52 protein-coding genes and 3 pseudogenes are annotated in these 53,675 nt (G+C 71.2%); 32 read left to right on the top strand and 23 right to left on the bottom strand.

Features of this window, described 5'->3' with window-relative positions; all coding sequences use genetic code 11:
* Window positions 1-468 (top strand): pirin family protein (locus ABH926_RS26640; RefSeq protein WP_370368501.1); only part of this gene is annotated, 468 nt, incomplete at its 5' end.
* 303 nt (window positions 469-771) lie between these two features.
* A complete protein-coding gene (locus ABH926_RS26635) occupies window positions 772-2,982 on the top strand; it encodes a hypothetical protein (protein ID WP_370368500.1) in 2,211 nt (736 codons plus the stop codon).
* Between the two features lie 81 nt (window positions 2,983-3,063).
* On the opposite strand, the gene ABH926_RS26630 is transcribed toward ABH926_RS26635, so the two are convergent.
* Window positions 3,064-4,377 carry a class I SAM-dependent methyltransferase gene (locus tag ABH926_RS26630; protein WP_370368499.1) on the bottom strand — a complete coding sequence of 438 codons (1,314 nt, stop codon included), beginning with the start codon at window positions 4,375-4,377 and terminating at the stop codon, window positions 3,064-3,066.
* 100 nt (window positions 4,378-4,477) lie between these two features.
* Here ABH926_RS26630 and ABH926_RS26625 point away from each other — a divergent pair, with 100 nt between their 5' ends.
* The 4 genes from ABH926_RS26625 (at window position 4,478) to ABH926_RS26610 (ending at window position 8,421) form a co-directional block, all read left to right on the top strand.
* Window positions 4,478-5,110, top strand: a complete 633-nt coding sequence (locus ABH926_RS26625) for a TIGR03085 family metal-binding protein (RefSeq protein WP_370368498.1) — start codon at window positions 4,478-4,480, stop codon at window positions 5,108-5,110.
* 31 nt (window positions 5,111-5,141) lie between these two features.
* Complete coding sequence (locus tag ABH926_RS26620) at window positions 5,142-5,921, top strand: exodeoxyribonuclease III (RefSeq protein WP_370368517.1); 780 nt, start codon at window positions 5,142-5,144, stop codon at window positions 5,919-5,921.
* A 260-nt stretch (window positions 5,922-6,181) separates the two neighbouring features.
* Window positions 6,182-7,375 carry a PP2C family protein-serine/threonine phosphatase gene (locus ABH926_RS26615; RefSeq protein ID WP_370368516.1) on the top strand — a complete coding sequence of 398 codons (1,194 nt, stop codon included), beginning with the start codon at window positions 6,182-6,184 and terminating at the stop codon, window positions 7,373-7,375.
* 497 nt (window positions 7,376-7,872) lie between these two features.
* Window positions 7,873-8,421, top strand: a complete 549-nt coding sequence (locus tag ABH926_RS26610; RefSeq protein WP_370368515.1) for a hypothetical protein — start codon at window positions 7,873-7,875, stop codon at window positions 8,419-8,421.
* Here ABH926_RS26610 and ABH926_RS26605 read toward each other — a convergent pair.
* The 6 genes from ABH926_RS26605 to ABH926_RS26580 form a co-directional block, all read right to left on the bottom strand.
* Window positions 8,381-8,920, bottom strand: a complete 540-nt coding sequence (locus ABH926_RS26605; RefSeq protein WP_370368497.1) for a GNAT family N-acetyltransferase — start codon at window positions 8,918-8,920, stop codon at window positions 8,381-8,383. The two genes, ABH926_RS26610 and ABH926_RS26605, sit on opposite strands and share 41 nt — an antisense overlap.
* Before the next feature lie 118 nt (window positions 8,921-9,038).
* Window positions 9,039-10,205 (bottom strand): family 2 encapsulin nanocompartment cargo protein terpene cyclase, encoded by a 1,167-nt coding sequence (locus tag ABH926_RS26600; RefSeq protein WP_370368496.1) that lies wholly within the window; start codon window positions 10,203-10,205, stop codon window positions 9,039-9,041.
* Between the two features lie 89 nt (window positions 10,206-10,294).
* Window positions 10,295-11,143 carry a geranyl diphosphate 2-C-methyltransferase gene (locus tag ABH926_RS26595; RefSeq protein WP_370368495.1) on the bottom strand — a complete coding sequence of 283 codons (849 nt, stop codon included), beginning with the start codon at window positions 11,141-11,143 and terminating at the stop codon, window positions 10,295-10,297.
* A 138-nt stretch (window positions 11,144-11,281) separates the two neighbouring features.
* A complete protein-coding gene (locus tag ABH926_RS26590; protein ID WP_370368494.1) occupies window positions 11,282-12,478 on the bottom strand; it encodes a hypothetical protein in 1,197 nt (398 codons plus the stop codon).
* Window positions 12,479-12,498: 20 nt separating this feature from the next.
* Complete coding sequence (locus ABH926_RS26585) at window positions 12,499-13,932, bottom strand: family 2B encapsulin nanocompartment shell protein (RefSeq protein WP_370368493.1); 1,434 nt, start codon at window positions 13,930-13,932, stop codon at window positions 12,499-12,501.
* A gap of 264 nt (window positions 13,933-14,196) precedes the next feature.
* Window positions 14,197-14,766, bottom strand: coding sequence for a MarR family winged helix-turn-helix transcriptional regulator (locus ABH926_RS26580; RefSeq protein WP_370368492.1), 570 nt, complete (start codon window positions 14,764-14,766; stop codon window positions 14,197-14,199).
* 106 nt (window positions 14,767-14,872) lie between these two features.
* Between ABH926_RS26580 and ABH926_RS26575 the strand changes: the two genes are divergently transcribed.
* Entirely contained in the window at window positions 14,873-16,117 is a 1,245-nt protein-coding gene (locus tag ABH926_RS26575; protein WP_370368491.1) for an MFS transporter, read from the top strand.
* A 56-nt stretch (window positions 16,118-16,173) separates the two neighbouring features.
* On the opposite strand, the gene ABH926_RS26570 is transcribed toward ABH926_RS26575, so the two are convergent.
* On the bottom strand, window positions 16,174-16,599 hold the full coding sequence (locus tag ABH926_RS26570) for an HIT family protein (protein WP_370368490.1): 426 nt from the start codon (window positions 16,597-16,599) through the stop codon (window positions 16,174-16,176).
* An 88-nt stretch (window positions 16,600-16,687) separates the two neighbouring features.
* Here ABH926_RS26570 and ABH926_RS26565 point away from each other — a divergent pair, with 88 nt between their 5' ends.
* From ABH926_RS26565 to ABH926_RS26535, 7 genes are all read left to right on the top strand, one after another.
* Entirely contained in the window at window positions 16,688-17,344 is a 657-nt protein-coding gene (locus tag ABH926_RS26565; protein WP_370368489.1) for an O-methyltransferase, read from the top strand.
* A 610-nt stretch (window positions 17,345-17,954) separates the two neighbouring features.
* Complete coding sequence (locus ABH926_RS26560; RefSeq protein WP_370368488.1) at window positions 17,955-18,233, top strand: hypothetical protein; 279 nt, start codon at window positions 17,955-17,957, stop codon at window positions 18,231-18,233.
* A complete protein-coding gene (locus ABH926_RS26555; protein WP_370368487.1) occupies window positions 18,233-19,720 on the top strand; it encodes a putative T7SS-secreted protein in 1,488 nt (495 codons plus the stop codon). Before ABH926_RS26560 ends, ABH926_RS26555 begins: the two co-directional genes overlap by 1 nt.
* A gap of 31 nt (window positions 19,721-19,751) precedes the next feature.
* On the top strand, window positions 19,752-20,150 hold the full coding sequence (locus ABH926_RS26550; RefSeq protein WP_370368486.1) for a hypothetical protein: 399 nt from the start codon (window positions 19,752-19,754) through the stop codon (window positions 20,148-20,150).
* A 42-nt stretch (window positions 20,151-20,192) separates the two neighbouring features.
* Window positions 20,193-20,813: a hypothetical protein gene (locus tag ABH926_RS26545; RefSeq protein WP_370368485.1), complete on the top strand. Its 621-nt coding sequence runs from the start codon at window positions 20,193-20,195 to the stop codon at window positions 20,811-20,813.
* Window positions 20,810-21,415, top strand: a complete 606-nt coding sequence (locus ABH926_RS26540; RefSeq protein WP_370368484.1) for a hypothetical protein — start codon at window positions 20,810-20,812, stop codon at window positions 21,413-21,415. The genes ABH926_RS26545 and ABH926_RS26540 overlap by 4 nt, the downstream gene beginning before the upstream one ends.
* Window positions 21,416-21,626: 211 nt before the next feature.
* On the top strand, window positions 21,627-22,688 hold the full coding sequence (locus tag ABH926_RS26535; RefSeq protein WP_370368483.1) for a tyrosine-type recombinase/integrase: 1,062 nt from the start codon (window positions 21,627-21,629) through the stop codon (window positions 22,686-22,688).
* Between the two features lie 241 nt (window positions 22,689-22,929).
* Here ABH926_RS26535 and ABH926_RS26530 read toward each other — a convergent pair.
* Window positions 22,930-23,286: pseudogene (locus ABH926_RS26530) on the bottom strand (class I SAM-dependent methyltransferase); the annotation flags it as partial.
* A 112-nt stretch (window positions 23,287-23,398) separates the two neighbouring features.
* Window positions 23,399-24,613 carry an acyl-CoA dehydrogenase family protein gene (locus ABH926_RS26525; RefSeq protein WP_370368514.1) on the bottom strand — a complete coding sequence of 405 codons (1,215 nt, stop codon included), beginning with the start codon at window positions 24,611-24,613 and terminating at the stop codon, window positions 23,399-23,401.
* Window positions 24,614-24,761: 148 nt separating this feature from the next.
* Between ABH926_RS26525 and ABH926_RS26520 the strand changes: the two genes are divergently transcribed.
* Complete coding sequence (locus tag ABH926_RS26520; protein WP_370368482.1) at window positions 24,762-25,397, top strand: TetR family transcriptional regulator; 636 nt, start codon at window positions 24,762-24,764, stop codon at window positions 25,395-25,397.
* A 203-nt stretch (window positions 25,398-25,600) separates the two neighbouring features.
* Window positions 25,601-26,533, top strand: a complete 933-nt coding sequence (locus tag ABH926_RS26515) for a polysaccharide deacetylase family protein (RefSeq protein ID WP_370368481.1) — start codon at window positions 25,601-25,603, stop codon at window positions 26,531-26,533.
* 31 nt (window positions 26,534-26,564) lie between these two features.
* Here the strand turns inward: ABH926_RS26515 and ABH926_RS26510 are convergent, their stop codons facing one another.
* Window positions 26,565-27,347, bottom strand: a complete 783-nt coding sequence (locus tag ABH926_RS26510; protein ID WP_370368480.1) for an ABC transporter permease — start codon at window positions 27,345-27,347, stop codon at window positions 26,565-26,567.
* Window positions 27,344-28,288 carry an ATP-binding cassette domain-containing protein gene (locus tag ABH926_RS26505; RefSeq protein WP_370368478.1) on the bottom strand — a complete coding sequence of 315 codons (945 nt, stop codon included), beginning with the start codon at window positions 28,286-28,288 and terminating at the stop codon, window positions 27,344-27,346. Before ABH926_RS26505 ends, ABH926_RS26510 begins: the two co-directional genes overlap by 4 nt.
* Before the next feature lie 142 nt (window positions 28,289-28,430).
* Here ABH926_RS26505 and ABH926_RS26500 point away from each other — a divergent pair, with 142 nt between their 5' ends.
* The 3 genes from ABH926_RS26500 (at window position 28,431) to ABH926_RS26490 (ending at window position 31,964) form a co-directional block, all read left to right on the top strand.
* Window positions 28,431-29,729, top strand: coding sequence for a sensor histidine kinase (locus tag ABH926_RS26500; RefSeq protein ID WP_370368477.1), 1,299 nt, complete (start codon window positions 28,431-28,433; stop codon window positions 29,727-29,729).
* Complete coding sequence (locus ABH926_RS26495; RefSeq protein WP_370368476.1) at window positions 29,726-30,421, top strand: response regulator; 696 nt, start codon at window positions 29,726-29,728, stop codon at window positions 30,419-30,421. The genes ABH926_RS26500 and ABH926_RS26495 overlap by 4 nt, the downstream gene beginning before the upstream one ends.
* Window positions 30,422-30,497: 76 nt before the next feature.
* Window positions 30,498-31,964 (top strand): M1 family metallopeptidase, encoded by a 1,467-nt coding sequence (locus ABH926_RS26490; protein ID WP_370368513.1) that lies wholly within the window; start codon window positions 30,498-30,500, stop codon window positions 31,962-31,964.
* Here ABH926_RS26490 and ABH926_RS26485 read toward each other — a convergent pair.
* The 3 genes and pseudogenes from ABH926_RS26485 to ABH926_RS26475 form a co-directional block, all read right to left on the bottom strand.
* Window positions 31,961-32,355, bottom strand: a pseudogene (locus ABH926_RS26485) (VOC family protein). The gene ABH926_RS26490 and the pseudogene ABH926_RS26485 overlap by 4 nt on opposite strands.
* A gap of 56 nt (window positions 32,356-32,411) precedes the next feature.
* Window positions 32,412-32,615, bottom strand: coding sequence for a DUF6186 family protein (locus ABH926_RS26480; RefSeq protein ID WP_370368475.1), 204 nt, complete (start codon window positions 32,613-32,615; stop codon window positions 32,412-32,414).
* Window positions 32,612-33,085, bottom strand: coding sequence for a hypothetical protein (locus ABH926_RS26475; protein WP_370368474.1), 474 nt, complete (start codon window positions 33,083-33,085; stop codon window positions 32,612-32,614). The genes ABH926_RS26480 and ABH926_RS26475 overlap by 4 nt, the downstream gene beginning before the upstream one ends.
* Before the next feature lie 220 nt (window positions 33,086-33,305).
* Here ABH926_RS26475 and ABH926_RS26470 point away from each other — a divergent pair, with 220 nt between their 5' ends.
* From ABH926_RS26470 to ABH926_RS26455, 4 genes are all read left to right on the top strand, one after another.
* The gene (locus ABH926_RS26470; RefSeq protein ID WP_370368473.1) at window positions 33,306-34,055 is read left to right on the top strand and encodes an NRDE family protein; all 750 of its coding nucleotides are present in this window, start codon (window positions 33,306-33,308) and stop codon (window positions 34,053-34,055) included.
* 93 nt (window positions 34,056-34,148) lie between these two features.
* Window positions 34,149-34,604: a DUF3592 domain-containing protein gene (locus tag ABH926_RS26465; protein ID WP_370368472.1), complete on the top strand. Its 456-nt coding sequence runs from the start codon at window positions 34,149-34,151 to the stop codon at window positions 34,602-34,604.
* A 135-nt stretch (window positions 34,605-34,739) separates the two neighbouring features.
* On the top strand, window positions 34,740-35,948 hold the full coding sequence (locus tag ABH926_RS26460; RefSeq protein ID WP_370368471.1) for a CaiB/BaiF CoA transferase family protein: 1,209 nt from the start codon (window positions 34,740-34,742) through the stop codon (window positions 35,946-35,948).
* 61 nt (window positions 35,949-36,009) lie between these two features.
* Window positions 36,010-36,459 (top strand): phosphotransferase, encoded by a 450-nt coding sequence (locus tag ABH926_RS26455; protein WP_370368470.1) that lies wholly within the window; start codon window positions 36,010-36,012, stop codon window positions 36,457-36,459.
* Window positions 36,460-36,548: 89 nt separating this feature from the next.
* Here the strand turns inward: ABH926_RS26455 and ABH926_RS26450 are convergent, their stop codons facing one another.
* Both ABH926_RS26450 and ABH926_RS26445 read right to left on the bottom strand, forming a co-directional pair.
* Window positions 36,549-37,286 carry an MOSC domain-containing protein gene (locus ABH926_RS26450; protein WP_370368468.1) on the bottom strand — a complete coding sequence of 246 codons (738 nt, stop codon included), beginning with the start codon at window positions 37,284-37,286 and terminating at the stop codon, window positions 36,549-36,551.
* A gap of 286 nt (window positions 37,287-37,572) precedes the next feature.
* Window positions 37,573-39,183: a putative bifunctional diguanylate cyclase/phosphodiesterase gene (locus ABH926_RS26445; protein ID WP_370368467.1), complete on the bottom strand. Its 1,611-nt coding sequence runs from the start codon at window positions 39,181-39,183 to the stop codon at window positions 37,573-37,575.
* Between the two features lie 258 nt (window positions 39,184-39,441).
* Between ABH926_RS26445 and ABH926_RS26440 the strand changes: the two genes are divergently transcribed.
* From ABH926_RS26440 to ABH926_RS26430, 3 genes are all read left to right on the top strand, one after another.
* Window positions 39,442-39,936, top strand: coding sequence for a GNAT family N-acetyltransferase (locus tag ABH926_RS26440; protein WP_370368466.1), 495 nt, complete (start codon window positions 39,442-39,444; stop codon window positions 39,934-39,936).
* 219 nt (window positions 39,937-40,155) lie between these two features.
* A complete protein-coding gene (trpS, locus tag ABH926_RS26435; protein ID WP_370368465.1) occupies window positions 40,156-41,316 on the top strand; it encodes a tryptophan--tRNA ligase in 1,161 nt (386 codons plus the stop codon).
* Window positions 41,317-41,442: 126 nt separating this feature from the next.
* On the top strand, window positions 41,443-42,015 hold the full coding sequence (locus ABH926_RS26430; RefSeq protein WP_370368464.1) for a permease: 573 nt from the start codon (window positions 41,443-41,445) through the stop codon (window positions 42,013-42,015).
* A gap of 19 nt (window positions 42,016-42,034) precedes the next feature.
* On the opposite strand, the gene ABH926_RS26425 is transcribed toward ABH926_RS26430, so the two are convergent.
* The 3 genes from ABH926_RS26425 to ABH926_RS26415 form a co-directional block, all read right to left on the bottom strand.
* Window positions 42,035-42,445 (bottom strand): VOC family protein, encoded by a 411-nt coding sequence (locus ABH926_RS26425; protein WP_370368463.1) that lies wholly within the window; start codon window positions 42,443-42,445, stop codon window positions 42,035-42,037.
* Between the two features lie 139 nt (window positions 42,446-42,584).
* On the bottom strand, window positions 42,585-43,037 hold the full coding sequence (locus tag ABH926_RS26420) for a carboxymuconolactone decarboxylase family protein (RefSeq protein WP_370368462.1): 453 nt from the start codon (window positions 43,035-43,037) through the stop codon (window positions 42,585-42,587).
* 151 nt (window positions 43,038-43,188) lie between these two features.
* A complete protein-coding gene (locus ABH926_RS26415; protein WP_370368461.1) occupies window positions 43,189-44,514 on the bottom strand; it encodes a hypothetical protein in 1,326 nt (441 codons plus the stop codon).
* Between the two features lie 203 nt (window positions 44,515-44,717).
* On the opposite strand from ABH926_RS26415, the gene ABH926_RS26410 reads away from it, so the two are divergent.
* Complete coding sequence (locus ABH926_RS26410) at window positions 44,718-46,463, top strand: ricin-type beta-trefoil lectin domain protein (RefSeq protein WP_370368460.1); 1,746 nt, start codon at window positions 44,718-44,720, stop codon at window positions 46,461-46,463.
* Between the two features lie 265 nt (window positions 46,464-46,728).
* On the opposite strand, the gene ABH926_RS26405 is transcribed toward ABH926_RS26410, so the two are convergent.
* Window positions 46,729-47,751 (bottom strand): hypothetical protein, encoded by a 1,023-nt coding sequence (locus tag ABH926_RS26405; RefSeq protein WP_370368459.1) that lies wholly within the window; start codon window positions 47,749-47,751, stop codon window positions 46,729-46,731.
* Window positions 47,752-48,227: 476 nt separating this feature from the next.
* Here ABH926_RS26405 and ABH926_RS26400 point away from each other — a divergent pair, with 476 nt between their 5' ends.
* The gene (locus ABH926_RS26400; RefSeq protein WP_370368458.1) at window positions 48,228-48,740 is read left to right on the top strand and encodes a class I SAM-dependent methyltransferase; all 513 of its coding nucleotides are present in this window, start codon (window positions 48,228-48,230) and stop codon (window positions 48,738-48,740) included.
* Complete coding sequence (locus ABH926_RS26395; RefSeq protein WP_370368456.1) at window positions 48,701-49,654, top strand: hypothetical protein; 954 nt, start codon at window positions 48,701-48,703, stop codon at window positions 49,652-49,654. Before ABH926_RS26400 ends, ABH926_RS26395 begins: the two co-directional genes overlap by 40 nt.
* Before the next feature lie 72 nt (window positions 49,655-49,726).
* On the opposite strand, the gene ABH926_RS26390 is transcribed toward ABH926_RS26395, so the two are convergent.
* Both ABH926_RS26390 and ABH926_RS26385 read right to left on the bottom strand, forming a co-directional pair.
* The gene (locus ABH926_RS26390; RefSeq protein WP_370368455.1) at window positions 49,727-50,338 is read right to left on the bottom strand and encodes an AAA family ATPase; all 612 of its coding nucleotides are present in this window, start codon (window positions 50,336-50,338) and stop codon (window positions 49,727-49,729) included.
* Window positions 50,339-50,435: 97 nt separating this feature from the next.
* A complete protein-coding gene (locus tag ABH926_RS26385) occupies window positions 50,436-50,795 on the bottom strand; it encodes a hypothetical protein (RefSeq protein WP_370368454.1) in 360 nt (119 codons plus the stop codon).
* Between the two features lie 76 nt (window positions 50,796-50,871).
* On the opposite strand from ABH926_RS26385, the pseudogene ABH926_RS26380 reads away from it, so the two are divergent.
* The 3 genes and pseudogenes from ABH926_RS26380 to ABH926_RS26370 form a co-directional block, all read left to right on the top strand.
* A pseudogene (locus ABH926_RS26380) lies at window positions 50,872-51,018 on the top strand (transcriptional regulator); the annotation flags it as partial.
* 100 nt (window positions 51,019-51,118) lie between these two features.
* Window positions 51,119-51,487: a hypothetical protein gene (locus tag ABH926_RS26375; RefSeq protein WP_370368453.1), complete on the top strand. Its 369-nt coding sequence runs from the start codon at window positions 51,119-51,121 to the stop codon at window positions 51,485-51,487.
* Between the two features lie 10 nt (window positions 51,488-51,497).
* Window positions 51,498-53,453 (top strand): M3 family metallopeptidase, encoded by a 1,956-nt coding sequence (locus ABH926_RS26370; RefSeq protein WP_370368452.1) that lies wholly within the window; start codon window positions 51,498-51,500, stop codon window positions 53,451-53,453.
* Window positions 53,454-53,675 lie beyond the last annotated feature (222 nt).

The raw sequence follows: 53,675 nt of genomic DNA, 5'->3' as shown, positions 1-53,675 counted from the left end.
GTCCGGGTCATCGCCGGCGGCATCGACGGCATCGAAGGCCCCGGCGTCACCCACACCCCGATCACCCTGGCACACCTGTCCATCACACCAGGCGCGCGGGTGGAACTGCCGTGGCGCAAAGACTTCAACGCCCTGGTGTACGTGCTCAACGGCCACGGCACCGTCGGCGCCGCCGACCGCCCCATCAAAACCGCACAGGCCGCGGTCTTGGGCACCGGCGACACCATCGTCATCACCGCCGACCAGCAGCAGGAGGGACGCCACCCCACCATGGACGTCATCGTCCTAGGCGGTGAGCCCATCCGCGAACCAGTAGTGCACTACGGCCCGTTCGTCATGAACACCGAAGACGAAATCCGCCAGGCCCTCGCCGACTTCCGCGCCGGAAAAATGGGCGTGGAACCGACCGACCCCATCCCGCACATCCAGCCCGGCGACACACCGCCCCCGGCGGGACAGCCGGACTGAGCAGCACCGAGCAGCGCTGAGCGGCGCCTAGCAACACTGAGCAACACTGAGCAGCTTTGAGGGAGCCACGCGGGCGCGGGCTCCCTCAAAGCGTTTGCCCGCCGATGAAGTATGCTCGGCTGCGCAAATATATGTTCGCGTCAATTGGTAGCCTTTGCGGGGCAAGACCAGGTCCGGGTGCGACTGGCGGCGCCACTGCAATCACAAGTAATGCAGGCCGTAGGCTGTTCCTTCTTCACATTGCGCTTAGCTCAATGCTCATAGAATTGCCCGCGTTTTGTTCCCACACCCGGATGAGGATCTTTGAGTCTGGTCACCGACGCCGCCGCGTACGTCCGTGCACGACGCGACCTCGCACCCGCCCTCACGCCCAGCACGGTGCTCATATCCCTGGCGACCGTGCCCGCGCTGCTGGTCACCGCATGGCTGGTCGCCACGTTCCCGCTGGTGTGGGTCGGCCAGTTCCGCATATACACGGCACTGCCGCTGTTCGCGGTGCTGGCGGCGGTGCTGCTGCGGTTCGGGCTGCCGCCGGTGCTGCGGGCCGCGGCCACACTGCGCACCCCCTGGTGGCCGGTGGCCGCCACCGTGCTCATCGCGGCCGCTTTCCTGCTGTTCGCCGCTGCCACCCACAGCGAGCAGGTGGTTCTGCATCGGGACAACGGCTCATATGCACAAATCGGCTATTTGCTGGCCCATAACGGCGGTTTGGACCGGCCCGTGCCGACGGGGGCTTTCGGAGATTCCTCCTCGCTGGTGACCTATGACAGCCCGGCGTTCTACCGGGTCGGGTCACACCTGGTGCCGCAGTTCATGACGGGCTGGCCGACGATGGTCGCCGCCGGCTGGTGGATCGGCGGCTGGTCGGGGGAGCTGGTGATGCCGGCGCTGGTCGGGGCCGCGGCGATCCTGGCACTGGCCGGGCTCGCGGCACGGCTGGCCGGCCCGCGGTGGGCACCGCTGGCGGCGCTGGTGACGGCCGTGGCGTTCCCGGTGCTGAAGAACTCGCAGACCACCTTCTCCGAGATGCCGGCGCTGCTGCTGCTCGGGGCGGCGGTACTGCTGCTCGGTGAGATCATCACCGCCGGGACCGCCGCGGACGCTGGTACCACCACCGGGGGAGCAGACATCAGCGGAGCCGCAGCCGGCACCCCGACCAATGCTCCGGTCGGCACCCCTGTCGGCACCCCGGCCGGCGCCGCACTCCCGTGGCCGTTCGCGTTCATCGCCGGGCTCGTGCTGGGCGTCGGCGAACTGGTCCGGCTGGACCTGCTGCTGGACATGGCGCTGCTGATGCCGGTGGCGGCCTGGCTGTGGGCGACCCGCCGCAACGGCATCGGCCCCTGGCTGGCCGGGGCGTTCGCCGGACTGGCCCTGGGCCTGCTCGACGCCCGCTTCCTGAGCTGGCCGTACGTGAAGACCAACGCCTCGTCGGTGAAACTGGCCACCGCCGCCCTGGCCCTGTCATGCCTGGTGTGTCTGGCCGCCGCGGCATGGATCCGCCGCCGCGGAATACCGCAGGCGCTGTGGCGTCTGGTGCCGGCCGCCGGCGCCTCGGCCGCCGCGCTGATCGGCGTGGCGCTGCTGGTGCGGCCCTACGTCAGTACCGCGCGCGGCGACGCCAACTCCCCGTCCGGCCAGTACCTGATCTCCCTGCAAACCTGGGCCGGTCTGGCCCCGGACGGCTCCCGCACCTACGCCGAGCAGTCACTGCGCTGGGTGTCCTGGTACGTCGGCTGGCCGCTGCTGGCCGCCGCCCTGGCCGGCGCGGTCGTGCTCACCTGGCGGGTGCTGCACGGCCGCGAGCTGCGCTGGGCCGCGGCGCTGCCGGTGTACGTGCTGTCGGCAGCGCTTCAACTGTGGCGTCCCTCCATCACCCCCGACCACCCCTACGCAGACCGGCGCCTGGTCACCGTCGTGCTGCCCGGGGTGATCCTGATGGCGGTGTGGACGGCCTCGGCCGCCACCCGCGCCGTCGCCGAGAAGGTCCGCAGCCGCCAACGCACCGCCACCGGCAGCCGCCGCCTGCTCACCCCCGTCGCGGTCACAGCCGTCGGGGCAGCGGTGATGTCGGTGCTGTTCGTCGTTCCGGCCGCCGCCGCCACCGCCCCGGTCGCGGCCAAACGCACCGAACTCGGCGAGGTCGCGGCCACCCGGACCGTGTGCCGGGCCCTGTCGCCGAGCAAAGACTCCGTGGTGCTGGTCGACCCGATGAGCGGACAGTGGATGGCCACCATCCGCAACCAGTGCCAGGTCCCCGTCGCACTGCTGTCCGACGCCGACGCCACGAAACTGGCCCACGTCACCGCCGGCATCACCGCCGCCGGACGGACCCCGGTCATCGCCGCCTCCAGCGCCGACCCGCTGCGCGCCCTGGGCTTCGTGGACACCGCCGTGAAGAAAGCCGTCGCGCTGAGCACCATGCAGGACCAGCAGCAGATCGTGAAACGGCCCACCGGCACCAAAACCCTGTACGACATCGCGTTCTGGTACACCCGGCCCCAAGGACACTGAGCCACTGAGCCACGACTGGGCCACGACTGAGCCACGTTGGTGGTGCCGGCAGCCGGCACCACCAACGCATGTCACCGCATGTCACATCCAGGCGCGCCGCGACGCCGGCATCCCGGCCTCGCCCGATGCCTCCGGCACCACGCCCAGCACCTGATGGATACCGATACCGCCGTCCTCGAACCCGAGGGCGGAGCCCGCCATGTACAGCAGCCACACCCGGGCCCGGCCCACACCGACCAGGTCCACGGCCCGGCTCCAGTCGTCCTGAAGGTTCTTCACCCACGCACGCAGCGTCAGCGCGTAATGCTCCCGCAGCGCCTCCACGTCCCGCAGCTCGAACCCGGCACGCTGCATCAACTGCGCCGTCACCCCGGCATCGAGCAGCTCCCCGTCGGGGAACACGTACCGGCCGATGAAGCTGCGGCCGCTGATCCGGGACCCGCCAGGACTGGAGATCGCGTGGTTCAGCAGCCGCCCGCCCGGACCCAGCAGCGCGAACAACGTGTCGAAGTACTGCCCGGCACGCTCGGCACCGACATGTTCGAACATGCCGATGGAGGAGACCGCGTCGAACCGCTCCCCGGCCATATCCCGGTAGTCCTGCAACCGGATCTCCACCTGATCGCCCACCCCGGCCGCCGCCACCCTCTTACGCGCCAGATCCGCCTGCGCGGCACTGATGGTGATACCGACGACCCGCGCACCGTAGTGCGTCGCGGCATGGATCGCCATCGACCCCCAGCCGCAGCCCACATCCAGCAGCCGCATCCCCGGACCCCGGTCCAGCCCCAGCTTGCGACAGATCAGATCATGCTTGGCCGCCTGCGCGTCAGCCAGCGGCATCGACGCGTCCGGCCCGGAACGCCCGTCATCGCCGGGGGAGACGAACCGCGCGCACGAATACGTCAACGACTCCCCGAGCACCAGCTCGTAGAACTCGTTGCCGACGTCATAGTGATGGCTGATCGCCTCGGAATCCCGGCGCTTGCTGTGCAGCCGGCCCCGCTGATGCGCCTCCTGCTCCGGAGGCCCCGGCCGCCGCCGCAGCGCCCCCACCCGCGCCGCCGCCCCCAACGCCTTCACCGCCGCATCCGCCCCCAGCCGGGCATCGCGCGGCGCACCGGACTGCAACGAGCGCAGCACGGTGAAGATGTCCCCGCTGAAATCCAACTCCCCGGACACATACGCCCGGACCAGCCCCAACTCCCCAGGCGCCCACACCATGTGCGCCAACGCGTCCGGCGACCGCACGACCACGGCACCGACCGTGTCCCCCGCGCGCGGCGTCAGCGAACTCCCGTCCCAGAACTCGAACCGGACCGGCGGGGGGATCGTGCCCAGCGCGGCCGTGAGCAGGGGCCTGAATACGGATGCGACGGTGGTATTAGTACCCATACAACTATCTTGCATCGTGATGCTCGCCAAGGCGCGTTACGGCCACGCCGTCTCACGCATCACCGGCCCCCGCACCCCGGCCCACCCCTACGCTGGCCCCATGGGAACCCACGCACGCGCCGAACGCGCCCACCTCGCCCAAGCCCTCACCGAAGCCGGCCCCGACGCCCCGACCCTGTGCGAAGGCTGGACCACGCGGGACCTGGCGGCGCACGTCGTGGTCCGGGAACGGCGCGTCGACGCCGCCGGCGGCATCATGATGAAAGCCCTCGCCCCGCGGCTGGCCCGGGTCCAGGCCGAATACGCCGCCCGGCCCTGGACCGAACTCCTGCAGATGGTCACCGAAGGACCCTCCCGCCGCTCCCTGTTCGGCCTCGCCCCCGTCGACGAAGCCGCCAACGTCGTGGAGTTCTTCGTGCACTGCGAAGACGTACGCCGCGCCAAGCCCGGCTGGGAACCACGCCTGCTCGACACCGACCTCACCGAAGCCCTGTGGAAGCGGGCCGCCGGCCTGGCCCGGCTGGCCGGCCGGCGCGCGCCGGCCGGGCTGGTGCTGCGCCGCCCCGACGGGCAGACCGCGGTGGCGCACAAGGGCACGCCGGTGGTGACGGTCACCGGGGAGCCGGGCGAACTGGTGATGTTCATGTCCGGGCGCCAAGGCCACTCGGTCGTCGCCATCGACGGCCAGGAGCAGGCCGTGGCCGCCGTCCGCGGCGCGAAGTTCGGCCTGTGACCCGCTGACCCATAAGCTGTCCGGCATGGTGCTGCGGGTGGCGACATGGAACGTGAACTCGGTGACGGCGCGGGTCGACCGTCTGACCGGCTGGCTCGGCACAGCCAGACCCGACGTGCTGTGCCTGCAGGAGCTGAAAACCACCGACGAGGCCTTCCCGGCCGAGCAGCTCGCCGAACTCGGCTACCAGGCCGCGACCTGGGGCACCGGCCGCTGGAACGGCGTGGCGATCCTGTCCCGGCACCCCATCGCCGACGTGCAGCGCGGATGGCCGGGCCTGCCGGACTTCGACGGCGTCACCGAACCGCGGGCGCTGACCGCCACCTGCGGCGGCGTGCGCGTCACCAGCGTCTACGTGCCCAACGGCCGGGAGCTCGGGCATCCGCACTTCGACTACAAACTCGCCTGGCTGGACTCGCTGACCGCGTTCGCCGCCGACGCGGCGCGCGCCGACGTCCCGTACGCGGTGCTGGGGGACTTCAACATCGCCCCGACCGATGCCGACGTGTGGGACATGTCGCTGTTCACCGAGTCCACGCACGTGACGCCGGCCGAGCGGGAGAAGCTGGCGGATCTGGCCGGACACGGCCTGGTCGAGGTGCTGCCGCGGGCGTTGAAGTACGACAAGCCGTACACGTACTGGGACTACCGGCAGTTGGCGTTCCCGAAGAACAACGGCATGCGCATCGACCTGGTGTTCGGGAACAAGGCGTTCGCCGGTGCGGTGAGCGACGCGTTCGTGGACCGGGAGGAGCGCAAGGGCAAGGGGGCTTCCGATCATGCGCCGGTGGTGGTGGACCTCGAGCTGTAGCGGCCAGCGGGACGCCGCTGGTGCCCGGCATCTGACGTCGGCCGCTGTCGGCGCTCGGTGCGGGTCCCGCGTTCGGCGCAGCGTGGCGCGCCGCGCCGAGGCGGGCCGTGATCCGCTGATCGCACCGGACAGCAGCGAGAATCGCTGAGTAGCCCCGACCCGACCGCGGCAGCCGCGTCATCGCAGCGTGCCACCGACACTCCTTCGACTTCGACTCTCCCACGACCCTCTCTCCTGCGACCCTCCTTGGAAACGTGACGATGGTTTGGCTCCGCCGCCCGGACTCCCGGCGTGACATCGCCGTGTCCACGGCCGCGCTGCCCGGCGACCCGGCCGGCGCCGGCGTCGGCACCCCGGTGACGGTCACGCCGTCGCACGCCACGTGGCCGCAGCGGCTGGTGCCGTACCTGTTCATCGCCATCATCGCCGCCGCCGACCTGGCCACCCCCAAAGACGTCACGTTCTCCTCGACACTGTCGGTGGCCCCGGCACTGTCGGCGCTGCTGACCCGGTCGCTGTGGCAGACCATCGCCAACGCCCTGACCGCCATCGGCGTGTCGGTGCTGCTGTACGAGTACTCGTTGCATGTCGGCAGCGACGTCGAGGTCGCCGCGATCGGCGCCATCGTCGTGGTGACCGTCGTCAGCTGCGTCAGCCTGGGACTGGTGGGACGCCAGTCGCGGATGCTGGCGAACGTGCGCAGCGTTGCCGAGACCGCGCAGCACGTGGTCCTGCGGGAAGTACCGCCGGAGCTGGCGCAGGTCCGCACCGCCGTGGCTTACCGCGCCGCCGCCGCCGAGGCCCGCATCGGCGGCGACCTGTACGAGGCACTGTCCACCCGCTTCGGCGACCGGCTGCTCATCGGCGACGTCCGCGGCAAAGGCCTGCCCGCCGTCGAGGCCGCCGCCGACGTCCTCGGCGTGTTCCGCGAGGCCGCCTACACCGAACCGGACCTGTCCCGCGTCGCCGACCGCATGCACGCGATGCTGGCCCGCCGCCCCGCCGGCACCGAGGAGTTCGTCACCGCGGTCCTGCTGTCGGTGGACCCCGACCGCCCCACCGTCGAAGTGGTCAACTGCGGCCACCCCCCGCCGCTGCTGATGCGCGACGGCCGCGTCGCCGCCCTGGCCCCGGCCGAACCCGGCCCGCCCCTGGGCCTGTTCGACCTGGCCTCCCCGCCCGGCAGCGCCTCAGCCCCGGCCTGGGCCCGCTTCGCCCCCGGCGACACCCTGCTGCTGTACACCGACGGCACCACCGAAGCCCGCGACAAAGCCGGCCGCTTCTTCGACCTGACCGGCTTCCTCACCGGCCGCCCCGCCACCAGCCCGGCAGAACTCACCCGCCAGATCCTCGCCGGCCTGGCCACCCACGCCGGCGCGCGCCTGGACGACGACGTGGCGCTGCTGGTGGTGCGGCGCAAGCCGTATGTGCCGGGGCCGGCGGCGGAGCACTGACGGGCGGCAGGGCGGGAGGTACCGGTGGGGTGGGTTCGCGTGATAACCGCTGCCCTCGGCGTGGTCGAGATCGACGGCCTCGGCTTCTCCGGCTTCCGCACCCACTACGAAAGACAAGGTCATGTTTGACGACGTCACCGGGCTACGCCCCGAGGTCGCTGCACGCTGGACACTCTGGTCGAGCAGTCCCGACCCATCCTGGAACGACGGGATGGACGCCATTCAGACATTCCTGGCCGAACACGGTGTGAGCATCATCCAGGCGATTGTGATCACCCGGCAGAATCGCCACTCGGTGCCGGTGCCCCTGATCAGCTGCAAGCAGGCACCGACACGATGCTCGCGTTCCTTGAGACACTTGAACATCGCAAGATGGTCGTGGTCACCGCATGGGCCCTGCGGGCAGGCCTCGACGGATGGTGGTTCAACACCACTCGGCCCTCACCGCTGTCGGATGGCTCTGCGACCATTCGGCAATGAGCTACGACGCTGAGCACATGCCGATCCACATCGCCAGCCGCCGCCGCTCCGCAGCATCACTCGCGTCGGCGTTCCCCGGGGCGCGCATCATCGACGTCACGTCCAAAGCGCAGCAGCCGTGGGTGCGGATGAGCCCGTTCTACCCGCACGGCGACATCCCCGTGCCGTTCAGTGGCGGCGCGGTCTCGCAGTCCGTGGAGGGGATCTGGCAGGCGCTGAAAGTGTTCGAACACCACGATGTCGACCCTGGGAAGCTGCGCATCACCTCCATGCACGGGCTGAAGCGGACCGTGCGCACAAACGGGCCCGTGCTCGGCCACCGCGAAGGACTCACCGGCGCGCGCCTGCTGCCGTACGAGGAAGCGCGGAGGCAAATCTTCCTTCCGGCCTACCGGTGGGTGCTGGAGCACCGCGTCGCCGATCTCGTCGCGGAACTGCGCGCCGCCGACGGCGACGTCGTACTGCTGGACTACACCGTCAACGGCGACGTCACCGACACCACCAGCGCCCTGTCCCACGCCGCACTCATCGCCCTGTACGCCCAGGACCGCTGGCCCACCGCATGACCACCCGCGGCCCCAACGCGTCCAACCCGACCTCGGCCTCGTGCCGCCGCAGCCCCGCCAACCCGGCGGGCAACACCGCATCATCCACGACGGCGAACCCGAGCCGGGCATAGAACGGCCCGTTGAACGGCACCTGCGCGAACGTCGTCAACGTCACCGCCTCAAAGCCGTGCGCCACAGCCCAGTCGCAGCACGCCCGCACCAGCGCCGTCCCCAACCCGCGCCGCCCAAGCGCCGGATCCACCGCCAGCTGCTCCAGATGCGCGCCGCCGTCGACCACGTCGATTCGGGCGAACCCCACCGGCGGCGCCCCGGCCACCAGCACCGCCGCGGCGCGCGCCAACGCCGCCACCGCAACCCCGGTGTCCGGCGCCGGGGGCAGCGGCACACCCAGGTAGTCCGCGAGCAGTGCGTCGGCGGCCGTCTCCAGCGCCGGCAGACCCGCCAGGTCCTCGGCGCCGGCCAGCCGCACCGGCCAGCGGGTTTGCACATCAGTCATGCGCCGAGCCTATGCACAGCGGCCGCGAACCGCGCCGGGGTTATCAGGCCGGCGCATCGGCCGACCCGACAACCCCGGCGGAAAACCCCGGCACCCATGTGTGCAAGCAGCGGCCGGCCTACTTGTACCGCGACGAGCTGTCGTGCCACTCCAGACACCCGCCCATCCACGCCCGCGCGCCCAGCACGAACCGCTGCAGCTCCGGCGACGGCACCGCCGCCAGCGCCTCGCGGCTGGCCTCGAACCCGCGCACCACGTCGTTGTGCAGCGCCACCACCTCCTCGGTGGCCTCGGCCAGGGAGCAGCCGCGTTCGGCGGCCAGCAGCAGCACCAGGTTGCAGTCCGGGTCCTCGCCGGCTTCGCGGGCCGCCGAGGCCAGGTCGTTCACCAGCACCGCGGCGGTGCCGGCCTGGGTCAGGGCACGGTGGAACAGCGGGTCGGCGAACAACTCGGCGGGCAGTTCGTAGCCGCCGACGACGTCGATGAGGATCATCGAGGTGTAGAAGCTGTCGTGTTGGCGCGCCGCCAGATACCGCCACGCCTCCGGGGTGATGCCGGCGTGGCGCCAGGCGTTGTAGGCGTTCCAGGACACGTACATCTGGTGCGTGGTGTGCCGCACCCGCATCACCTGCGCCGCCGAGGCGTGCCGGGTGACGTGCGCCAGTGCCGAACGCAGCGACACCAGCACCGCGTCGGACACCACCGCCTCCTGCAGCGGCGGCGTGAACTGCCCGGCCGGCGGCGGCGGGTCCAGCGCCGAGGACACCAGCGCCAGACGCTCCGGCAGCGCCTCGGCGACCGCGCCCAGGTCGGTCTCGTCGGCGTAGTAGTCGTCCGAGGCCCACCAGGCGGCGTTCATCTGCGCCGAGACCAGCAGCAGGTCCGGGTCGTCGCACTCGGGATGGGCCAGGGTGATCAGCCGGCCGAACCCGGTCTTGGCGAACTCCTCCAGATGCCCGGCATGCAGCCCGATCCGCTCGGCCCAGGCCACCAGGCGCGCGTTGACGTCGGCGGCCAGGGCCTCGTCGAACCGGACGGTGGCCGGGCAGTACAGCAGGGAATGGGAGCCGTCGCCCCAGGGCCGCATCTGGATCGGCGTCGGCGCCAGCCGCTCGGGATGCTGCGGCGGACGCCGCCCCGGCTCCGGGCCCGGGTCGACGTCGGAGCGGTGCCAGTGCTCCGATCCGCTCTCCCACGGCGGCCGCGCCGGCGGCGGCCCGGTCAGGGCGGCCAGGCCCGGCAGCACCGCCGCGGCGGTCGGCGCAGTGTCGGCGATCAGGGTCATGGCATCTCTCCCCGCATGATGGGTGATTCAGAGCCCGGTCTGGCGGTGTCCGGGGCCCGCAGCAGGGCCCCGGACACCGCCGATCCGGCTCAGACCTTGTCGGCGGCGATCATCAGGTAGTGGAAGCTGCCCTCCTTGTACGCGGTCAGGAACGCCTCCTCGATCCCGGTCGTCACGTTCGACTGCTGCCGCAGCTCCCAGTACGGGATCGTCGCCGCCGTCAGATCCACCACACTGATCGGCACCAGCCCGTTGGCGACCATCGCCGAGAAGTACCCCGACCGCGGGTGGATGTCGCAGATGTAGTGCGCGTTGATCTGGCTGACCGACCGCGACGGCAGCGCGCCGTAGGCGTCGTTGAAGCAGCCGGTGATGGTGACGTACCGGCCGCCCGGCGCCAGCGAGCGCGCATGCTCGGCGAACAACGTGTCCAAGTCCACGTACATCGTGGACTCGTTGTTCCAGATCGCCTGGAACGTGCCGTCGGCGAAGCCGTTGTCCAGCATGTTCCGCAGGTGGTAGTTCACCTGCCCGGACAGGCCCATCTGCTCGGCCCGGCTGTTCGCGAACTCCACCTGCTTGCCGGAGATCGACAACCCGTCGACCCGGCAGCCGAACCGCAGCGCCGCCATCAGCGACGTGCCGCCGCGGCCGGAACCGGCGTCCAGCAGCCGCTGCTCGGCGGTGACCGGCCCCAGCTGGTCCAGCAGGAACTCGGCCTGCGCCGTCTCCAGCCGGTGCATCTCGGCGATCATGCGGGCCTCGCGGTCGTCGGCCGGGGCCTGCAGTACCGACCAGTCGACGTCGCCGATGCCGTAGTGGTGGTGGTAGATGCCGTCCACCTCGCCTAAGCGGATGTTCACCGGGTTCTTCTCCCGGTCCCAGTAATCGGCGACGGACTCCTGATAGCGGCTGGTGACAGCGGACTGCGAACCCATGGCGAAACCACCCTTCGTCGAGGAACTGCGAGGCAAGGCTGCGTCGTAGGAACAGGGACGGATACAGAGGGATAGTGGATAGGCGGATACAGCGGACAGGGAAGTTCTTGTACAGGCGGGGCGGGGGCAGGCAGCCGGTCAGGACACGGCGTGCCAGGTACGGTGCCCGCCCAGCCACGTCCACAGCCCCGACAGATACCGGCGCGTCGCCGGATCGGCCGAGCCGGCCAGCTGCGTGGCATGGTGCTGGAACGCCCGCATCGCCTCGTCATGGACCTGCGCGGCACGCCGGCCCGCCGCACCCGGCGCCAGACCGTCGGCGCGCGCGATCGCCGCCGTCAGACCCGAGGGCACCGGCGAGGCGATGTCGTGCAGCAGCGCCGCCGCCAACGCCGCCAGACGCTGCGCGCGCCGCAACTCCGGATCGGCGGCCGCCGACGGCGACAGCTCGAACCCGTCGACCGCGTCCAGGGCGGCCAGCGCCGGACTGTAGGCGTTCACGTGCCCCAGCGACAGGTACTCCCACGGCGCACGCGGCCCGGCACCGGCACCGGCACCGCCGCCGGACGCCGAGGACAACGCCTCACACTCGGCCCGCACCCGCTGCACCTGATACGGCGAGGCCGGCAGAGCACTCAGACCCGCCAGCGCCGACAACAGCGCCGGATCGGCGATACCGGCGCGCGACGGATCCGGGCGGGAGGCAAGAGCGTGGTCCGGGACGTCGCAGCCGTCGTGGATCTCGGCGGCCGCTGAGGCCAGAGCCTCGGTGAGCGTCCCGGCGGCGTCGGCAGCGTCGGCAGCGGTTTCGGCCGCGGGGAGGCCGGGGGAGTCCGGCACAGGCAGGCCGCCGCCACGGAGGTTCGCCGCCGCGCCGCCGAGCATGCCCGTCGCCGGCACCGCGATGCCAGCAACACCTGGCTCGGGCACCGCGCCCGCAGCGCCCGCAGCGCCCCCAGCGCCGGCACCGCCCGGCACCGGCGCCGCTGCGGGACGCAGCAGCAGATCCTCCTCCTCCGCCTCCAAAGCCCCCGCCGCCAGCACCCGCCCGACAGCCAGCAGCCTGGCCGCCACCGCCAGCCGGTCCACATCATCGGTGTCCGGATGCGCCAGCACCGCCAGCCGCCCGAGCCCCGCCGTCGGCCCCGGCGCCAGGCGCACCCCGGCGGCCCACTCGTCGACCCGTTGCTGCACCGCCACCGCCAGCGCCGGGTCGTCCCGGACCGCCGGCGGGCAGTACAGCGCCTCGGTGACCCGCGCCGCCCGCCCGGCCTGCGACAGCCTGGAGGCGGCCATGCCCAGTCCGGTGCGCGGCACCAGCCCGATCGTCGCCATCGTCCCCGTCTCCTCCTTGCTCAGCCGCGCGGTGCCGCGACGTCGACGTTCTCCAGGATCCCGATGGCGTCCGGCACCAGCACCGCCACCGAGTAGTACGCGGTGACCAGGTACTTGATGATCGCCATGTCGGTGATCCCCATGAACCGCACGTTCAGGCCCGGCTCGTACTCGTCGGGGATGCCGGTCTGCCGCAGCCCGACCACGCCCTGCTGGGACTCGCCCAGGCGCATCGCCACGATCGAGGAGGTGTGGCCGTCCTGGACGCCGATCTTGCCGCAGGGGAAGATCGGTACCCCGCGCCAGGCCGGGACCGCGTGCCCGTCGATGAGCACCGGGTCCGGGTACAGGCCGCGTTTGGTGCACTCCCGGCCGAACGCCGCGATCGCCTTGGGGTGCGCCAGGAACATGTGGGTGCTGCGGCGCATCGCCAACAGGTCGTCCATGTCGTCCGGGGTCGGCGGCCCGGACCAGGTGCTGATCCGCTGGTCGTACTCGGCGTTGTGCAGCAGCCCGAACTCCCGGTTGTTCAGCAGCTCCCACTCCTGCCGCTCCCGGATCTCCTCGATCGTCAGCCGCAGCTGCTCCTTCACCTGGTCCATCGGGTCGTTGTAGAGGTCGGCGACCCGGGAGTGGACCCGCAGGATCGTCTGCGTCAACGACAGCTGGTACTCCCGCGGGGACAGGTCGTAGTCCACGTAGGTACCGGCCAGCTCCACCTCGCCCTCGTGGCCGGCGCTGAGCTCCACCTCGGCCTCGCCTTTGGAGTTCACCGCACGGTCGGCGCGCGCCACGAAAGCGTCGATGTGCTCGCGCAGCGGCGGGCTGGCGTCCCGGAGCCGGGCGAAGTCCGCCAGCGGCATCGCCAGCAGCGTGCCGGCGGTCGTGGCCTTCACCGTGGCGCTCCACAGCGGGTCCTCCTGCAGCAGCACCTCATCTCCCAGGTGCGCGCCGTCGGTGAGGACACCCAGCAGCGTCGAGTCGCCGTAGGCGCCGATGGTGCTGCGCTCCACCCGGCCGTGCGCCAGGATGAACACCTCGTCCACCGGGTGCCCGGCCTCGGCGATGACCTCGCCGGCGGCGAAGTCCCGGGGCGTGAACAGTCCGGCGAGCTCGGCCAGCAGCGCGTCGTCGGCGAAGTCCCGCATCACCGGGATCTCCCGCAGTGTCTGCGGCACGATGCGGATGTCGTCGGCGCCGCTTTGCACGAACGCCACACGCCCGCGCCCCACCGACAGGCTCAGCCGCCGGTTCACCCGGTACGTGCCGCCGGAGACCTCCTCCCACGGCAGCCGCCGCAGCAGCCAGCGGGAGGTGATGCCGCGCATCTGCGGCTGCGTCTTGGTGGTGGTGGCCAGATTGCGGGCTGCGTCGGTACTCAGGGACAGCGGCGTGTCCGTGGCGGGAACGTCGTCGGCCGCTTCCTCGGCGGTGCGGTCCGGGGTGATCGTCATTGCCGGGTCCTCCTTGTCACAGCCCATGGCTGACCGAAAGAGCTCCCTTCTGAAGTAAGGCGAACCAAAGCAGGCCCACCAGGCCGCGTCACCGTGGCGGATGGCGCGCGCGGATGGCGCGCCGCCGCCCTAACGGATGGGTTTGGGCGAAAGTCCGGCCCAGGTGGCGGGCGGCGCGCGCCGGTTCTGCGGGTTCGTGGATGTTCAGCCAGAGAGGTTCAGCCAGTGCTGTTCAGGCGGTGGCGTCGGCTGGCGTGGCGTCGTTCAGATGGTGCTGTCGGTGCCGGCCGTGCTGTCGGTCCTCTCGGCGCCGGCGCCGGCGCTGGGGCTGGGGCTGGGGGTGCCGGCGGCGAGCTCCTCGGCGTGCAGCAACATCTTCTTCAGCAAAGCGTTGAGACGGTCGCGTTCGCGGGCGTCCAGGGCGCCGACGATCTGCCGCTCGACCTGGTCCTGGAACCGCATCCCGGCCAGCCACCTGGCGTGGCCCTCGTCGGTGAGCTCGACATCGACGCGGCGGCGGTCGGCGGTGCCGCGGATGCGCCGCACCAGCCCGGCCTGCTCCAGGGCGTCCAGGCGGCCGGTCATGCCGGCGCCGGAGAGCATCAGCTCGGCGGCCAGCTCGCCGGGGGTGGCGCGGTGGTCGTCGCGGGCCGCCAGGCGGTGCAGGGTCTGGAACTCGTAGTCGGCCAGGCCGACCTCGTCGTGCATGCGGCGTTTGCCGTTGGCGACGTGTTTGGTGAGGTTCTGGATGCGGGTGACGACCGCCTCGACCGTCTCGTCGTACGGGGCTTTGCCGCGCCAGCGGGCCAGGTGACGGTCGACGGAGTCCTCCATCGGGCCAGTATGGTGTGCCCCGGCGGTGTTTCGCCAACGGAAGGTTCGCCACCATGTATTTCGCTGACGAATGATTCGCTAGCGAAATACTGCTACGGTGACGCCCATGCGCGCACTCCTGCTCGGCCGCACCGCCGCCGCACTGGCCACCTCCCTGATCCCGACCACGCTGACCCTGGCCGTCATCCACGCCGGCAGCGCCGCCGGCGCCCTCGGCACGATCCTGGCCGCCGAAACCGTCCCGATGCTGCTGCTGTTGCCCGCAGCCGGAGTGTTCGCCGACCGCTTCCCGGCCCGCCGCGTCATCTTGGCCGCCGACCTCACCCGCGCCGCCGCCCAAGCCGGCATCGGCGCCACGCTGCTCACGCGGGGAGTGGACGTCCCGGTCCTGGCCGCACTCGCCGCCCTCACCGGCGGCGCCGTCGCCTTCGGCACCCCGGCCGTACGGACCCTGGTATCGGCCACCATCGCCGGACCCCAGCGGCAACGACTCAACGCACGACTGTCCGTATGGCAAGGCGTCGCCCAATTCGCCGGACCCGGCATCGCCGGCACCCTGATGCTCGGCGTCGGAGCCGGCTGGTCATCACTGCTCACCGCCGCACTGTTCATCGGATCCGCACTCACCCTCGGCGCCCTGCGCACACCAGCAGCCGCAGCCGCAAACGCCGCAAGCACTGACGCCGGAAGCACCGCGGCCCCGCGGCGCGCGCCGTTCTGGCACGACCTGCGCGCCGGCTGGACCGAGACCCGCCGCCACCGCTGGTTCATCGCCAACGTCATCGGCCACGGCATCTGGAACATGACCGCCGGCGTCCTGCTCACCCTCGGACCGGTCATCGCGATCAACCACCTCGGCGGCGGCACCGCCTGGGTCATCACCCTGCAATCCGGCACCGTCGGCATGCTGGCCGGGGTCTGGACCGCCGGCCGGCTGCGCCTGGCCCGCCCCCTGATCGCCGTCGCCCTCGGCGCCTCCGCCTACGCCCTGCCGCTGGCGGCGCTCGCCATCACCGCACCCCTGCCGCTGCTGCTGGCCGCCTACACCGCCGGCATGTTCGGCCTGGGCATCCTGGACCCCCTGTGGGAGACCACCATCCAGCAGCGCATCCCGCGCGAGGCCCTGGGCCGCGTCGGGTCCTTCGACACCCTCATCTCCTTCGCCGCCCGCCCCGCCGGCCTGGCCCTGGCCGCCCCCGCCGCCGCGGCCGTCGGCACCGCGCTGCCGCTGGCCGCCTCGGCGGTGCTGGTGGGCGGCGCGAACCTGGCGGTGCTGCTGATCCCGGCAGTGCGCGAACATCCGGCGCCGGTCGCGGTGAGTTCGGCGCCGCTGGTCACTTCGGGAGCCTGAGGTGATCGATCACGGGTGGCTCGGGGCGGAATCAGTGCCCTTCCCGCCGCAGACGGCTACGACCGGAACCCTGCGATCCGCCGCGCCGCCAGCTCCAACTCCTCAGCCGGAGCCAGCGGCGAACCCCAGGTCAGGCGCAGTCCGTCCGCCTGACGACGCGGGATCACGTGCGTGTGGAAGTGAAAGACATCCTGCCCGGCCGCCGCCCCGGAGTTAACCCGCACGTTCACCCCATCGGGTTCGAACACGTCCTTCAACAGCAGCGCCACCTGCCGAGCCATCGACGCGACATGCGTATGCGCATCGTCCGATATATCCCACATATCGCGCACGTGGGCCCGCGGAACCACCAGCGTGTGGCCCGGCGCGGCCGGCCTGATGTCCAGGAACGCCACCGTGTGGTCGTCCTCCATCACCCGATACGCCGGGGCGCGGCCGGCCACGATCTCGCAGAACACACATTCGCTCATGGCATGAAGCATCGCCGGGGGAGTACCCCACCACCAGCCCCATCCGCCGAACGCCCCCGCCACCCGGCCGCTCAGCGATCACCGGCGTATCGTCGGCGCCATGACCCGAGCCTCGATCGGCCTGGACGACGCCCTCCAGGACTACATCGTCAGCCACACCAAAGCCCTCGACGCCGTCCAGACCGCGCTGGTCGCCCGCACCACCGAGCTCGGGCCGCCGGCCGGCATGCAGATCGGCGCCGAGGAAGCTCAGTTGCTCACGCTGCTGGTGCGGCTCACCAATGCCCGGCACGCGGTGGAGGTGGGGACGTTCACCGGGTTCTCCGCCATCGCCATCGCCCGCGGCCTGGCCCCCGGCGGCAAGCTGCTGTGCTGCGACGTCAGCGAGGAGTGGACCAGCATCGGGCGTGCGGCGTGGCGGGAGGCCGGGGTTGCCGACCGGATCGAGCTGCGGCTGGCGCCGGCCGCCGAGACCCTGGCCGCGCTGCCGGACGAGGAGTACATCGACTTCGCGTTCATCGACGCCGACAAGCCGTCGTACTGGACGTACTACAGCGAACTCGTCCCGCGCGTGCGGACCGGGGGAGTGATCGCCGTGGACAACGTGCTATGGGGCGGACGCGTCACCGACGCCGAGCCGGAGGATGACACCACCCGGCTGATGCAGGAGTTCAACGACAAGGTCGCCCGCGACGAACGCGTCGACGTGGTGATGCTTCCCGTCGGCGACGGAGTTTCCCTGATCTACAAGCGATAGTCCCGGATCTGTACGTCAGGACGCGTAATCAGCATTACACGACAGGGTTTTGGGGTGGTTCGGCGGCATTATGACGGCCCGAGGCATCGAGCCGTACAGCGGCCCGCGCGCAGAATGGCTCTGACACAAGCCCCGCCAAATCCCGCCAGCGCATCGACCGCCAGCAACGGCACCACAGAGACGCAGCTTTGTGTCTGGCTGAAGATCCCGTAGCCCAGCGCGGCGATTCGTACAGAAGATCTAGAAGAGTTCAGGCTGCGCTCGCTGCGCTCTGAGGGCTCGAGGATCAAGGCTTCAAGGCCCACGAACCTCACAACAACCCTCACCACACCCCACTGCAACCCCTCTTACAGTTGCCCGATAATGTACATTATGTAAAGTAGAATTTCCCCCGGCGGGGACCGGTCCCCCCGCACCCGCGCCCGACCCCCACGTCAAAGGCCTCAGATCAGCCCCTAAACCTCACACACGTTCCCAATCTCGGGGGAAGACGTGACGAGCCCGTTCCCAGTTGGCTACGCTCTTGCCGCGGTTGACGGGCTTTTCACGGGAGGGACGCGCCACAACCATGGCTGATCACATAAAAATCAACACCAGTACGCTTCGCGACATGGGGGGCCAACTGGGCCGGCTGCGAGACGAGTTCAACCACTCGACCGACATCACCGGCGCGGCCGCGGGCGAGATGGGTTCCGGGGACGTCGCCGGCGCCCTGAACAACTTCGCCTCCGACTGGTCCAAGAAGCGCGACACCCTGACCAAGAGCCTGGACACGCTGTCCAAGACCGCCACCCAGAGCGCTGACACCTGGGACGGCCTGGACAGCCACCTGGCCCAGGCCCTGGAGAAGGCGTTCAGCTCCGGCTCGAGCCAGGGGGCGAAGGGCTGATGTCACAGGACTGGTCCAGCTTCGACTGGCAGGGTGCGGTCGTCACCCAGGGCGATCTGATCCCCGGCGACCCGTACCAGATCGCCGCGTTGGGCAAGCGGTTCCGCGACACCGCCAACGCCATCGACCAGCAGGCTGCGAACCTGAAGAGCCTGGTCAGCGACCAGGGCTTCGACGACTCCGACTCCGGGCGCGCGTTCGCCAAGCAGGTCGGCGACACCGCGGACCTGCTGCAGAAGGCCTTCGGCCGCTACAACGAGGCCGCCGACGCCCTGGGCACCAACGTGCGCCCCTCCGGCCCGCACGACGAAGTCTCCTGGCGATCCGGCACCGAGTGGGCCTCCACCGTGGAGCTGGCGCAGGTCAAGGCGCAGGACGCGCTCAACCGCGGCAAGGCCGCCGACGCCGACTCCCAGTCCGCGCAGCGGCAGATCCACACCGCGCAGGCCAACGCCCTGCCCTCCCCCACGCCCGGCGCCGCCCCGACACCGCCGAACCCGCACCCGGACCCCACCAACACCCCGGGCAGCAACGGCATGACGCCGGCGGAGCAGAAGGCGCACAACGACAAGGCCGCCGCCGACGCGCTGGTGGCCAAGGCCGGCGCCGACATCCAGCACGCCATCGACATCCGCGACCGCGAGGGCAAGGCCGTCGCCGGGGCCATCAACGACTTCATCAACACCGACGGTCTGAAAGACCCCGCCCACCACTGGTGGGACATCGACTGGGCCACCGTCATCGCCGACATCGGCCACATCGCCGGCGCGATCGCCGGCGTGGCCGGGATCCTGGCGCTGGCGCTGTCCTGGGTGCCGGTCGTCGGCGAGGTGCTGGGGGCGATCGCCTTGGTGGCCGGTGCCGTCGCACTGGTCTGCGACACCATCTCGGCCCTGGACGGCAAGGGCAACTGGTTCGACGTCGCCATCGACGTCGTCGGCCTGCTGTCCTGCGGCGCCGGCCGGGCCATCGGCAACATGGCCAAGGCCTCCCGCGGCATGGAGCTGTTCAACGCCGCGCGCGCCGGCGGCAAGGGCATCACCGAGGCGCTTGACGGTGTCAAGGGCCTGGACATGGGCGCCAAGGACATCCTGCAGCTGAAGAACGGCACCACGTCGATCTTCAAGATCGGGATGAAGAACTTCGGCGAGGGCCTGGGCACCGGCCCGTTCAAGGACGTCGGCGAGGCCTTCTCCAAGCTCAAGGGCGGCAACGTCGACTGGAGCTTCCCGGGCATGAGCGGGCTGGGGCCGAACCTGGCCGGCGGCGCGGGCTGGAAGTTCGGGCTGGCCGGCTGGTCCAACGCCACCTTCCCGCTGGGCCTGGGCCTGGCGAACCTGCAGATCCCGGAGAACTTCAAGTCCTGGGAGCCGGGGTTCATGGGGCCGAACGTGTTCCACGGCAACCACCTTTTGACCTCCGAGGACAAGATGTGGGAGTGGAAGCCGCTGGCCCCGAAGGAGTCGGCGGACGCCACCGCCGGCTAGGCGCCCGCACCCCGCGAACCAGGATCAAGCCATGGATACGCCGATGCCGCCCGAAGAAGTCGTCAAGGTCCTCGACAGCATGTCGTTCTTCCAGAAGCGGGCCCTGAAGAAGTCCGGGTTTCTCTTCGACGGGCTGCACCGGCTGGCCGGCACCGAGTACGGTGCCGGCCTGGTCGAGGCGGTCCTGGCGTGCCACACCGGCCTGCTGGGCCGGCAGCCGCGCGCCGACGAGCCGGACAAGGCCCAGGCCGCGCATCGCCACCCCGGGGTCGCCGGGCCGGACAAGCCCGCGTTCGACGCGCCCCGGTACGCCCGGCCCACCAAAGACGAGAAGGCCAAGCTCGACGAGCTCGCCGAGATGGCCAAGCAGCAGAAGAAGGCAGCGCGCGGCCAGCAGCGCCGCAACCCCGGCGACCGCAGACTCCCCTGAGTCGCGCCGCGCTGCCGGCACCGAGGAAAAGAGAGAAGGCACGTGACCCAGGACGCCGCAATACCGGTCCCGCAGGACGCGCAGGCGCCGCCACCGCGGGACTACCGCATCGCCACGCCCGAGGGCTGGGAGCGGATCATCCTGGACCCCGACGTGTGGGACCCGGTCATCACCCGCATCGTCGACAAGGAGTTCCGGGGTGTGGACAACGCCCCGCACCTGAAGGCGCAGATGCGGGACATGCTCAAGGCGCAGGCCGCCGGCGCCAAGGCCAACGGCGGGCTGGAGCTGTACCTGTCGCTGATGCGGCTGGCGAACATGCCGCTGCCGGCGTCGCTGGTGGTGACGTTCGTGCCGCCGCGCGGGGACAGCGTGCCGCCGCCGCTGTCGGACCTGGCGATGCAGTACGCCGCCGCCGGCCAGAACGTGCGGATGATGGACTTCCCGGCAGGTCCGGCGCTGCGCCGCAAGTGGCAGGAGGCGCCGAACCCGGCCGAGCAGGCCGGGAACACCCGGCCGGTGGCGCACCTGGACATCCAGTTCCAGGTGCCCGGCTCCGGGGCGTTCCTGCTGCTGTCGTTCTCCACGCCGATGATCGAACTCACCGAGGCCCTGGACGGCCTGTTCGAGTCGATCGCCTCGACGCTGAGGTGGGTGCGATGACCGCCACGGTGAGGGGACGCCACGTCGTCCTGCCGATGCCCAAGGAAGGCATCGCCCTGCCCATCGGCGTCGAGGGCGACCTGCGGGCCTGGGCGCAGTCGGTCGCGCACGCCCGCATGGACGGCCAGGCCCACCCCGAGGAGATCGCCGAGTTCGCCGAGGCGCTGGTGGAGGCGACCGCGGACTCCGCCGAGCGCGGCGCGACGCTGGCGATCATGTTCGCGCCGTATCCGCGCACCGGCGAGTCCGGCCGCATCGAGGTCCGCGACTACGTGCCCGGCGAAGGCATGCCCGAGGTGCCGGAGCTGACCGAGGTCGTGCAGTGGTTCACCTCACCGATCAGCGGCGCCACCGACCCGCCGGAGGTGGTGTACGGGGAACTGCCGATCGGCCCGGCCGTGCGGCTGCGGTTCCAGGTGCTGGCCGACCCCAAGGGCAGGGACGACGTGGACGCCGGCATCTTGAAGAACGCCGTGTTCATCGTGCGGCCGCGGGACTTCGCCTGCCTGGTCGTGATGAACGTGACCTGGGCGGCGGGGGTGTTCACCGAGGAGCTGGACCAGCTCGCCGACCAGCTGGCGCGGCGGATGCAGATCCAGTAGCCGCAGGTCCGAACAGCTACAGGGGTCCGCGCAGCTACAGGGGCCCGAACAGCTGCAGGCCCCAGTGGCCGCAGGGCTTTGCGAAACCGTTGTGGTGCGGCGCCGGCTGTCCCCCGGCCGACGCCGCACCACAGGCGATGTTCCCCGCGGCCCGGTGACTTCCAGACCGCCGCCGCGCACCTGTCCCCGCCGTCTGCTTCGATAGGTCAACGTGGCCGCCCCGAAACCGTTCACCCCGATCAGCGTCGCCGAAGCCGTCCACCGCTACCGCGACACCCTGCACCTGCGCGTGGCCACCGGGGCGATGTCCCGGGCCACCCGCGACGCCTATGTCAGGGACCTCACCGAGGCCGCCACGCTGCTGGGCCTGGACAAGCCGCTGGACGACGTCGAAGCCGAAGACGTCGAATACGCGCTCGTGCGCATCGCCAACGCCCCGGACCGCCGCTTCACCCGCACCCGCAAATCAGGGCCCGGCGGCGAACCCGCCCCCGGACGCGGCCTACAGGCCCGCGCCCGCTGGACCGCCGCCGTCCGGGGCCTGTTCGCCTGGGCCGCCGAACAGGGCTACATCCGCGCCGACCCGATGCCGAACGTCTCCCGCGTCCGCGTCCCCACCCGCGCCGTCGGCGCGCGCCTGGGCCTGACCGTGGAGCAGGCACAGGCACTGCGCGAGACCCCGGCCGCGGCGGCCACGACCAAGGAGCTGCGGGCCGATCAGCGCCTGACGTTCCGCGACGAGGTGATCCTGCGGCTGCTGACCGAGACCGGCCCGCGCGTGGCGGAGCTGTGCGCGGCGAACCTGGACGACGTCCGCCAGCACGAGCTCACCGGCCTGCCGGTGCTGCGGATCCGCAGCGGCAAGGGCGGCCGCAGCCGCGACGTGCCGCTGTCGGCCACGCTGGTGGGGCTGCTGGAGGAGTATCAGCAGCATGAGCGGCCCGCTCCCCCGGCCGGCGACGCCGAACCCGACCGGGCCGACGCGGCGCGCGCCCTGGTGGTGACGATCCGCGGCCGGCGGATGACAGCCCGGGACGTGCAGCGGATGGTGGAGCGGCGGGTGAAGCAGATGCCGGTGGAGCTGCGCCGCGCGGTGACGCCGCACGGGCTGCGGCACACGGCGGCCACGGTGCTGCTGCGGCAGGCCGGTGCCGATGTGGGGACGGTCGCGGACATCCTGGGGCACTCGGATGTGGGGACGACGTCGGTGTATCTGGATCCGTCGGCGACGGCCGCCGCGGAGGCGCTACAGCGCTCACCGTTGGCGCAGTAGGGCGCGGCTTGGGGTCAGGCTCTGTGGGCCAGGCTCTCGGGGTCAGGCTTTGTGGGTGAGCGCGAGCAGGTGGGAGCTGGCTGGCAGCAGGTCCGGGGGTTGGCCGTCGGCCAGGCGGGCGGTGCGCAGCGCAGCCTCGAAGTAGTCCGCCCGGTCTTCCACCAGTCCGCTGATGAAGGCCGCGGCGATCAGTCCGCAGGGCCTGTGCGCGGTCGGCCGGATCTGGCAGGTGGTAGAGCGGGCCGAGCATCAGGACCGCGTCGGCGCAGGCTTCTGGGGTTTGCAGCGCTCGGGCGTCGCCGGGCTCGACGGTGAACGTGGCGTATTCGGCGGCCTGCTCGCGGTGGCGTGCGACGGGGTCGATGAGGGTGACGGTGTAGCCGAGCGAGGCCAGCCATGCCGCGTAGACGCCCGGTCCTCCGCCGACGTCCAGGATGTGTGCGGGCGCCGGTGGCAGCGCGGCCGCCAGCAGTTCCTTGGTGCGTTCTTGCTCCAGCCGTCCGAACGCGGTGATGTGCAGGCGGTCGGCTTCGGAGTAGTGCTCGTCGTAGAAGGCGGCGATGTGCGGGTGCAGATCCGGGGCCTGAGTGGCGTCCATCCGTGGATTATTCGGGCTCGCCGGCGGCGGTGGCCACGGGATTTCCATCGCAGAGGGCTCCCTCACAGGCCAGATGTCTGCTGAGGGAGCCCTGTGTCCGGGGCGTGCGCGCTCAGCGGATGGCCGCACCCGAGATGGTCCGGGCGATCACCAGCCGCTGGATCTCCGAGGTCCCCTCGAAGATGGTGTAGATCGCCGAGTCGCGGTGCATCCGCTCCACCGGGTATTCGCGGGTGAAGCCGTTGCCGCCGAGGATCTGGATGGCCTCGGCGGTGACCTTCTTGCAGGTCTCGGAGGCGAACAGCTTCGACATCGAGCCCTCGGCCGATTCGAACGCCTTGCCGTTGCGGGCCATCCACGCGGCGCGCCACACCAGTAGCCGCGAGGCGTCCACGGAGGTCTTCATGTCGGCGAGCTTGAACGCGACGGCCTGGTTCTCCACGATCGGCTTGCCGAACTGCACTCGCGTCTTGGCGTACTCCAGCGAGTACTCGTAGGCGGCGCGGGCGATGCCGACGGCCATGGCGCCGACGGCCGGGCGGGAGGCCTCGAAGGTGGCCATGGAGGCGTTGCCGCGGCTGGACTTGCCCTCGCGGGCCCGGGCCAGGCGCGCGTCCAGCTTCTCCTTGCCGCCGAGCAGGCAGGAGCCGGGGAGGCGGACGTCGTCCAGGACGACCTCGGCGGTGTGGGAGGCGCGGATGCCGTGCTTCTTGAACTTCTGGCCCTGGCTCATGCCGGGGGTGTCCGGCGGGATGATGAACGAGGCGTGGCCGCGGGTGCCCAGGTCCGGGTCGACGGTGGCGACGACGACGTGGACGTTGGCGATGCCGCCGTTGGTGGCCCAGGTCTTGGTGCCGTTCAGGACCCACTCGTCCTTGGCCTGGTCGTACACGGCGCGGGTGCGCATGGCGCCGACGTCGGAGCCGGCGTCGGGCTCGGAGGAGCAGAACGCGCCGAGCTTGACGTCGTCGGGGGTGCCGAACATCTGCGGGACCCATTCGCCGACCTGCTCCGGGGTGCCGTTGGAGACCACCGACACCGCCGCCAGGCCGGTGCCGGACAGGGCCAGGCCGATGCCGGCGTCGCCCCAGAACATCTCCTCCATGGCGATCGGGATGCCCAGGCCGGATTCGTCGAACCACTGGTTGGCGTAGAAGTCGAGGGAGTACAGGCCGGCCTTGGCCGCTTCCTGCAGGATCGGCCAGGGCGTCTCCTCCCGCTCGTCCCATTCGGCGGCCGCGGGCCGGATGACGTCGGCGGCGAATCCGTGGATCCAGTCCCGCAGCTCGATCTGGTCCTCGGTCAGTTCCAGGGAGAACCCGGTCATCGTCTCGTTCACTGTCCTTCGGGTCTGGTGGGCGCTACCAACAAGTGTGCGACAACATGCGCTACCGACAAGTAACCTCGGTCGCCGCTAGTGTGTTACCGGCGGTAACTTCTGTCAAGATGGCCGACAGACTCCAGGAAGGGACCCGATGGCGAACCAGGCACAGGCGGCCACGACGGCACCGGCACCGCCGGGCCGCCCCCAGGCACGCCGGCGCGGCCCCCGCACCCGCACCGAACTGCTCGACGCCGCCGAGCGCGTGGTCCTGCGCGACGGCCCGTCGGCGTCGATGAACGCCATCGCCACCGAGGCCGGCATCACCAAGCCGATCCTGTACCGGCACTTCGGCGACAAGGCCGGCCTGTACGTCGCCCTGGCCGACCGCCACATCGAGACGCTGCTGGACCGGCTGCGCGAAGCACTCACCCGCCCGGCCACCCGCCGGGCGCGCACCGAGGCCGCGATCGACTCCTGGCTGCGCCTGGTGGAGGGCAACCCGGCGCTGTACCGGTTCCTGGTGCACCGCGGCCAGGCCGAGGAGCCGGAGGTCCGCGACCGCGTGGCGATGTTCCAGCGCCGCCTCGGCGACGCCCTGGCCACCGGCATCGCCGCGGAGCTGGGGCTGCCCGAGGACCAGTGGCCGCGCGCCCAGGCCTGGGCCCACGGCATCGTCGGCATGGTGCAGGCCGCCGGCGACTGGTGGCTCGACGAGCAGCCCTTCGGCCGCGAAGACCTCACCCGGCACCTGGCCGACCTCATCGACGGCGCCTACGCCCACGCGTGAAACAGCGCGCGCCGCACCGCCCCACCGCCGCACCGCCATCGACGCGGCTCACCGTGACTCACGGCGACTCGCCGCGATGACAGTACGTGCATATACGGCAACGCACTGCAATGAAACGGGCATCGATTGCGGTCCCGGGAAAGTTTTCTTCAGAAAGTCTTCAGAGAACTCAACCCGGCGCGGGCCCGGCGCGTCCCAAAGGCGTGAACGTTTCGGGTCCTGATCCTCAAGAGTTCCCCCGCGACGCGGCGCTGCGGCGCGGCGGCGGTATGTCCCGCCGGCTGCTGTTGGGCGTCGGCGGTGTGATGTTGCTCGGCGGCTGCGCCTCCACCGGCGGCAAACCCGCCGCGGCCGGTCCGGCAGGGGCCACCACGGCCCCGACGCCGGATCCACGGTCGCGGCCGACCGGTAGCGCGTCGTCCCCCGGCCAGAGCCCCAGCGGCGGCGCCGACACCTCCACCGCCCCGGGCGACTCCCACAGCAACGACTCCGCGCCGCCGGACAACTCCCCCGCGCCCGGCGCGACCGGGCAGGACCCGCCGCCGGCGGCGGGCAAGCCGCAGTTCTACGTCCACGAGGGCGACAAGGCGATAGCGCTGACCATCGACGACGGCCCGTCCAGCAAGTACACCCCGCAGGTGCTGGCGCTGCTGGCGCAGTACAAGATCCCGGCGACGTTCTGCATGATCGGCCAGAACGCCGACAAGCACGCCTCGCTGGTGGCCGAGGTCAGCGCCGCCGGGCACCTGGTGGCCAATCACACCTGGACCCACCCGAACCTGGCGAAGATGACCGAGGCGCAGGTGACCGCCGAGATCGAGCGCACCAACGACGCCATAACCCGCGGCGGCGCGCACCAGCCGGCGCTGTTCCGCGCCCCCGGCGGCAACTGGTCCCCGACGGTGTTCTCGGTCTGCTCCAAGCTGGGCCTGCGGCCCCTGGACTGGTCCGTGGACCCGCGCGACTGGTCCCGCCCCGGCGCCGACCACATCGTGCAGACCGTCATGGGCCACACCCACACCGGCTCGATCATCCTGGAGCACGACGGCGGCGGCGACCGTTCCCAGACCGTCGCCGCGCTGCAGCGGTTCCTGCCGCAGCTGCTGGAGGCCGGCTACCACTTCGTGCAGCCCTGAGGCCCGCCACGCCAGGGCGGGCCTACTGGGGTCAGGCGTCGCGGCGCCGCACCGCGATGAACGCGGCGCCGCAGCTGATCAGCACATAGGCGGCCAGGATCACGAACGCCGCCGGCACCGACGGCGTGATCTTCCCGGCTCTGGGCCGCACGCTGCAGATGCTGGCGAACACCTCCGACAGCGCCACCTTCGACGCCGTGTCCGAGATCGCGCCCAGCAGCAGCTGCGCCAGGAAGTACAGGCCGAAGAACGCCGCCAGCGCCCCGGCGGTGCGGCGGATCACGAACCCCAGCCCCAGCCCGATCAGCGCCGAGGCCGCCAGGAACAGCCCGGCGGCGAGCACGGCGCGCGCCACGTGCGGCTGCGACAGCGTCGTTTGCGCGCCGGTGCTGGCGATGAGGTGCTGTCCGGTCTCGAAGATGGTGAAGGCGGTGGCCTGTCCGAGGGCGAGGCTGAACCCGCCGACGACGGCGATCTTCGCGGTGACCACGTGGGAGCGGCGCGGGGTGGCGGTGAAGGTGGTGCGGATGGCGCCGGTGCCGTATTCGCCGGTGGCGGTGAGCACGCCGAGGGTGCCCAGGGCCAGGACCGCCAGGTCGACGGCGCCGGAGTAGCCGGCGCGGACCGGGTCGTAGGCGGCGCGCTCCGGCGGGGTCATCGTCGGCCAGTGGTGCGCGGTGCTGTGGTAGCCCAGCAGCGCGAACGTCAGGGCCACGGCGACGGCGAGCAGCGCTGTCAGCCAGGTGGAGCGCAGCGTCCTGATCTTGATCCATTCGGCGTGCAGGGCGCGGCCGGTGGTGGGGGCGGCGGTCATGCGGGGGTCTCCTCGGTGGCGGCGTGGTCGTAGAAGTCGACGAAGTCTTCGGTGGCCTGCAGGTACGCCTCCTCCAGCGAGGCGCGGCGCGTGGTGAGTTCATGGACGCCGATGCCGTGTGCGGCGGCGACGTCGCCGATGGCGGCGCCGGTCAGTCCCGTGATGACCAGGGCGCCGTCGGGCTCGGTGGTGATGCCGGCCGGTGTGTCGGGGCCTGCTGCCGCGTGCAGGGCCGCGGCGAGCGCCGCCGGGTCCGAGGCGCGTACCAGCACGTCGGTGCGGGAGTTGGCGGCCACGAAGTCGGCGGTGCCGGCTTCGGCGACCAGCCGGCCGCGGCCGATGACCACCAGGTGGTCGGCGGTCAGTGCCATCTCGGTGAGCAGATGCGAGGACACGAACACGGTGCGTCCCTCGCCGGCCAGTTCCTTCAGCAGGCCCCGCATCCAGTGCACGCCCTCGGGGTCCAGGCCGTTGACCGGCTCGTCCAGCATCAGCACCGGCGGGTCCCCGAGCAGCGCCGCCGCCAGGCCCAGGCGCTGTTTCATGCCCAGGGAGAACGTGCCGACGCGGCGCCGCGCCACCCCGGTCAGGCCGGTGCGGGCCAGGACCTCGCCGATGCGGGACGCGCCGATGCCGTTGCTGGCGGCCAGCACCCGCAGATGCGCCGCCGCCGACCGCGCCGGATGCACCGCGGTGGCGTCCAGCAGCGCCCCGACTTCGGTCAGCGGATACCGCAGCTTGGTGTAGGGGCGGCCGTCGACCAGCGCCGAGCCTGCGTCGGGCGCGTCCAGGCCCAGGATCATCCGCATCGTCGTGGACTTCCCGGCGCCATTCGGGCCCAGGAACCCGGTGACCCGGCCCGGCCGCACCGTGAACGACAGCGCGTCGACGGCCACCGTGCCGCCGAAGCGTTTCGTGAGTTCGCAGACTTCGATCGTCATGGCGAAAAGGCTGCCCGGCACACCCCGCCCCGGTCCTCAGGCCGCGGACAGACATCGCCGCCGCGCGCCTGGCCCGTCTATGACCGTGGTCATAGACCCCCGGGCAGATGACCGCTGATCGCGCGCTGGCTAGCCTGGCGGTATGCGAACCCAGCCATCAGTACCCGGACAACGGGCCTGGGTGGTGTTCGACGTGGTGTCCGCGGCCGCGTTGTGCGGGCTGACCATCTTCCAGAACCTGGAGAACTGGCACCGTCACGACTGGGCCGCCGACGGCTACGGTGTGCCCAGCACCGGCTCGCTGCTGTTCGTGCTGTCCGGGGTGGTGCTCTCCGGTGCCGCGGTGGCTGTGCGCCGCCGCTGGCCGCTGGGCGCCGCGGCCGTGGTGTTCGGCGCCTGGCTGGTGATGCTGGCGGTGGACTGGCCGATGGCGACCCGGGGCCTGGTGAGCTTCGAGTTGATCGGCACGGTGCTGCTGTATTCGGTGGCCGTCACCGAGCCGCTGCCGATCGCCGTGGTGACGCTGGTGCTGTACGTCGTCGGGGATTCGGCGACCGTGGCCGGGATGCGCCGTCCGCTGATGAACCTGGTCTTCACCAGCCTGGCACTGATCATCGCCTGGGTCCTGGGCGTCGGCGTGGCCCGCTACCGCGACATCGGGGCCCGGCTGCGCGAGCAGCAGGACGCCGCGGCGCGCGCCGAACTGGACCGGGAACGGGTGCGGCTGGCCCGGGAGCTGCACGACGTGCTGGCGCACAGCATGAGCGTGGTGAACGTGCAGGCCGGCTACGGCCGGTTCGCGATCGGCCGCGACCCGGCCGCCGCCGAGGCCGCACTGGCGGCGATCCAGCAGATCAGCCGGGAGGCGATGGCGGAGATGCGGGGGATGCTGGCGGTGCTGCGCGAAGGCGGCGAGGCCGCGGCGCTGGCCCCGGCGCCGCGCGTGGCCGACGTTCCCCGGCTTGTCGCCACCTGTGCCGAGGCCGGGGTGAGCGTGCGGATCCAGACCCGCGGCACGGAACGGGAACTGCCCGACGGGATCGATCTGGCGGCGTACCGGATCGTGCAGGAGGCGCTGACGAACGTGGTGAAGCACGCCCACACCCGCTCGGCGCAGGTGCTGCTGGAGTATCAGGACACGGAGCTGATCGTCCAGGTCACCGACGCCGGACGCGGCGGCCCGGCACCGGGGTCCCATCCCGGCGGCGGACACGGCCTGGCCGGGATCACCGAACGCGTCGGACTGTACGACGGCACGGTGGCCGCCGGTCCCCTGCCCGGCGGCGGCTGGCGGGTACGGGCCGTGCTGCCGTGCCCGCGCCACACCGGCGACCACACCGGCAGCCCCGACAGTGGACCTGACAGTGGACCCGACAGCCCCGACCGCGCGCAGGGCCCCGATGGACAAGCACTGCCCTCCAGCGCCGGAGCGCGCGGATGACCGCGCCGATCACCGCGCCGATCACCGTCCTGGTCGCCGACGACCAGGCCCTGGTCCGCGCCGGCTTCGCCGGGATCGTGGCGATGGCCGACGGCTTCCAGGTCGTCGCGCAGGCCTGCGACGGCGCCCAGGCGGTGGCGGCGGCGCGCGCCGTGTGCCCGGATGTGGTGCTCATGGATGTGCGCATGCCCGGGATGGACGGTCTGGAGGCGACGCGGCTGATCACGGCGGCCGGTCCGTCGCGGGTGCTGATCCTGACCACGTTCGATCTGGACGACTACGTGTTCGGGGCGTTGCGGGCCGGGGCAAGCGGGTTCCTGTTGAAGGACACGCCGCCGGAGGGGCTGCTGGCCGCGATCGAGGTGGTCGCCGGCGGGGAGGCGCTGCTGGCGCCGACGGCGACGCGGCGGCTGATCCAGGCGTTCGCGCGGCAGTCCCAGGCCGCGGTGCCCGCGGCCGACGCCGATGCGGCCTCTGCCTCGGCGCGGGCCCGGCTGCGGATGCTGCTCACCGCGCGCGAGCTGGAGGTGCTGACTCTCATCGCGGCGGGGCTCACCAACACCGAGATCGCCGAGCGTCTGACCGTGTCCACCGGCACGGTCAAGACCCATGTCGGTCATCTGCTGGCCAAGCTCGATGCCCGGGACCGGGTGCAGCTGGTGATTCAGGCGTTCCGGGCCGGGCTGGCATAGCCGGGCTGGCGTAGCCGGGCGGCGCCTTGAGATCGTGGGGGCTGTTGTCGTGGGCGGGGAGGGTTTTCGGGTGGGGATGGTTCGGGAACGGCGGGCTCTGACAGCCGGCCTGGCGATGCTGGTCGCGGTCGCTGCGAGTACGGCATGTGGTGGCTCGGGTTCGGCGCCGGCACCGGCGAAAACCAGCAGCGCGCCCGCATCGGACTGGTCGGCGGGCCGTTCCCATCCGGTGGCCGACGACATGTATCCGCAGTTCGGCGACCCGGCCACGGACGTGCTGCACTACGGCCTGGACCTGAAGTGGGACCCGGCGTCCACGGTGCTGACCGGCACCGCCACGCTGGCGGTGCGCGCCGCCGAACCCACCGACCATTTCGTCCTGGACCTGGCCGCCGACATGAGCGCCGACTCGGTCACGGTGAACGGCGCACCGGCCGCCGACGTCCACGACGGCGACCACCTCACCGTCCCGGCCGGCCGCCGCCTGCCGGCCGATGCGGTCCGCACCGTGGTCATCGCCTACCACGGCACCCCGCACCTGGTTCCGGCACCGATGACCCGCCCCGACGTGCCAGGGCTCGGGGCACAGGTCACAGCCTCCGGCGCGGTGTGGGCGCAGCAGGAGCCGTACGGGGCGTTCACCTGGTTCCCGTGCGACGACCAGCCCTCGGACAAGGCGCTGTACGACGTGGCCATCACCGCCCCGGACGGCTGGGCCGGCGTCAGCGGCGGCACGTTCCTGGGCCGGACCGAATCGGCCGGGCACGGCGTCTACCGCTGGCACCAGCCGAACCCGGTGTCGACCTACTTGGTGGCCTTCGCCGTCGACCGGTTCCAGCAGGACAGCGCCACCGGCCCGCACGGCATCGCGCTCACGTACTGGTACCTGCCCGCCGACGCCGAGGCGGTGCACAAGCTGACCGCGCAGGTCCCGGCGATGATCTCGTTCCTGGAGCAGCGCTTCGGGCCGTACCCGTTCGGCACGGCCGGGGTGTTGTTCCGGCCCGAGATGGTCGGCATGGAAACCCAGACCATGATCACGTTCTCGTCGCACGGCGCCGCTGCGGACCTGCTGCACGAGTTCGCCCACCAGTGGTTCGGTGACGCGGTGACCCCGACGACCTGGTCGGGCCTGTGGCTCAACGAGGGCTTCGCGATGTACGCGCAAAGGCTGTGGCAGGCGGCGCAGAGCGGCTCGCAGACGACGACCGCCGATCTGCTCTTGCGCGGCGACCAGCGCATGGACCAGCCGTTGCGCAGCGGCGACGGGCCGCCCGGACACTACCTGCCGACGCACTTCGCCTCGTCGAACGTCTACATCTGCCCGGAGCTGATGCTGAACGGGATCCGCACAGCCCTCGGCGACACCGCGTTCTACCAGCTGCTGAACGACTGGGTGCACCAGCACCAGGGCACGAACCAGGACCGGAACACGTTCGCGGCGTTCCTCGACGCCCACACCGGCCGGGACTTCTCGGCGTACGTCGACGCCTGGCTGGACTCCCCGACCACCCCGACGATCCAGCCGCCGGGCGCCGGCTAGTCCTCGGTCTTGACCTGCATGAGCTGGATCAGGGCCCGCAGGTGTCGTCGAGGACCGCGGTGATGACCGGCCCCACATCGGTCGGCTCCTGCGTGAACCGCACCCCCAGGCCGCTAAGGCGCTCGTATTCGGCGCCGACGTCGTCCACAGCGAAGCTGGCCGCCGGGATGCCGTCGGCGAAAAGGGCCTCCTTGTACGGCTTCACCGCCGGGTGGCTGGACGGTTCCAGCAGCAGCTGCGGCCCGTCCGGCGCCTGCGGCGACACCACGGTGAGCCAGCGGTCCGCGCCGACCGGCACGTCGGCCTTGGTCAGGAACCCGAGCTTGCCGGTGTAGAACGCCTCGGCCTTCGCCTGGTCGTCGACGAACACGTTGGTCAGGTGGATCCGCACGAGGTGCTCCGATGCGCGCCGGTGGCCGGGAACGGTTCAGGACCGTTCCGGACCATTCAGGAACGGGACAGGAAGTGGAAGCCGAGCCACCACCACACCAACAGCATGCCCACCCGCCCCCACTTCTCGTGCATGACCCGGCTGACCAGCTGCGACAATCGGGGGACCCGGCTGTGCGGACGGCGGGCGAGCAGCTCCACCAGCACCGCGGCCACGCCGATCACGACATACCCGGCGATGGTGATGGCACGCGGACTCATCGGCGCACCACCCACACCCCGGCCAGCAGCCACACCGCGTAACCGGCGGCGCGCGCCGGCGGCGGGTCGATCAGCGGGCCCAGCAGGATCGACAGGGTCGGGTGGGCGTGGGTGGAGCCGCGGGCGGCCGCGTACAGCTCCCAGATGCCGAAGGCGACCGCGATCACGATCCAGGGGGCGGTGCTGCGGCGCTCGAGCGGGGCCGGCGCGGGGAAGTGCGCGGTGGTGGGGCGCAGCGCGTACCAGACCAGGGCGGCGCCGGGCAGCAGGGTGGCGAGTTCGGCGGGGATGGTCAGGCGGGCGAAGCCGCCGGCGATGAGGGAGTAGCCCAGGCCCACGGCGCCCCAGCTGATCATGGTGGAGGTGGGGCGGGTGGCGCGCAGCGGCTGCGGGGCGGTGTGGATGCGCGCGTCCGCCCGGTCGCCGGCAGTGTCGGCCCGGCGGCCTACAGGCACGGATTCCTGCGTCATCGCGGCTCCCGCTTCTTCTTGCACCCCGCTGGTCCGGCGCATGTTCACCGGACGTTCGCGGACCTCTTGTGCAGCGCCGATACCCGCTCAGATGGGAAACCACACACGGTTCCCGCTCTGGTGGCTCAGCGTGATCGGCGCAGTTGGCCGGGCCGCGGCCGGACCCGGGTTCGCCCTGGTCGGCGCAGGCTGCTGTGATAGGAGGGTGTGCACCGCGATCGTGAGTGTCGAGCCCGCCTCGGAGTACCCGGTTCTGTTGGCCGGCGTGCGCGATGAGTTCCACGACCGGCCGTGGATCCCGCCGGGCCGGCACTGGCCGGAGTACCCGGATCTGATCGGCGGGCAGGATCTGCTGGCGTCCGGGACGTGGCTGGCGGTGGATCCGCGGGTGCCGCGGGCGGCGTGTGTGCTGAACGGCCGGGGGCCGCTGGCTCCGGAGTCGGGGCGGCTCTCGCGCGGGGAGCTGCCGCTGCGGTTCGCCGCGACCGGCTCCGTCGACGATCTGGACTTCGTCCGCTACGACCCGTTCCATCTCGTCTGTGCGACCCTGACCCGGGTGTTCCTGCTGAGCTGGAACGGCGAGCGCCACGAGCGGCACGAGCTGACGCCGGGGCTGCACGTGGTGGTGAACAGCGGCCTGGAGGGCTCGGACCCGACGGAAGGCCCGGGGACGGAGGCGATGGCGGCGCGGCTGGGGTTCTTCCGGCCTCGGCTGCTGGCCGCGCCACGGCCGAGGCCGGTGCCGCAGGTGGCGACGGACAAGGCGTGGGGGCCGTGGCTGCCGCTGCTGGAGGGCGGCGGGGTGGATCCGTTGGATGACCGGGCGCTGCTGGTGCGGCGGGAGCTGGGCGAGCGGACCTGGGGCACGACGTCGGTGACGCTGGTGGGGCTGCGTGCCGGCGGAGTGCGGTACGACTTCAGCGGGGCGCCGGGGGACGCGGGGGCGTGGACGGCTGTGGTCGAGGACTGAGGCACCTTCTCAACGGTATGAGCTGATATGGATTTCAGCTCTGATACCTTCATCTCAGCTGTGAAAGGGTTCTGAGATGGCAGGGGCAGTGCGATGGTCCTGGGAATTGTGCTCATCATCGGCGGCGGCGCGTTCGGCGCCATGCTGCTCCGCGGCCGCCGCGAACTGCTCGGACGCCGGCGTGCGCTTCGCACCGGGGCGTTCGCCGAGGGGACCGTCACGGCGATCGTGACCGACTACCTCGGCTCCACACCGGAGCGGGAAGGGAAAGCGGCGAACCCGGGCACCCCCATCCAGCGGCTCATGATCTCCTTCACCGACGCCGGCGGCACGCCGGTGGTGTTCAAGGAGAGGCTCAAGCCGGCCGCCGGCGTCGCGCGCGGCGCGTACTTCCCCGTGCACTACGACCCCGCCGACCCGAAGGGCACGGCGACGGTCGCCGCCAAGGCCGTCGAGACCAAACTGGCGGAGAGCCTGCGCTACTGCCTGGCCTGCGGCGCCGCGGTGCTCCTGGGGGTGCTGATCGCCGCCGGTGTCATTCCCCTGTGAGCGATCTGTGAGCGATCACGGGCCGCGGCCGGCACCCCGGTACGCCCGGTACGGCAACCTTTGCCGAAGGCTGTGAGCGGCGCGATAGCCGTGTCATATCGACGCGCCGGTCCCGGCATGCCACGCTGATCGTTCATGACCGCCGTGCACCCCGACGCCGCCAGCCCCGACTCCCCCGCCGACGGCCCGGACGCCCGCCAAGACGGCGACCCGTCCACGGCCGGACCGCTGTCCGGGCTGCTCGTCATCGACCTGACCCGGGTGCTGGCCGGCCCCTTCGCCACCATGATCATGGCGGACCTGGGAGCCCGGGTGATCAAGGTCGAGCATCCGGCGACCGGCGACGACTCCCGCCGCTACGGCCCCTTCGCCGCCGACGGCCGCTCGATGTACTTCGCACGCGTCAACCGCGGCAAGCAGTCCCTCGCGGTCGACCTGAAGAAACACCCCGAGCAGGTCGCGGCCCTGGCCGAGCGCGCCGACGTGCTGGTGGAGAACTTCCGGCCCGGCGTGATGGACCGCCTGGGCCTGGGCCCGGAGGCACTGCGGTCCCGCAACCCGCGGCTGGTGTACGCCTCGGTGTCCGGCTACGGCGCGACCGGCCCGCGCTCCGGCGAACCCGCGTACGACGCGGTGATCCAGGCCCGCAGCGGCCTGATGTCGGTGACCGGAGAGCCGGACGGACCGCCGGTGAAGTCCGGGGCCTCGGTCTCGGACCTGTCCGCCGGCGTCTACACCTTCGGCGCGGTGATGGCGGCACTGGTCGGCCGCGGCATCCACGGCCGCGGCACCCACGTCGACATCGCGATGTTCGACGCGACAGTGTCGTTCCTGGAAGGCAACGCCCTCGCATGGCTGGCCGACCGCACCGTCCCGCACCGCATCGGCTCCCACCACCCGAACATCGCCCCGTTCGGCGCGTTCACCGCCGCCGACGGCCAGATCGTGGTGTGCGTCGGCAACGACGCCCTGTTCGTGGCCTTCGCCGCAGCCATCGGCGCCCCGGAGCTGGCCGAGCACCCGAACTTCGCCCAAAACGCGACCCGCTCAGCCAACCGCCTGGTCCTGACCGCCCTCATCGAGGAACTCCTGGCCGCCGACACCTGCGCGAACTGGCTGGACCGCCTGGAAGCGGCGAAGGTGCCCTGCGCCCCGGTGAACGACATCGGCCAGGCGATGACCGACGCCCAGACCGAAGCCCGGCGGATGCGCATCACCGCCGGCGGACTGGAGCTACCCGGCCAGGTGGTGAAGATGGCCGGCTACCCGGACCCGGTGGTGCGGCCGGCCGCGCCGGAGCTGGACGAGCACGGCGAGGCGATCCGCGCCGAGTTCGGGCTCTGAGGCCTCAGAGCGCCCAGAAAACGCCTTGCGACCCCTGTGGCCGCCCGGCACGATCACGCCCGTGACCTCCGAGCAGACCACCCCGCCGTGCATGATCGTGACCGGCATGCCCGGCGCCGGAAAGTCCACGGTGACACAGCTGGCCGCCGAACTGATCCCACGCTCGGCCCGCATGGACGGCGACGTCGCGAACCGCCTGGTGGTCAACGGCCGGGTCTGGGCGCTGGGCGAACCGGCCGACGAAGCCGCCCGCCAGGTGGACCTGTGCAACCGCAACCTGTGCTCGCTGGCTGCCAACTTCGCCGACGCCGGCTTCACACCCCTGATCGACTGGATCATCCCCGAGCAGCAGTTCTTCTTCGACGGCTACGACGACCTGGAAGCGGCGATGAAACGGGAACTCGGCGATGCCGGCTGGTGGTTCGACACCTCCGGGCTGACCCCGCAGCAGACCGCGGCGCGCGTCGTCGCCGAGGCCGGGCAGCGGGCGCTGGTGACACCGCGCGGCTGACCCCGCCACGGCCCGGTGCTCCATGCCGGGCCCCACACCGGCAACACCGACGCCGACATCGCCGACATCACCTACGCCGCCCACATCACCTACACCGACAGCGCCACCGGATCCCCGACCCGCAACCGCCCGCCTTCCAGCACCTCCAGATACACCCCCAGGTTCAGACCGCGCCCGGCCAGCACCTTCAGCCCCTGCGCAGCGCGCGGCAGGCCGTCCTGCTCCACGGTCAGCGTGCGGCACCGCTCGGTCTGCTTCATCCACCGCGCCAGCACCGCGTCCGCCCCGGCCCCGATCCGCACCTGCCGGCCCTCCCACCCGTCCTCGGCGAACGCCGGCAGCCCCGGCAGGTCCACCAGCAGGTTCGGGCGCAGCCGGCGCTCGTCGGCGGGCACGCCGTCCAGGGCGTGGGCGTACCAGTCCAGGCTCGCCGCCGACAGCAGGTGCAGCGGCGCGGCGTCGTGGTGCGCGACCTCGGCCTCGGCCATGATCCGCACGTCCTCGCGCCGCAGATGCGCCCGCACCGCGGCGTCAGCGCCCGGCGAGGGCACGGCGTGGCGCGCGCCGTCCGGGGCCACAAGGTACGCCGCCGCACCGTCGTCCGAGCCGCCACGGAAGTCCAACAGCCCGTCCATGCGCCGGAACCGGCGGGAGTTCTTGCACGATCCGAACTTGCCCTCGGCGTCCCAGACCGCGAACCGCCGGTCCCCGACCAGGCCGCGCCGCTCGACCGGGGCGTCGGTGAGCTGCTCGCCGAGCATCGATTTCACCGGATAGCGCCACAGCCGGGCCAGGGTGCCGACCACTTCGAAAGGTCCAGAAGCCATGACGGCCATCATGCCAAGGCCACCGGACCCGCCGGCGGCGCACAGAAAGCCGGACGGGCCGTGACCCTGGTCCGAAGGTCGCGGCCCGCCCGAGTGTCGGTGTCGCTGGGGGAGCTTGTCCAACACGGTCCGGCTCGGTGAGCCGGCACACCCATCACACCGCACCGAAACCCCCGGTGCCAGTGGGGTACGGGAGGATCAGCCCTCAGAGTGCAAGGAAGTCCTCTCCAGTTCCCCCGCATGCCAGCCCGAAGTCCGCTCCTCGCGGGGCAGGTCGCGGCCCTGCTCAGGCGGCCAGCGGCGCGCCGCGGGCCAACAAGTCCCTGATCCCGGCGGCCGGCAGCGCCCGGGAGAACAGCCAGCCCTGCCCGGTGTCGACACCGAGCCGCCGCACCGTCTCCAGCTGCCCGGCGGTCTCCACACCCTCGGCGGTGACCGTCAGCCCGAGCGCGTGCCCGAGCGCCGTCACCGTGGCGATGATCTGCTCGTCGGCACCGCATGGGCCCATGCTCCCGGGCCCCGCGGCCGCCCCGGTCCCGCCACCCATGCCCGAGGCCAGGCCGGCCACGAACGTGCCGTCGATCTTCAGGATGTGCACCGGCAGCCGCCGCAGGTGCGACAGGTTCGAGTAGCCGGTGCCGAAGTCGTCGACCGCGATGGCCACGCCCTTGTCGGCCAGCGCCCGCAGCGTCGCCTGCGCCGCGTCGTCACCGGGCAGCAGCGCCGACTCGGTGATCTCCAGGCGCAGCCGCTGCGGCGCCAGCCCGGACTCGGCCAGCGCCGACAGCACGTGCCCCATCAGCCTGGGGTCCCGGCACTGCCGCACCGCCACGTTCACCGACACCGGCGGCGCCGGCTGCCCCGGCGCGTCCGGCCATGTCGCCGCCGCCTGGCACGCCTCGGAAAGGATCCGCCGCCCCAGCTCCACGATCAGCCCGGAGTCCTCGGCCAGCGAGATGAACCGGTCCGGCGGCACGATCCCGAACCGGGGATGCCGCCACCGCACCAGCGCCTCCACCCCGGTCACCGCGCCGTCGGCGAGGGACACGATCGGCTGGTACTCGCAGTAGAACTGCCCGGACTCCACCGCCGCCGGCAGGTCCGCCGCCAGCCGGTACCGGGCCACGTCAGCCCCGGCACGCTCGGCGTCGAACAGCGTCCACCGGTCCCGGCCCTCACCCTTGGCCCAGTACAGCGCCAGATCCGCCGCCCGCAGCAGATCCTCCGGCGCCGAGGCCGCGGCCAGCGCCTCGACCGCGCCGATCGACGCCGTCACCGTCAGATCCCGGCCGTCCACCCGCAAAGGGTCCCGCAGCGCCGACAGCACCCGCTCGGCGACCCGCTCCACCATAGGCCGGCCCGCCGAGCCGCGCCGCGGCGGCCCCTCAGCACCCTGCGGCAGCACCGACTCGGCCAACGCCGCAGCAGCCGCAGCCGCCCCGGCCACGCCACCCCCATTACCGTTGCCGGCCCCGGCCCCGTTGCTGTTCCCGGCACCCGCGGCGACGTTGTGGTCCGTGTAGCTGTGGTCCTTGTAATCGACCAGCACCGCGAACTCGTCCCCGCCGGTCCGCGCCAGCAGATGCCCGCCCGGCTCCAGCACCGACCGCAGCCGGGTCGCCACCGCCGCCAGGAACCGGTCCCCGGCACCGAACCCCAACAGGGCGTTGATCTGCCGGAACCCGTCCAAATCCAGGCTGCACAAACCGATCCGCTGCCCCGGCCGGGCCCGCGGCCCGGTGCGCGCCTCCAGCCACCGGCCCAGCATCGCCCGGTTCGGCAGCCCCGTGAGCTCGTCCGACCACGGCGCCGCCGACCGGGACCCGGCCGCCTGCGCGTGCGCCGTGGACGAATTCTGACCCGACACCGCGACCACCTCCATCGCGGACCAGGACATCTGATTGGCCTGACCCGCATTGCCGCCTGCGCGGCATCCGAACGACTACCGAGCGCGATCATAGGACCATCCGGGGGCGCTGTGACGGTGCACACACTCCCGGATCACCTGATCGTGGCCGTACTGTCACACTCCCACCGCACACTTCACGCCCGCACCGCACCATCGGCGCGCGCCGGTGGCGCCACACCGCCCCCGGCGTCCGCACCGCGACCGCGGCGGGCCTGACCCGGCGGGCCTCGGGCAGAATCAACCGCTGTGCAGATCACCATTCGCGAAGCCCTTCCGGCCGAGTTGGCCGCCGCCGGCGAGCTGACCGCCGCCGTGTACCGGGACGAGTCTTTGGCCGAGCCGACCTACCTGCCGCGTCTGGCCGACGCGGCGGCCCGGCACGCCGCCGACGGCGCCTGGCAGCTGATAGCCCTGGACGAGGCCGGGACGCTGGTCGGCGCCGCGGTGTACACGGTCGCCGGCAGCGAGTTCGCCGACATCGCCGCCGGACAGGAGGCCGAGATCAGGATGCTGGCCACCGCCGGCTCGGCCCGCGGCCAGGGCGTCGGGGCGGCGCTGGTGCTGGACTGTGTGCGGCGCACCCGACAGGACAAGCGGCCGGCGCTGGTGTTGTCGACGAAGCCGCAGATGACCGCGGCGCAGCGGCTGTACGCGCGCCTGGGTTTCGCCCGGACCCCGGAGCGCGACTGGGAGTACGCGCCCGGGAAGGGGCTGCTGACCTTCCGCCTGGTCATCGATTGAGTCCGGCATGCCTGCCCTGATATCCTGATCCCGTGAAGATCTTCGTGTGTGCCAGCTGGCGGCCGTCCTAGGACGGTTGTTCAGCCACACGCGCCGACAGGCCGTCCGACGTTCCGGACGGCCTTCGTTGTTCTCGGCCCCCTCGCGGGAGCCCCGGCGGTCCGGACGCCGGCGGCGCCAGTCCCCCGACCAGCTGGGATTCCCGCGAGGAGAACGACGATGAGCATCACTGTTGACGTACCCACCAATGCCGACGACCAGCCGCGTGTTTTTCCCTCTGGTACCGCCGCCGGCGCGCACCTCACACCCGGCGCACCCGGTGCGCCGGGAGCTGCGGGAACACCGGAGAGCGCCGCTCACCTGACCGAGGCCGAGCTGGCCGCGCAGTTGGTCGGCGACGCCCGCCAGATGCGGGTCCTCACCGGCGACCGCCCCACCGGGGCCCTGCACCTGGGCCACTACCTGGGCTCGCTGCGCAACCGGGTCCGGCTGCAGGACGCCGGCGCGGACCTGTTCGTGCTGGTCGCCGACTACCAGGTGATCACCGACCGCGACGCCTCGGCGAGCATCGCCGACTTCGCCCTGGGCCTGGTCGCCGACTACCTGGCCGTCGGGATCGACCCGGCCCGCAGCACCGTGTTCGCGCACTCTGCCGTCCCGGCCCTGAACCAGCTGCTGCTGCCGCTGATGTCCCTGATCTCCGTCCCGGAGCTGGAGCGCAACCCCACCACCAAGGCCGAAGCCGCCGCCTCCGGCCGCCCCGCGCTGTCGGCGCTGATGCTCACCTACCCGGTGCACCAGGCCGCCGACATCCTGTTCTGCCGCTCGGACCTGGTCCCGGTCGGCCGCGACCAGCTGCCGCACCTGGAGGTGACCCGCACCGTCGCGCGCCGCTTCAACACCCGCTACGCGCCGGTGTTCACCGAACCCAGGGCCCTGATCTCCGACGCCCCCTCGGTCCTGGGCGCCGACGGGGCCAAGATGAGCAAAAGCCACGGCAACACCATCCCGCTGCAAGCCACCGCCGACCAGACCGCCGGCATCATCAAAGGCTTCAAAACCGACACCGACCGGCACATCACCTTCGACCCCGAACACCGCCCCGAGGTGTCGAACCTGCTGCTGATCACCGCGCTGTGCCGCGGCGAGGACCCGGCGGACCTGGCCGGACAGATCGGCTCCGGCGGCGCCTCGGCCCTCAAACGCGCCGCCACCGAGGCGGTGAACGAGCACCTGCGCCCGATCCGGGCCCGCCGCGCGGAGCTGGCCGCCGAGCGCGGCTACCTGTCGGCGATCCTGCGGCGCGGCGCCGAACGCGCCACCGCGGAGGCCGAGGCGACCCTGGCGAAGGTGCAGGAGGCGATGGGCATGGCCTACTGAACCCTTGATCGAACGCGTGTTCCCGCATGGTGGCGGCGCGCGCCCCCGCGCAGGAACACAGCCCGGGCCCCCACGACCGGCCCATCCGGCAGGCGTCCCAGCACACCCGATGCCAGCATCAGGTCCGTGAGGTTCCGGCACGCACCCGAAGCCACCGAACCCGGCACGACCGCGACCGTCCCAGCCGCACCAGCCGCCCAAGCGCCGGACGCCGGCAGCCGCGACCTGGTACGCCGCGTGATCACGATCGTGCTCGTCCTGATCGCCCTGGTGCTGGTCTACCTGGCGGCCTCGGCGTGGATCCCGCGCTGGTGGGCCCACCGCATGGGCGGCGCCATCAACGGCCAGCTGTCCACCGGGGCGCTGCTGGGGATCTGCTTCGGCATCGTGTTCACGATCCTGCCGCTGGGCCTGCTGTGGCTGACCATGCACCGGCCGATGCGCTGGAAGACCAGGGTCATGTGGCTGGCCCTGGCCGTGATCCTGGCCGCCCCGAACCTGATGACGCTCGGCGTCGCGATCGGCGGCGGCGGAGGCGCCCACGCCGGCCAGCGCACCATGGACGTGCAGGCGCCGATGTTCCGCGGCGCCACCGCCATCGGCGCGCTGATCGCGATCGTGGTGTTCATCGCCCTGGTGGTCGTCTACCGGCGCCGGCCCAGGCAGCCGAGACAGCCGAAGGCCCCGGCGGCGGCCTGAGACCGGGCACCGGCCGCGATCAGCCGGCCGCGGCGGCGGTGTACGGGCTGTAGAACAGCTCCAGCTGGATCCCGTCAGGGTCCTCGAAACTCACGAACTGCCCGAGGTCGGTGTCCCGCACCGGGGAGTGCGCCACCCCCAACTCCTCGAACCGGCCGATCCACTCCTGCAGCTCGGCGGCCGACCCCACCCCGAACCCGAAGTGGTCCAGCCCGGTCGTGGCGAAGTCGAACGCCCCGCCGCCGTTACCGTTGTGCTGCTGGAACGCCACGCACATGCCCGTCGGATGCAGCATGATCGTCTGCAGCCAGGCGTCCCGGTCGGTGACGGCCAGGGTCTTGAACCCCAGCACGTCGGTGTAGAAGCTGACGCTGGCGTCCCGGTCCCGGACCGAGAACGACACGTGCGACCAGCCGGACAACTCGGCCATGCGGCCCTCCCGAACTCCTGAAGGCGACGCCGGTGCGGTCGATGCCGCACGGCGCTGTCAGTGCTTTGATCCGACGCCGCACGCTACCGCACCGACCGCCACAAGGCGCCCCGCACGAGACGCCGCTACGGGCCCGCACCTACCAACCCGCGCCGGCGACCTGCCGCGTGACGTGGTTGAGCCGGTTGAACAGGTTCGTCAGCGCCACCATCATCACGATCGCCGCCAGCTGCTTCTCGTCGAAGAACTGCGCCGCCTGCTCCCACACCGCGTCACTGACGCCCTCGGGATTGTCCGCCAGCCGCGTCGCCGCCTCGGCCAACGCCAGCGCCGCCTTCTCCTCCTCGGTGAAGAACGGCGCGTCATGCCACACCGCCACCAGCCCGATCCGCTCCTCGGACTCCTTCATCCGGCGCATGTTGCCCATCCCGGAGTACACACACGGCGCACACCCGTTGATCTGGCTGGCCCGCAGATGCACCAGCTCCAGGACCGCCGGCTCCACCCCGCCGTTGTTCACGGCCTTGTACAGCTGCTGGATCGCGCCGGTGGCGTCGAGGATCATCGCCGGGTTCTGGATACGAGCTTCCACTTCAGTACTCCCTGTATCAGTCGAAAGGCATTGCTTCACGAAGATTGGACCCGTTGGTCCTACGCCTCTCTGACTCCCGGGCGCCGGAGAATGTGACAGCGCCGGATGTGACCTGGGTCACATCCGGCGCCGTATCGACGTTCACGCAGCTCTAGCTGCCCTGCCAGACCGTCACATCCAGCACCGCATAGGGATTGGCATCGGTACTGGACGGCAACCGCCGCACCGTCACCAACACCAGATGCCCCGTCCCAGTGGTGATACAGAAACTGCTGCCCGTCGCTATCTGCGACAGCAGCACATCGTGCTGGTACCGGGTGTCGTTCAGACACGACGAGAACGACCCGGTGTCGGTCGGATCCAGGATCGCGACCCGGTCGGCATAGAAACGCCCATCGACGAAACTGCCCGCGAAGAACCCCATGGTGTCCGGACCATTCGAGGTACCAGCAGAGGGGTGGTACGGATCGCTGAGGAAGTTGACGCTATAGCCGGACGCCAACTGGATCCCGACATACGCACCCAGCACAGTGCCCTGCGCGACCGTCGAGGAGGAGGAAGGCGACCCGGACCCCGAACTGGTGCCGGAGCTGTCAGTCGGCGACGGAGCAGACCCCGCGCTGCTCGCCGGCGACGAGGCACCCGAACTGGACGGCGACAACGCCGCGGTGTGCGACGGCCGCGCGGACGACGCGACCGGCGGCACGGACGCGGCGGTGGTACTCGAGGACTGCTTCGAGTTCAACGCATGATCGCCGAACGCGCCCACCCCCACGCCCACCGCGAACAACAAGACCGGGATACCAACCCGCGCCAGAGAACGCTTCTTCGCAGGCTCAGGGGAGACGGCCACGCTCGCGCTCTCGGCGCGCGCCGGCAGCTCCGCTTCAGCTTGGCTGCGGGTCTCTGCTTCTACCTCTACCGCCGCCTTTGCCGCCGCAGACGCGTGCGCGACCTCGGCCGGCTCCGACACCCCAGCAGCTGTCTTCGCTCCCGCCGGCTCTGCCCCAACCTCATCGGCTACCCCGGCGCGCACCTCTACCTCAGCGTCCTGCTCGGCTGCGGTACCCGCATGCTCTTCGTCAGCCTGGTCCGTGTCAGCCGGCTCCAGCTGCACCGACTCCGCCTCGTCCGGTTCCACCTCCGGAATCGGTGTGATGATCGAAGGCTCCGGCGGCGCAGGCGCCGGCGCTCCCTCACCCGCATTCCGCTCCCCGCCCCGGCTCTCATCCTCCTCGGCGAGCTCCGCGATCTGCCCCCAGTACTCCCGCCAGGCCTCGACGTCCCCCTCCCAGGCCTCGACCAGCGCCAGCGTCACCTCGCGCGTCGGCAGCCGTTCGCCGCCGAGCGCCGCGTCGATCTGCCCCGCTGTGAGCCCGGTGCGTTCCCGCAGCTCCTCGTCCTCCGGTCCCTCCGCGAAGTCCCGAAGGTCCCGTAATCCCTGCGCCAGCACCCCGACCGCCGACGTCGACGACACGTGCTCCCCTCCCCTGCTCGTCCGATCCGACGGTGCCCAACCCTAGTGCCGCGTGCTCCGGGCCACGACCCAGAATCAACAGCTGGATGCCGATGACCGGATCTGCACGTATGACGCGGAACCTTGACACTTCCGAGCATCCGCAGTGTGCTGATGCACGGCGTGCGCCCCGCAGATCTTTCAGGATTCAGCAAGGAGGCACCATGTCATCTCCCCGCCCCGGCCCCGGCCGGCTCGCAGCCGCCGCCCTGGCCTGCGTACTTGCCGCTCTACCGCTGACAACCAGCACCGCTCACGCAGCGCCACCGGCACCGCCCTCAACATCCCACCCCGCCACCGCCACCACCGCCGCCACTACAACCAGCACCGCCGCGGCGACTCTGGCCGCCACGCCCCCGATGGGCTGGAACGACTGGGCCCACTACCAGTGCTCGGTCGACGAGTCCGTGGTCGTCGCCAACGCCAACGCCCTGGTCAGCAGCGGCCTGGCCGCCAAGGGCTACAAGACCGTCACCGTCGACGACTGCTGGATGGCCTCCTCCCGCGACGCGAACGGCAACCTCGTCGCCGACGCCACCAAGTTCCCGCACGGCATGGCCTGGCTCGGCAGCTACCTGCACAGCAAAGGCCTGAACTTCGGCATCTACGAGGACGCCGGCTCGTCCACCTGCGGCGGCTACCCCGGCAGCGGCCAGCCCGCCGGCGGCGGCGCCGACCACTTCGCCGCCGACGCCGCCACGTTCGCCTCCTGGGGCGTGGACTACCTGAAGCTCGACGGCTGCAACGTCTACGTGCCGTCCGGCCAGAGCACTGAGCAGGCCTACCGCACCGCCTACACCGCCGAGTCCACCGCCCTGGCGAACGCCGGCCGCCCCATCACGTTCTCGGAGTCCGCCCCGGCGTACTTCCAAAGCGGCGAGTGGGGCAACCCCACCTGGTTCGACGTCCTGGGCTGGGTCGGCGGCCTGGGCCAGCTGTGGCGCGAAGGCTACGACATCGCCACCTACGACAGCTCCAACCCCACCGCCTCGCGCTGGTCCTCGGTCATGTCCAACTACGGCTACAACCGCTGGATCTCCCGCTACGCCCACCCCGGCAACTGGAACGACCCCGACTTCCTCATCGCCGGCGACCCCGGCCTGAGCGGCGATGAGTCCCGCTCCCAGGTCGCCCTGTGGGCGATGATGAGCGCCCCGATGATCCTGTCCTCGGACGTGGCGAACCTGTCCGCCGACGGCCTGGCCGCCCTGGGCAACACCGACCTCATCGCCCTGGACCAGGACAGCGCGGGCCACCAGGCCGGCGTGGTGTCCACCAACGGCACCACCGACGTCCTGGCCAAACCCCTGGCAGGCGGCGACCGGGCCGTGGCCGTCCTGAACCGCGGCTCAGCCTCCGAGACGGTGTCCACCACCCTGGCCTCGGTGGGCCTTGCGAACTGCACCGCCACCGCGAAGAACCTGTGGACCGGCACCACCGCCACCGCCGGCACCCTGACCGCGACCATCCCCGCCCACGGCACCGCCATCTGGCGCCTCACCCCCTCGGCGAGCTGCGCCGCGGCGGTACCCACCGGCGAGATCGTCGGCAACGGCGCCAAGTGCATGGACCTCACCGGCAGCAACACCACCGACGGCACCGCGACGATCCTGTACACCTGCACCGGCAACGCCAACCAGGCCTGGACTCGCCCGGCCGACGGCACCGTGCGCACCCTCGGCAAGTGCCTCACCGCGAACGGCACCGCCGCCGGCAGCGCCGCGGTGATCTCCACCTGCACCGGGAGTACGGCGCAGCAGTGGACGGCGCAGGCTGACGGGACCGTCACGAACAAGGCCTCCGGGCTGTGCCTGGACGTCTACGGCGGCGGCAGCGCCGACGGCACGAAGCTGGACACCTGGACGTGTGGCAGCCATCAGGCGAATCAGGCTTGGGCCCTGCCGAGCTGAGACGTAACTGACAGCTGACACACAACGGCGCGGCGGGGGACTCGCCTCCCTGCCGCGCCATCATCGTCTTTTGCTGCTCTACTCCAATTCCATCGCTACCGGTGCAGTCCTGCCGCAATGCTTTGCCGGTCTACTCCGCCTCCGCGTTACCACTCGCCGCCTACTTGCTCTCGCCGCCTACTTGCTCTCGCCGCCTACTTGCTCTCGCCGCCTACTTGCTCTCGCCGCCTACTTGCTCTCGCCGCCTACTTGCTCTCCCCGTCTCTTACTCGGCGCCGCTTCCCACAGCATCCGTCCCCTGCTCCTGCCGCCGCCCACCCGGCACCCGCACCACCGCCGCATCCCGCTCCCTCGCAGCCGCCGCCAACTCCCCGCGCAACGACGCGGCCATCAACTCGGCCTCCCGCCGCGCCTCCCGCTCGGCCGCCAACGCCGCCACATCCTGCTGCCACCGCGCCGTCACCTGCTGCACCTGCACCGCAGCAGCCTCCGCAGCGGCCTCGGCGCGCGCCGCCCGCTCCGCCTCAGCCTGCCTGGCCGCCGCCTCCCGCTCAGCACGCTCGCCCTCAACGGCCCGGGCAGCATGCGCGACCTCGGCATCAGCCTTCGCACTGTCCACCTGCGCGGTCAGCGACGCCCGCAGCGACTCCAACTCCGCCGCCGCCCGCTGCGCCACCGCCTGCGCCTCGACAGCAGCCGCAGCGGCCTTGCCCTCAGCCGCCGCGATCTGCGCGTCAGCGGCCTGACGGACCAGCTCGGCCTGCTCCCGCGCCGCCTGAAGCTGCAACGCCGCCTCAGCCCGGGTCCGGTCCGCCAGCTCCGCGGCCTCGGCGGCGTCCCTCCTGGCCGCCTCGATCTCCCGCCGGGCCTGCTCCCGCATCGCCGTCAGCGCGGCCTCACCCTGCTCCCGCACCTGCGCGAGCTCCTCAAGAGCCTCCTGCCGCAGCGCCTGCTCCTGCTCGGCGTGTACGACGACCGCCGCCTCCAGCGCCTCCCTGGCCACCTCGGCATCGGCCCCGGCCTGCTCAGCCCGCGCATTCGCCGCCTGCCCAGCCACCTCGGCCTCGGCCCGCCGCGCCGCCTCAGCAGCGGCCACCTGCTCAGCAGCGGTCACCCGCGCCGCGGCATCCAGCTCCACCGAGCGCACCTGCCGCTCGACGTTCTCCGGATCGGTGATCGCCTCAGCCCGCTCCAACCACAGATCGACCTGCGCCCCCAACTGCCGCAACGTCGCCGCCACCGACACCCCGGACGCCTCGAACCCGGCGCGCGCCGCCGTCACCGGCATCCCCCCGCCACCCATGACGCCCCCCACACCCACACCGATACCGACCCCGCCGAACCCGCCGCCACCAGCACCAACCCCGGCCACCCCGACCCCCGCACCGCCAGGCGCATTCCCGACAGCCGCAGCAGCCTCAGCCCTGGCAGCAGCCTTGCGCGCCCGGTTGAACGTCACGGCATTGTGCGAGGGGTCATCGCAGTACTCATGCCGCCGCCCCCGACTCCCAGGCAGCGTCTCCTTCACAGGCCGCGAACACCGCCCCAACCGCTCGAACTTGCATAACGGCCGCGCCCCGGCACTCAGCTCATCGCTCACAGCACCATCCTGGCGGACCCCGCACCCCGCCGAGCCACCGCCACTCCGCGACGTTCCGCACAGCACAATTTCATTACCCTGCGAGACATGCAATGCAACGCAACTCTGTAATTTTATGCAAGGAAACAGGCTCCGCATAATGCACGTTATGCGGAGTAGGGAGTGTGGGGCGACAGCCGCTGTTCGCCGACCTGGTGCACGCCGCCAGCGGCCCTGTCGCCGATGTGGGATGCGGGTCGGGACGGATCACGGCGTTCCTGCGCGGAATCGGGGTGGACGCGTTCGGGATCGATCTGTCCCCTGCGATGGTCGAGGTCGCACGGCGCGACTTCCCCGGTCTGCGGTTCGAGGCCGGCTCTATGACGGGCCTGGACCTGGCCGATGCCTCGATGGCCAGCCTGCTCGTCTGGTACTCGCTGATCCACGTTCCCGACCACGGGGTCGGCCCGGTCCTGAAGCAGACGCAAGGCTACGGCGGTCACCCGATGAACGTGTATGTCCACCGCCGCCAGCCCTCCCAGGTGACCGACTGGCTGACGGAGGCCGGGTTCACGGTCGAGGCTGTTCGCCCGCTGACTGCCGTCACCACCGGGTGGCCACCGGATCTGGGGGCGCGGCTACAGCTACGATCACGCTCATGGCCGGGGCAGGCACTGACGTCGACTGGGCGAAGCTGATCCACGCGTTCGGCGCCGCGACGAACATTCCCTCATACATCACGGATTGGCGTGGCGCCAACCTGCGGCGAAAGCTCGATGCCGACAACTATCTACGCATGGCGGGCTTCGCCTACGGACTGTGGCCGGCGACCGCGCCGATCACCTTGACCCTCCTGGACTTCCTGGACGGTCCTGATATCGACGGTGACGACGCCTACCTTCCGTTGCTGTTCATCGACAGGATCGCGCACCAATGTGATCGCGGCGACGATGCCGGAGCCGTCGGCGCAGCCGTCACCTCACACGCCGCGGAGATCGCTTCCTGGATCAGCGCGTACGCCGAAGCCGACCATCACGGGCAAGGCAGGCTGCGCGACGACGGATCAGGACTCGCCGATCTCGTCAACGCCCGATCGCGCCTGGAGTGTTTCGACCTCATCCCGCGGCTGTTGCCTGCGGTGCTGCCCTGGATGCACGACGGGCGCATCCGGCGGCGGGCCTGGATCGCCGCCACGATCACCGCCATGGCCAGGCACCCGGGCCTGGCCGACCAGCGATCCGCGCTCCAGGCGACGATCGAACGCACCGCGTCCGCCGAGTCGGATCCCCACGAGCTGTCCACCCTCCTCATTGCCCTGGGCGACCTCGGTGGCAAGCCGTCGGCGTGGCTCGATCACCAGCACGTCGGCGTACGAATCAGCGCCGCCATAGCGCTCGGCCTGGCCGGCGATGACGCTGCCGCGCCCGTCCTCCGAAAGGCGGCCCGAGAACCCGCGGCCTACTTCGCCTCGTTCGGCGATATGGCACCTCCGGGGCAGTTCATGACGCCGCCGCACGGCAGGGACGTCCTGTCGGAGGCACTGCGACGTATCGAAGACGGCCTCGATCGCGCGACTGATTTGGCGGCTCCGGCGCGTCGCACGAATAGTTGACCGCGACGTTTGCTGACCGCGACGTTTGCGCCGAGCCGGCCCAGGCGGATGGCATCACCCCAGCCGGCGCCGTCATCGAGGTCCGGCGTACTCCTTGTCGAGCCACTCGCAGACTACGTCAGCCACCTCGGAGGCGGTCAGGTCCGTGGTCTCGACGACCAGGTCGGGGTCCTCGGCCTGTTTGGGGAGGGTGTTCTGGTGCAGCGACAGGCCGGTCGGGTGGGCGTGGCGGCGGTGCCGGTCGGCGAGCTGCTCGTCGGCCACCGCGAGCTCGACGACGGCAACCCGCGCCGTCCTCTCGTCGCGCATCCGGCGCAGTCGGGCCTGCAGGTCATGGTTCACGGCCGGCTCGAAGGCCTGTCCGTCCACCACCACCCCGACGCCCGAGACGAGCATCGCCACGATCGCCGCGTTCATCGCGTAAAGCATGGCCAGGGCATCGGGCCCGTTGTCGATCCGCCGCGCCCCCGGCATGTGCTCCACGTTCTGATAGGTGAACCCTCGGGCGGCGTGCCGGGCGTTCTTCACACCTCCGGCCCACTGCCCCGGCACCATTCGATAGAGCTCGTCGACCCCGAACCGCAGCAGCGGCTCCTCCCAGTGCTCTTGGATGGCTTCTGCGAGGGTCGACTTGCCGGCCGCGGACGGGCCGGTGAGGACGACGCACAACGGAGCCTCAGTCATCGATCTTCCATTTCCATTCTGCGGTCAACAGTCCCGCGTGAGGAATGTGCACGAGCGGCCGCCCGCCACCGGCATCCACGTGAGGACGCTATCGGGTTCACCGGTCTGCTCCGAGATCGCTCGCGGTGTCGAAGGGCTCGTCGTGCCACCGCCAGCCAGCGGTACCGTCACCGTGGACGTTGAGCATGAACTCGGCGACCGGGCTGCCGTCGGGGAACGTCATGGTTAGTCCGTCGCGGATCTGCTCGTAGCAGGCATCGGCCAGCTCCCAGTCTTCGGCCTCGAAGGCGCGTTCCTGCTCGACGAAGAGCGGGTGGAACAGCTCGAAGCCGGGCAGCGTCTCGATGTCCGCGTGGACCCAGAACATCTCCGTGTCGGTGACGGTCAGCCGCGCGATCTCCTGCCCGTCGTGATGCAGCCGCCAGCTGCTGCCCGGGGACAGGTGGGGGTTGGTCATGGACTCCATGATGTCGATCGCCACCGACGGTGGCTTTGCCTGCGGTTTGCATGGCGCCCATCCCCCTTCAGGCGCCCGCGCCGCCCTCGCCCGCCACCAGGCCGATCCCACGGTGACCGGCCTGGTCGAAGAACTGCGCGACGCCAGCCCCGACTTCGCCCGGCTCTGGGAACGCCACGACGTGCAGGCCCCGCCGACGCTCGCCAAGACCTTCCACCACCCGTCGTCGGACCGGTCCTCTGCCCTCTCGCCTACACCGCCCTGTGGCCCGCCGCTGTAGGCATGGTTCTTGCCGGACTGCCCGGCGCGCGACCCTCGCCGGCGTGTTCACCCTCTTCCAGCAGCACAGCACCGATGACTATCGCGGTCGCATCTTCGGCGCGCTCGCCAGTGTGGAAGGGGTCTGCCAACTGGCCGCAACCTTCGCGGCCGGCTACTTGGGCCAGGCCGTCGGCATCATCCCGGTCATCACCGTCCAGGGCGTCTGCTATGTCGTGGCAGGGTTCACTGTTCTCTTCGCGGTATCTGACGCCGCTACGTACCCTCCGCGTGAAGCCATCGCGACCAGCGAGATCACGGAAGCCATGCACGAAGGCGCAGGCCCGGCATGTCGAATGGGCCGTAGGCGAGCGATTCCGGCCGAACACCGGCGTGTGATAAATCAAGGTGCCGGCTGCCCACGGCCCGGCTAGGGTGCCGCGCATGACCCGCGCTCTTCCTGACTATGCGAGCATCACGGCCGATGATCTGGCTCAGGCCTGTACCGCGGCGCTTGAGGAGTGCGACGCTCGCATCGCCGAGCTCGTGGCCATCCCGAACCAGCAGCGCACCTTCGAGAACACCGTGCTAGCGCTGGAGGAGGCTCGGGCAGCGGTGAAGGAGGCGCGCGCCGCTTGGGGATTGCTCGCGGAGGTGTCCCCTGACAAGGGGTTGCGGCAGGCCTCTCAACTGTGGGCTGAGCGACTCGACAAGCACGCCGTCGGCATCGGTCTCGACGAGCGGGTGTTCCGGGCGGTGCACGAGTACGCGAACAGTGCGCAGGCCGCGGCGCTGACGGCCGTGGATGCCCGGCTGCTGCGTGACCTGCGGCGTGACTACCAGCGCACCGGGATCGGCTTGCCGGCTGCACAGCGCGAGAAGTTGCGGGTGCTTTTCGACGAGCTGGTCGAGCTCGCCTCCGCCTTCGCGGCGACCCTGGCGGGCTGGCGCGACGGCATCGTCGTGGACCGGGACGAGCTGGCGGGTCTGCCGCAGGCCTACATCGAAGGCCTCGAGCGCGTCGGGGACGGCTACCGGGTCTGGCTGGACAACCCCGAGTTCTGGCCCTTCATGTGCCAGGCCCACTCGGCCACGCGACGCCGGGAGCTGCTGAAGAAGAACCTGCGCAAGGGCGGCGCGCAGAACGTCGCCCGGCTTGAACGCGCCCTCGTGATACGCCGCGAGATCGCCGACATGCTCGGCCACTCCTGCTGGGCCGGCTACGTCCTTCAGACGCGGATGGCCAAGACACCTGAGGCGGTCACCACCTTCTTGGACGACCTACGCCGCCGCGTCGCGCCGAAGGTCGCCGCCGACCTGGCCGAGATGGCCGACGCCAACGAGGCGGCCGGCGGTTCGCGGGAGATGACCCAGTGGGAGCAGCCCCACGCCATCAGCCAGCTCAAGCAGAGCCGCTACGCCTTCGACGACGCCGAGGTCGCACAGCACCTCCCGCTGGAAGCCTGCCTGGAAGGACTGTTCACGACGACCGGAACCATACTGGGCATCCGGTTCGAGGAAGTGTCCGACGCCTCCGTCTGGCACCCGGACGTGCGTACCTTCGACGTCGGCGAAGCCACAGGCGGCGCGCCGTTCGCCCGCTTCCACCTCGATCTGTTCCCGAGGCCGGACAAGTACAAGCACGCGATGGCGCTCGCCCTACGCGCGGGACGACGCCTCGCGGACGGTTCCTGGCAGCAGCCTGTCGCGGTGATGCTCACCAACCTGACCCGCCCGAGCGCCGACACGCCCTCGCTTCTGCGCCACTGCGAACTCGTCACGCTCTTCCACGAATTCGGCCACGTGCTCCACGAGGTTCTCACCCGGGCCGAGCACCTTCGCTACTCCGGCGCCGAAACGGAGATCGACTTCGTGGAGGCGCCCTCGCAGATGCTCGAGCACTGGTGCTGGGAACCGGACGTCGTGGCCGGTTTCGCCCGCCACCACCGAACCGGTGAGCCGATGCCGAAGCACCTGCTGGCCGCACTGGCCGCCGCCAAAACCGCCGCATCAGGGGTGCTGACCATGCAGCAGCTGGCCTTCGCAACGCTCGACGCGGCCTACCACTCGGCCCAATACGCCGGTGACAGCACCGCCACCTACGCGCAGGTGTACACCCAGCACGGCGATGCCTACGTCGAGGGCACCCACCTGCAATCCGGCATCACGCACCTGTTCGGGTACGACGCCGCCTACTACAGCTACCTGTGGGCCAAGGTGCTGGGCGACGACATGTACACCCGCTTCCAAGAAGCCGGCCCGCTCGACCCCGCCATCGGCGCCCACTACCGGCGCACCGTCCTGGAACGCGGCGGCACTGTCGACGGGCAGACGATGGTGCGCGACTTCCTCGGCCGCGAGCCGTCCCACGATGCCTTCCTGCACGACATCGGCCTGTAGCGGGAGGCCGTCGGAGGGGATCAAGCAGAAGGCGGACGTCGGCACGGTCATCGAATTGGGGATACTGGGCGTGACGCACATCCATCCCGGTTCGGCGATGTCACGCGATGATTTCACATAATGCGTGCCGGCACTTTTCCGGCGGCCGGGATCGGCCGCGGGCTGCGGCACGCCGTGGCCACCCGGGCAGTAGCGGTAGCAGATTTCGCCGATCCGGCTCAG

The sequence above is a fragment of the Catenulispora sp. GP43 genome (genome assembly GCF_041260665.1).
GTDB lineage: Bacteria > Actinomycetota > Actinomycetes > Streptomycetales > Catenulisporaceae > Catenulispora.
This window is presented reverse-complemented; position numbering and strand designations above follow the sequence as displayed.

What these genes read in the sequence shown, in the direction of transcription:
- ABH926_RS26630 (WP_370368499.1), bottom strand. Translation starts at nt 4,377, where the DNA reads ATGGGTACTAATACCACCGTCGCATCCGTATTCAGGCCCCTGCTCACG.
- ABH926_RS26625 (WP_370368498.1), top strand. Translation starts at nt 4,478, where the DNA reads ATGGGAACCCACGCACGCGCCGAACGCGCCCACCTCGCCCAAGCCCTC.
- ABH926_RS26615 (WP_370368516.1), top strand. Translation starts at nt 6,182, where the DNA reads ATGGTTTGGCTCCGCCGCCCGGACTCCCGGCGTGACATCGCCGTGTCC.
- ABH926_RS26610 (WP_370368515.1), top strand. Translation starts at nt 7,873, where the DNA reads ATGCCGATCCACATCGCCAGCCGCCGCCGCTCCGCAGCATCACTCGCG.
- ABH926_RS26605 (WP_370368497.1), bottom strand. Translation starts at nt 8,920, where the DNA reads ATGACTGATGTGCAAACCCGCTGGCCGGTGCGGCTGGCCGGCGCCGAG.
- ABH926_RS26600 (WP_370368496.1), bottom strand. Translation starts at nt 10,205, where the DNA reads ATGACCCTGATCGCCGACACTGCGCCGACCGCCGCGGCGGTGCTGCCG.
- ABH926_RS26595 (WP_370368495.1), bottom strand. Translation starts at nt 11,143, where the DNA reads ATGGGTTCGCAGTCCGCTGTCACCAGCCGCTATCAGGAGTCCGTCGCC.
- ABH926_RS26590 (WP_370368494.1), bottom strand. Translation starts at nt 12,478, where the DNA reads ATGGCGACGATCGGGCTGGTGCCGCGCACCGGACTGGGCATGGCCGCC.
- ABH926_RS26585 (WP_370368493.1), bottom strand. Translation starts at nt 13,932, where the DNA reads ATGACGATCACCCCGGACCGCACCGCCGAGGAAGCGGCCGACGACGTT.
- ABH926_RS26580 (WP_370368492.1), bottom strand. Translation starts at nt 14,766, where the DNA reads ATGGAGGACTCCGTCGACCGTCACCTGGCCCGCTGGCGCGGCAAAGCC.
- ABH926_RS26575 (WP_370368491.1), top strand. Translation starts at nt 14,873, where the DNA reads ATGCGCGCACTCCTGCTCGGCCGCACCGCCGCCGCACTGGCCACCTCC.
- ABH926_RS26570 (WP_370368490.1), bottom strand. Translation starts at nt 16,599, where the DNA reads ATGCTTCATGCCATGAGCGAATGTGTGTTCTGCGAGATCGTGGCCGGC.
- ABH926_RS26565 (WP_370368489.1), top strand. Translation starts at nt 16,688, where the DNA reads ATGACCCGAGCCTCGATCGGCCTGGACGACGCCCTCCAGGACTACATC.
- ABH926_RS26560 (WP_370368488.1), top strand. Translation starts at nt 17,955, where the DNA reads ATGGGGGGCCAACTGGGCCGGCTGCGAGACGAGTTCAACCACTCGACC.
- ABH926_RS26555 (WP_370368487.1), top strand. Translation starts at nt 18,233, where the DNA reads ATGTCACAGGACTGGTCCAGCTTCGACTGGCAGGGTGCGGTCGTCACC.
- ABH926_RS26550 (WP_370368486.1), top strand. Translation starts at nt 19,752, where the DNA reads ATGGATACGCCGATGCCGCCCGAAGAAGTCGTCAAGGTCCTCGACAGC.
- ABH926_RS26540 (WP_370368484.1), top strand. Translation starts at nt 20,810, where the DNA reads ATGACCGCCACGGTGAGGGGACGCCACGTCGTCCTGCCGATGCCCAAG.
- ABH926_RS26525 (WP_370368514.1), bottom strand. Translation starts at nt 24,613, where the DNA reads ATGACCGGGTTCTCCCTGGAACTGACCGAGGACCAGATCGAGCTGCGG.
- ABH926_RS26520 (WP_370368482.1), top strand. Translation starts at nt 24,762, where the DNA reads ATGGCGAACCAGGCACAGGCGGCCACGACGGCACCGGCACCGCCGGGC.
- ABH926_RS26510 (WP_370368480.1), bottom strand. Translation starts at nt 27,347, where the DNA reads ATGACCGCCGCCCCCACCACCGGCCGCGCCCTGCACGCCGAATGGATC.
- ABH926_RS26505 (WP_370368478.1), bottom strand. Translation starts at nt 28,288, where the DNA reads ATGACGATCGAAGTCTGCGAACTCACGAAACGCTTCGGCGGCACGGTG.
- ABH926_RS26500 (WP_370368477.1), top strand. Translation starts at nt 28,431, where the DNA reads ATGCGAACCCAGCCATCAGTACCCGGACAACGGGCCTGGGTGGTGTTC.
- ABH926_RS26495 (WP_370368476.1), top strand. Translation starts at nt 29,726, where the DNA reads ATGACCGCGCCGATCACCGCGCCGATCACCGTCCTGGTCGCCGACGAC.
- ABH926_RS26490 (WP_370368513.1), top strand. Translation starts at nt 30,498, where the DNA reads ATGGTTCGGGAACGGCGGGCTCTGACAGCCGGCCTGGCGATGCTGGTC.
- ABH926_RS26480 (WP_370368475.1), bottom strand. Translation starts at nt 32,615, where the DNA reads ATGAGTCCGCGTGCCATCACCATCGCCGGGTATGTCGTGATCGGCGTG.
- ABH926_RS26475 (WP_370368474.1), bottom strand. Translation starts at nt 33,085, where the DNA reads ATGACGCAGGAATCCGTGCCTGTAGGCCGCCGGGCCGACACTGCCGGC.
- ABH926_RS26465 (WP_370368472.1), top strand. Translation starts at nt 34,149, where the DNA reads ATGGTCCTGGGAATTGTGCTCATCATCGGCGGCGGCGCGTTCGGCGCC.
- ABH926_RS26460 (WP_370368471.1), top strand. Translation starts at nt 34,740, where the DNA reads ATGACCGCCGTGCACCCCGACGCCGCCAGCCCCGACTCCCCCGCCGAC.
- ABH926_RS26450 (WP_370368468.1), bottom strand. Translation starts at nt 37,286, where the DNA reads ATGGCTTCTGGACCTTTCGAAGTGGTCGGCACCCTGGCCCGGCTGTGG.
- ABH926_RS26445 (WP_370368467.1), bottom strand. Translation starts at nt 39,183, where the DNA reads ATGTCCTGGTCCGCGATGGAGGTGGTCGCGGTGTCGGGTCAGAATTCG.
- trpS (WP_370368465.1), top strand. Translation starts at nt 40,156, where the DNA reads ATGAGCATCACTGTTGACGTACCCACCAATGCCGACGACCAGCCGCGT.
- ABH926_RS26425 (WP_370368463.1), bottom strand. Translation starts at nt 42,445, where the DNA reads ATGGCCGAGTTGTCCGGCTGGTCGCACGTGTCGTTCTCGGTCCGGGAC.
- ABH926_RS26410 (WP_370368460.1), top strand. Translation starts at nt 44,718, where the DNA reads ATGTCATCTCCCCGCCCCGGCCCCGGCCGGCTCGCAGCCGCCGCCCTG.
- ABH926_RS26405 (WP_370368459.1), bottom strand. Translation starts at nt 47,751, where the DNA reads ATGCCGGTGACGGCGGCGCGCGCCGGGTTCGAGGCGTCCGGGGTGTCG.
- ABH926_RS26395 (WP_370368456.1), top strand. Translation starts at nt 48,701, where the DNA reads ATGGCCGGGGCAGGCACTGACGTCGACTGGGCGAAGCTGATCCACGCG.
- ABH926_RS26390 (WP_370368455.1), bottom strand. Translation starts at nt 50,338, where the DNA reads ATGACTGAGGCTCCGTTGTGCGTCGTCCTCACCGGCCCGTCCGCGGCC.
- ABH926_RS26385 (WP_370368454.1), bottom strand. Translation starts at nt 50,795, where the DNA reads ATGACCAACCCCCACCTGTCCCCGGGCAGCAGCTGGCGGCTGCATCAC.
- ABH926_RS26370 (WP_370368452.1), top strand. Translation starts at nt 51,498, where the DNA reads ATGACCCGCGCTCTTCCTGACTATGCGAGCATCACGGCCGATGATCTG.